This window comes from Kocuria salina (assembly GCF_013368965.1).
In the GTDB taxonomy this organism is placed as follows: domain Bacteria; phylum Actinomycetota; class Actinomycetes; order Actinomycetales; family Micrococcaceae; genus Kocuria; species Kocuria rosea.
The window spans coordinates 55,244-110,844 of sequence record NZ_SSSF01000003.1; the positions used below are offsets into that span (position 1 = coordinate 55,244).

At 72.6% G+C, this 55,601-nt stretch carries 54 protein-coding genes and 1 tRNA gene (2 of these 55 running past the window's edge); 14 read left to right on the forward strand and 41 right to left on the reverse strand.

The window, feature by feature from the left end:
- Positions 1-138, reverse strand: the 5' end (the start) of a protein-coding gene (thrS, locus tag E7Z53_RS06985) for a threonine--tRNA ligase (protein ID WP_052133061.1). It extends 1,980 nt beyond the left edge of the window; only the first 138 of its 2,118 coding nucleotides appear in the window; its start codon is at positions 136-138; its stop codon lies beyond the left edge, outside the window.
- Positions 139-343: 205 nt separating this feature from the next.
- On the opposite strand from thrS, the gene E7Z53_RS06990 reads away from it, so the two are divergent.
- A complete protein-coding gene (locus tag E7Z53_RS06990; RefSeq protein WP_035929056.1) occupies positions 344-1,534 on the forward strand; it encodes an MFS transporter in 1,191 nt (396 codons plus the stop codon).
- A 73-nt stretch (positions 1,535-1,607) separates the two neighbouring features.
- Here E7Z53_RS06990 and E7Z53_RS06995 read toward each other — a convergent pair whose 3' ends face one another.
- Both E7Z53_RS06995 and E7Z53_RS07000 read right to left on the reverse strand, forming a co-directional pair.
- Complete coding sequence (locus E7Z53_RS06995; RefSeq protein ID WP_176337469.1) at positions 1,608-2,585, reverse strand: DUF2382 domain-containing protein; 978 nt, start codon at positions 2,583-2,585, stop codon at positions 1,608-1,610.
- 185 nt (positions 2,586-2,770) lie between these two features.
- The gene (locus tag E7Z53_RS07000; protein WP_176337470.1) at positions 2,771-6,154 is read right to left on the reverse strand and encodes a DNA polymerase III subunit alpha; all 3,384 of its coding nucleotides are present in this window, start codon (positions 6,152-6,154) and stop codon (positions 2,771-2,773) included.
- A gap of 279 nt (positions 6,155-6,433) precedes the next feature.
- Here E7Z53_RS07000 and E7Z53_RS07005 point away from each other — a divergent pair, with 279 nt between their 5' ends.
- On the forward strand, positions 6,434-7,390 hold the full coding sequence (locus tag E7Z53_RS07005) for a LysR family transcriptional regulator (protein ID WP_176337471.1): 957 nt from the start codon (positions 6,434-6,436) through the stop codon (positions 7,388-7,390).
- A gap of 166 nt (positions 7,391-7,556) precedes the next feature.
- Positions 7,557-8,654 carry a tartrate dehydrogenase gene (locus E7Z53_RS07010; RefSeq protein ID WP_035929070.1) on the forward strand — a complete coding sequence of 366 codons (1,098 nt, stop codon included), beginning with the start codon at positions 7,557-7,559 and terminating at the stop codon, positions 8,652-8,654.
- A 76-nt stretch (positions 8,655-8,730) separates the two neighbouring features.
- On the opposite strand, the gene E7Z53_RS20630 is transcribed toward E7Z53_RS07010, so the two are convergent.
- Positions 8,731-9,306 carry a hypothetical protein gene (locus tag E7Z53_RS20630; protein ID WP_176337472.1) on the reverse strand — a complete coding sequence of 192 codons (576 nt, stop codon included), beginning with the start codon at positions 9,304-9,306 and terminating at the stop codon, positions 8,731-8,733.
- 255 nt (positions 9,307-9,561) lie between these two features.
- On the opposite strand from E7Z53_RS20630, the gene E7Z53_RS07020 reads away from it, so the two are divergent.
- Positions 9,562-10,134: an MOSC domain-containing protein gene (locus E7Z53_RS07020; RefSeq protein ID WP_017834644.1), complete on the forward strand. Its 573-nt coding sequence runs from the start codon at positions 9,562-9,564 to the stop codon at positions 10,132-10,134.
- 38 nt (positions 10,135-10,172) lie between these two features.
- Here the strand turns inward: E7Z53_RS07020 and E7Z53_RS07025 are convergent, their stop codons facing one another.
- From E7Z53_RS07025 to E7Z53_RS07035, 3 genes are all read right to left on the reverse strand, one after another.
- Entirely contained in the window at positions 10,173-11,141 is a 969-nt protein-coding gene (locus tag E7Z53_RS07025; RefSeq protein WP_109243883.1) for a TIGR03885 family FMN-dependent LLM class oxidoreductase, read from the reverse strand.
- A 130-nt stretch (positions 11,142-11,271) separates the two neighbouring features.
- Positions 11,272-12,111 carry a fumarylacetoacetate hydrolase family protein gene (locus E7Z53_RS07030; RefSeq protein ID WP_136341540.1) on the reverse strand — a complete coding sequence of 280 codons (840 nt, stop codon included), beginning with the start codon at positions 12,109-12,111 and terminating at the stop codon, positions 11,272-11,274.
- Positions 12,112-12,190: 79 nt separating this feature from the next.
- The gene (locus E7Z53_RS07035; protein ID WP_017834641.1) at positions 12,191-12,514 is read right to left on the reverse strand and encodes a DUF6504 family protein; all 324 of its coding nucleotides are present in this window, start codon (positions 12,512-12,514) and stop codon (positions 12,191-12,193) included.
- Positions 12,515-12,815: 301 nt separating this feature from the next.
- Between E7Z53_RS07035 and E7Z53_RS07040 the strand changes: the two genes are divergently transcribed.
- Positions 12,816-13,319: a GNAT family N-acetyltransferase gene (locus E7Z53_RS07040; RefSeq protein ID WP_017834640.1), complete on the forward strand. Its 504-nt coding sequence runs from the start codon at positions 12,816-12,818 to the stop codon at positions 13,317-13,319.
- A gap of 124 nt (positions 13,320-13,443) precedes the next feature.
- Here the strand turns inward: E7Z53_RS07040 and E7Z53_RS07045 are convergent, their stop codons facing one another.
- From E7Z53_RS07045 to E7Z53_RS07085, 9 genes are all read right to left on the reverse strand, one after another.
- Positions 13,444-13,845 (reverse strand): pyridoxamine 5'-phosphate oxidase family protein, encoded by a 402-nt coding sequence (locus E7Z53_RS07045; protein WP_017834639.1) that lies wholly within the window; start codon positions 13,843-13,845, stop codon positions 13,444-13,446.
- Positions 13,846-13,859: 14 nt separating this feature from the next.
- Entirely contained in the window at positions 13,860-14,696 is an 837-nt protein-coding gene (locus E7Z53_RS07050; protein ID WP_017834638.1) for an SOS response-associated peptidase, read from the reverse strand.
- 38 nt (positions 14,697-14,734) lie between these two features.
- Positions 14,735-15,451 (reverse strand): lipoate--protein ligase family protein, encoded by a 717-nt coding sequence (locus tag E7Z53_RS07055; RefSeq protein ID WP_017834637.1) that lies wholly within the window; start codon positions 15,449-15,451, stop codon positions 14,735-14,737.
- Positions 15,452-15,495: 44 nt separating this feature from the next.
- Positions 15,496-16,065 (reverse strand): nucleosidase, encoded by a 570-nt coding sequence (locus tag E7Z53_RS07060; protein ID WP_017834636.1) that lies wholly within the window; start codon positions 16,063-16,065, stop codon positions 15,496-15,498.
- 60 nt (positions 16,066-16,125) lie between these two features.
- Positions 16,126-17,133: an MsnO8 family LLM class oxidoreductase gene (locus E7Z53_RS07065; protein WP_176337473.1), complete on the reverse strand. Its 1,008-nt coding sequence runs from the start codon at positions 17,131-17,133 to the stop codon at positions 16,126-16,128.
- Between the two features lie 126 nt (positions 17,134-17,259).
- Positions 17,260-17,685, reverse strand: a complete 426-nt coding sequence (locus E7Z53_RS07070; RefSeq protein WP_255219480.1) for a Rieske (2Fe-2S) protein — start codon at positions 17,683-17,685, stop codon at positions 17,260-17,262.
- Positions 17,686-17,749: 64 nt separating this feature from the next.
- Positions 17,750-18,214, reverse strand: coding sequence for a Fe-S cluster assembly sulfur transfer protein SufU (gene sufU, locus E7Z53_RS07075; protein ID WP_176337474.1), 465 nt, complete (start codon positions 18,212-18,214; stop codon positions 17,750-17,752).
- Entirely contained in the window at positions 18,211-19,500 is a 1,290-nt protein-coding gene (locus E7Z53_RS07080; RefSeq protein ID WP_176337475.1) for an aminotransferase class V-fold PLP-dependent enzyme, read from the reverse strand. Before E7Z53_RS07080 ends, sufU begins: the two co-directional genes overlap by 4 nt.
- A 67-nt stretch (positions 19,501-19,567) precedes the next feature.
- Positions 19,568-19,798 (reverse strand): hypothetical protein, encoded by a 231-nt coding sequence (locus E7Z53_RS07085; protein WP_017834631.1) that lies wholly within the window; start codon positions 19,796-19,798, stop codon positions 19,568-19,570.
- 254 nt (positions 19,799-20,052) lie between these two features.
- Between E7Z53_RS07085 and E7Z53_RS07090 the strand changes: the two genes are divergently transcribed.
- Positions 20,053-20,520, forward strand: a complete 468-nt coding sequence (locus E7Z53_RS07090) for an ArsI/CadI family heavy metal resistance metalloenzyme (RefSeq protein WP_017834630.1) — start codon at positions 20,053-20,055, stop codon at positions 20,518-20,520.
- A 371-nt stretch (positions 20,521-20,891) separates the two neighbouring features.
- Positions 20,892-22,130 carry an FG-GAP repeat domain-containing protein gene (locus E7Z53_RS07095; RefSeq protein ID WP_217905556.1) on the forward strand — a complete coding sequence of 413 codons (1,239 nt, stop codon included), beginning with the start codon at positions 20,892-20,894 and terminating at the stop codon, positions 22,128-22,130.
- Between the two features lie 73 nt (positions 22,131-22,203).
- On the opposite strand, the gene E7Z53_RS07100 is transcribed toward E7Z53_RS07095, so the two are convergent.
- Positions 22,204-22,761 (reverse strand): hypothetical protein, encoded by a 558-nt coding sequence (locus E7Z53_RS07100; RefSeq protein ID WP_138976461.1) that lies wholly within the window; start codon positions 22,759-22,761, stop codon positions 22,204-22,206.
- Between the two features lie 190 nt (positions 22,762-22,951).
- On the opposite strand from E7Z53_RS07100, the gene E7Z53_RS07105 reads away from it, so the two are divergent.
- Complete coding sequence (locus E7Z53_RS07105) at positions 22,952-24,064, forward strand: excalibur calcium-binding domain-containing protein (protein WP_176337476.1); 1,113 nt, start codon at positions 22,952-22,954, stop codon at positions 24,062-24,064.
- Between the two features lie 105 nt (positions 24,065-24,169).
- Here E7Z53_RS07105 and E7Z53_RS07110 read toward each other — a convergent pair whose 3' ends face one another.
- Complete coding sequence (locus tag E7Z53_RS07110) at positions 24,170-24,382, reverse strand: hypothetical protein (RefSeq protein WP_176337477.1); 213 nt, start codon at positions 24,380-24,382, stop codon at positions 24,170-24,172.
- Positions 24,383-24,548: 166 nt separating this feature from the next.
- On the opposite strand from E7Z53_RS07110, the gene E7Z53_RS07115 reads away from it, so the two are divergent.
- Positions 24,549-25,301 (forward strand): hypothetical protein, encoded by a 753-nt coding sequence (locus E7Z53_RS07115; RefSeq protein ID WP_109267970.1) that lies wholly within the window; start codon positions 24,549-24,551, stop codon positions 25,299-25,301.
- Between the two features lie 15 nt (positions 25,302-25,316).
- Here E7Z53_RS07115 and E7Z53_RS07120 read toward each other — a convergent pair whose 3' ends face one another.
- Positions 25,317-26,780, reverse strand: coding sequence for a protein adenylyltransferase SelO (locus E7Z53_RS07120; RefSeq protein WP_031283640.1), 1,464 nt, complete (start codon positions 26,778-26,780; stop codon positions 25,317-25,319).
- 49 nt (positions 26,781-26,829) lie between these two features.
- Positions 26,830-27,444, reverse strand: a complete 615-nt coding sequence (locus tag E7Z53_RS07125) for a methyltransferase domain-containing protein (RefSeq protein WP_176337478.1) — start codon at positions 27,442-27,444, stop codon at positions 26,830-26,832.
- 380 nt (positions 27,445-27,824) lie between these two features.
- On the opposite strand from E7Z53_RS07125, the gene E7Z53_RS07130 reads away from it, so the two are divergent.
- The gene (locus tag E7Z53_RS07130; protein WP_176337479.1) at positions 27,825-29,327 is read left to right on the forward strand and encodes an FAD-dependent monooxygenase; all 1,503 of its coding nucleotides are present in this window, start codon (positions 27,825-27,827) and stop codon (positions 29,325-29,327) included.
- Here E7Z53_RS07130 and katG read toward each other — a convergent pair.
- Positions 29,296-31,503: a catalase/peroxidase HPI gene (gene katG / locus E7Z53_RS07135; RefSeq protein WP_176337480.1), complete on the reverse strand. Its 2,208-nt coding sequence runs from the start codon at positions 31,501-31,503 to the stop codon at positions 29,296-29,298. The two genes, E7Z53_RS07130 and katG, sit on opposite strands and share 32 nt — an antisense overlap.
- A gap of 105 nt (positions 31,504-31,608) precedes the next feature.
- Positions 31,609-32,565 carry a M12 family metallopeptidase gene (locus E7Z53_RS07140; protein ID WP_109267972.1) on the reverse strand — a complete coding sequence of 319 codons (957 nt, stop codon included), beginning with the start codon at positions 32,563-32,565 and terminating at the stop codon, positions 31,609-31,611.
- Positions 32,566-33,202: 637 nt separating this feature from the next.
- On the opposite strand from E7Z53_RS07140, the gene E7Z53_RS07145 reads away from it, so the two are divergent.
- A complete protein-coding gene (locus E7Z53_RS07145) occupies positions 33,203-34,042 on the forward strand; it encodes a patatin-like phospholipase family protein (RefSeq protein ID WP_255219491.1) in 840 nt (279 codons plus the stop codon).
- Positions 34,043-34,141: 99 nt separating this feature from the next.
- Here E7Z53_RS07145 and E7Z53_RS07150 read toward each other — a convergent pair whose 3' ends face one another.
- The gene (locus tag E7Z53_RS07150; protein WP_255219481.1) at positions 34,142-35,650 is read right to left on the reverse strand and encodes an MFS transporter; all 1,509 of its coding nucleotides are present in this window, start codon (positions 35,648-35,650) and stop codon (positions 34,142-34,144) included.
- Between the two features lie 303 nt (positions 35,651-35,953).
- Between E7Z53_RS07150 and E7Z53_RS07155 the strand changes: the two genes are divergently transcribed.
- From E7Z53_RS07155 to E7Z53_RS07165, 3 genes are all read left to right on the forward strand, one after another.
- Positions 35,954-36,574 carry a dihydrofolate reductase family protein gene (locus E7Z53_RS07155; RefSeq protein WP_176337481.1) on the forward strand — a complete coding sequence of 207 codons (621 nt, stop codon included), beginning with the start codon at positions 35,954-35,956 and terminating at the stop codon, positions 36,572-36,574.
- 152 nt (positions 36,575-36,726) lie between these two features.
- Positions 36,727-37,149 (forward strand): hypothetical protein, encoded by a 423-nt coding sequence (locus tag E7Z53_RS07160; RefSeq protein ID WP_176337482.1) that lies wholly within the window; start codon positions 36,727-36,729, stop codon positions 37,147-37,149.
- A 55-nt stretch (positions 37,150-37,204) separates the two neighbouring features.
- A complete protein-coding gene (locus E7Z53_RS07165; protein ID WP_109148721.1) occupies positions 37,205-37,930 on the forward strand; it encodes a YwaF family protein in 726 nt (241 codons plus the stop codon).
- A gap of 109 nt (positions 37,931-38,039) precedes the next feature.
- On the opposite strand, the gene nrdF is transcribed toward E7Z53_RS07165, so the two are convergent.
- From nrdF to E7Z53_RS07255, 18 genes are all read right to left on the reverse strand, one after another.
- The gene (nrdF, locus tag E7Z53_RS07170) at positions 38,040-39,038 is read right to left on the reverse strand and encodes a class 1b ribonucleoside-diphosphate reductase subunit beta (protein ID WP_017834614.1); all 999 of its coding nucleotides are present in this window, start codon (positions 39,036-39,038) and stop codon (positions 38,040-38,042) included.
- 91 nt (positions 39,039-39,129) lie between these two features.
- Complete coding sequence (nrdE, locus tag E7Z53_RS07175) at positions 39,130-41,289, reverse strand: class 1b ribonucleoside-diphosphate reductase subunit alpha (RefSeq protein WP_035929990.1); 2,160 nt, start codon at positions 41,287-41,289, stop codon at positions 39,130-39,132.
- Complete coding sequence (gene nrdI, locus E7Z53_RS07180) at positions 41,286-41,783, reverse strand: class Ib ribonucleoside-diphosphate reductase assembly flavoprotein NrdI (RefSeq protein ID WP_081994584.1); 498 nt, start codon at positions 41,781-41,783, stop codon at positions 41,286-41,288. The genes nrdE and nrdI overlap by 4 nt, the downstream gene beginning before the upstream one ends.
- Positions 41,784-41,857: 74 nt before the next feature.
- A complete protein-coding gene (nrdH, locus tag E7Z53_RS07185) occupies positions 41,858-42,094 on the reverse strand; it encodes a glutaredoxin-like protein NrdH (protein ID WP_109267973.1) in 237 nt (78 codons plus the stop codon).
- A 298-nt stretch (positions 42,095-42,392) separates the two neighbouring features.
- Positions 42,393-43,904 (reverse strand): aldehyde dehydrogenase family protein, encoded by a 1,512-nt coding sequence (locus tag E7Z53_RS07190; protein ID WP_109222435.1) that lies wholly within the window; start codon positions 43,902-43,904, stop codon positions 42,393-42,395.
- Positions 43,905-43,946: 42 nt separating this feature from the next.
- The gene (locus tag E7Z53_RS07195; protein WP_017834609.1) at positions 43,947-45,017 is read right to left on the reverse strand and encodes an App1 family protein; all 1,071 of its coding nucleotides are present in this window, start codon (positions 45,015-45,017) and stop codon (positions 43,947-43,949) included.
- Between the two features lie 106 nt (positions 45,018-45,123).
- A complete protein-coding gene (gene fdhA, locus E7Z53_RS07200) occupies positions 45,124-46,341 on the reverse strand; it encodes a formaldehyde dehydrogenase, glutathione-independent (RefSeq protein ID WP_031283632.1) in 1,218 nt (405 codons plus the stop codon).
- A gap of 240 nt (positions 46,342-46,581) precedes the next feature.
- Positions 46,582-46,657: transfer RNA gene (locus E7Z53_RS07205), tRNA-Ala, on the reverse strand.
- A gap of 110 nt (positions 46,658-46,767) precedes the next feature.
- Positions 46,768-47,178, reverse strand: coding sequence for a ribosome silencing factor (gene rsfS / locus E7Z53_RS07210; RefSeq protein ID WP_017834607.1), 411 nt, complete (start codon positions 47,176-47,178; stop codon positions 46,768-46,770).
- A 116-nt stretch (positions 47,179-47,294) separates the two neighbouring features.
- Positions 47,295-48,173: a hypothetical protein gene (locus E7Z53_RS07215; protein WP_031283631.1), complete on the reverse strand. Its 879-nt coding sequence runs from the start codon at positions 48,171-48,173 to the stop codon at positions 47,295-47,297.
- A complete protein-coding gene (gene nadD / locus E7Z53_RS07220) occupies positions 48,173-48,895 on the reverse strand; it encodes a nicotinate-nucleotide adenylyltransferase (protein ID WP_440941481.1) in 723 nt (240 codons plus the stop codon). The genes E7Z53_RS07215 and nadD overlap by 1 nt, the downstream gene beginning before the upstream one ends.
- Before the next feature lie 19 nt (positions 48,896-48,914).
- The gene (locus tag E7Z53_RS07225) at positions 48,915-49,163 is read right to left on the reverse strand and encodes a hypothetical protein (protein WP_017834605.1); all 249 of its coding nucleotides are present in this window, start codon (positions 49,161-49,163) and stop codon (positions 48,915-48,917) included.
- 122 nt (positions 49,164-49,285) lie between these two features.
- Positions 49,286-50,644: a glutamate-5-semialdehyde dehydrogenase gene (locus E7Z53_RS07230; protein ID WP_031283629.1), complete on the reverse strand. Its 1,359-nt coding sequence runs from the start codon at positions 50,642-50,644 to the stop codon at positions 49,286-49,288.
- The gene (gene proB, locus E7Z53_RS07235; RefSeq protein ID WP_017834603.1) at positions 50,641-51,894 is read right to left on the reverse strand and encodes a glutamate 5-kinase; all 1,254 of its coding nucleotides are present in this window, start codon (positions 51,892-51,894) and stop codon (positions 50,641-50,643) included. Before proB ends, E7Z53_RS07230 begins: the two co-directional genes overlap by 4 nt.
- 143 nt (positions 51,895-52,037) lie before the next feature.
- On the reverse strand, positions 52,038-53,597 hold the full coding sequence (gene obgE, locus E7Z53_RS07240) for a GTPase ObgE (protein ID WP_176337483.1): 1,560 nt from the start codon (positions 53,595-53,597) through the stop codon (positions 52,038-52,040).
- 142 nt (positions 53,598-53,739) lie between these two features.
- The gene (rpmA, locus tag E7Z53_RS07245) at positions 53,740-53,997 is read right to left on the reverse strand and encodes a 50S ribosomal protein L27 (protein WP_017834601.1); all 258 of its coding nucleotides are present in this window, start codon (positions 53,995-53,997) and stop codon (positions 53,740-53,742) included.
- 60 nt (positions 53,998-54,057) lie between these two features.
- Positions 54,058-54,369 (reverse strand): 50S ribosomal protein L21, encoded by a 312-nt coding sequence (gene rplU, locus E7Z53_RS07250; protein ID WP_017834600.1) that lies wholly within the window; start codon positions 54,367-54,369, stop codon positions 54,058-54,060.
- Positions 54,370-54,589: 220 nt separating this feature from the next.
- On the reverse strand, positions 54,590-55,601 hold the 3' portion of the coding sequence (locus E7Z53_RS07255; RefSeq protein WP_176337484.1) for a bifunctional hydroxymethylpyrimidine kinase/phosphomethylpyrimidine kinase. Its footprint extends 524 nt past the window's final position; only the last 1,012 of its 1,536 coding nucleotides appear in the window; the start codon falls outside the window, past its right edge; its stop codon occupies positions 54,590-54,592.

A 55,601-nucleotide genomic window follows, 5' to 3' on the forward strand; every position in this document is an offset into this window, starting at 1 on the left:
GACCCGGGCCACCACCACGGAGCGGTCCTCGCGGTACAGGTCCGCGGCGGACGTCCCGGTCCCCACCGTGCGCTGCTCGCCGTCGACGGTGATCGTGAGGGGGGCGGACTCGGGCTGGTGCTCGGGCACGGTGGTCATGGGGAAGGTGCTCCTCGGGTCGGGATCGGCACGCACCGGTACGGGGGGCGCGTGGCAGCGGCACCGGCGGGCGGCGCGCACTGCATCGATGGTACCTGTCGGCCGGTGGGGACCGCGGCGGTGAGATGATGGCCGGCGGAGGTGAGGCCACCCGATGCCCGCAGACGTTCCCGGACCGCCCGACCCGCCCGCACCGGGAGGGGAGGTGCCCTCTCCCCCGCCGCACCGGCTGTGGACCGCCGGCTTCGTGCTGATGTGGGCGGGCCAGTTCCTCATCTCCATGAACTTCTACCTGCTGATGACCGTCATGGCGCTCTACGCCATGGAGCGCTTCGGCACGGACGAGGCGCTGGCCGGGGTGGCCACGAGTGCCTTCATCGTCGGGGCGGTCCTGGCGCGGCTGCTCACCGGCAAGTACATGGAGCTGCTCGGGCGCCGGCGCGTGCTGCTCGCCGCGCTCGTGCTGCTGGCGCTGTGCGCCGCCGCCTACCTGCTCGACACCGGCTTCTGGGGCCTGCTGGTGGTGCGGGTGCTCAACGGCGTGGGCTTCGGCATGGCCACCACCGTGCTGCCCGCGTCCGTCCAGGCCCTCATCCCCGCGCACCGGCGGGGCGAGGGCACCGGGTACTTCATGCTCTCCACCACCCTGGCCGCCGCGCTGGGTCCCCTGGCGGGACTGAGCCTGTCCACGTCGGTGGGCTACGACACGCTCTTCGGGGTGTGCGCGGCGGTCGCCCTGCTGGGCCTCGCCGTGGGAGCCGTCACCCGGGTCCCCGAGCTGAGCCTCTCCGCCGAGCAGCGGGCGGGGCTGCGGTCCTTCTCCGTGGGGCAGTTCGTGGAGGCGCGGGCCCTGCCCGTCTCGGCGCTCATGCTCTTCGTGGGCGTGGGGTACTCGGCGGTCCTGTCCTTCCTCAACCCGTTCGCCGTGCAGGCGGACCTCGTGGGCCCCGCGGGCGCGTACTTCGTGGCCTACGCCGTCACCGTCCTGGTGAGCCGCCCGTTCGCGGGCCGGCTGCAGGACCGGCGCGGGGACAACGCGGTGCTGTACCCGTCGCTGCTGCTCTTCGTGGTGGCGCTGCTGCTGCTCGCGGCCGCGGACTCGCCGTTCCTCGTGCTCGCCTCGGGCACGGTGCTGGGCGTGGGCTACGGGGCGGTGCTCTCGGCGGCCCAGGCCGCCGCGGTCCGCTCGGCCCCGCTCACCCGCGTGGGGCTGTCCACCTCGACCTACTTCCTGTGCATGGACGTGGGCGTGGCGCTGGGCCCGATGCTCATGGGGGCCCTGGTCCCTGCGCTGGGCTACCGGGGGATGTACGTGGCGGCCGCGGCGGTGGTCGCGCTGGGCCTGGTCTACTACGCGGCCGTGCCCGGCACGCAGGCCCGGCGGGCAGCGGGGTGAACCGTGTCCAGCACGACGACGGGGCCCCCGTCACCGGAACGGTGACGGGGGCCCCGGAGTCGATCAGGTGCGATCAGATGCGGTCGCGGCGATCGTCGTCGGTCAGGCCGGTGCCGCGCTCGGCGTCCGTCTCGACCTCGACCTGCTCCTTGCGGACCTCGGCGTCGACGCGCTCGGTGTCGCGGACGGTCTCCTTCTCCAGGCCGACCTTCTCGACCCCCACGGTCTCCTTGGCGACGACGGGACGCTCCTCGTGGAGGGTCACCTCGACGTCCTCCTCGCCGATGGTGCCGGCGGTGGCCTCGGTGCCGCTCAGCGGGGTGCGCTCGACACGGACCTCTTCGCGCTCGAGGGGCACGTCCACGGACTCGTTCTCCGTGACCACGTACTTGCGCAGACGGGCGCGGCCGGTCTCCTGGCGCTCCTTGCCGACGTGCAGCTGCTCCTCGTGGCGGACCACGCCGTTGTCGACACGGTCGGTGCGGTCACGGTCGGTGAGCCCGGCGGTGCGGTCGCGGTCGACGTCGGCAATGCCCGAGGTGCTGTTGCGGTCGGTGTACCCGTCGTTCTCGGGGTAGCCGGCAGTGCCGGTCGCCGGGACGGCATTGCGGTCGGTGTCCGCGGCGTAGCGGTCGTCGCGGTCGGCGAGACCTGCGGCGCCGGCGGTCCCGGCGGCACCAGCGGTGCCGGCAACGCCGGCGGTGCGGTCACGGTCGGTGCGGTCGCGGTCGTCGGTGCCGGAGTAGTTCATCTTGTAGTAGCGGTAGATCTCCTCCTCCTCGGCCGGGGAGAGGTGCTGGTCCGCGTCCACGTTCGGGGCGTCCTTGACGACGTCCTTGGTGTAGGGAAGGACGAGGCGGTCGCCGTCCTGCTGGGCGCCGTCGGCGGGGACGAAGCTCTCCTTGGTGCCGAAGAGACCGGTGTTGACGGTCACGAAGGTGACCTCTTCGGTGTTGTCGTCCAGGAAGACCTGCTCGACCTTGCCGATCTTGTCGCCGTCCGACCCGTAGGCGGTGGCGGACAGCAGTGCGTTCACGTCGTACGTAGCCATGAGAACTCCTTCTCTATTCTGCGAGGCAACGGGCTCCCCTGGACGGGGGGCTCGCCGCGGACGATCTCCGCCCGGGGAGGCGGGGTGCAGCTCGTCCGCTGTTATTAGTAACCATACTGGCAATCAGTTCGCTGGCCAATGGCTTCACCGAGAGTGAAACCCCTGGATCCGGACGGTCTCCCGGCTCATCCTGTCCCCGCTCCCCGGAGGATCGGCGGGGCCGCGGCGCGCACCGCGGCCGGGGTTCCGGGGTCGGCCAGGTCCCAGGCCTGCTCGGCGCTGATGCTGATCCCCCGCGGCCCGGTGCGCCGCGTCCGGCCCCGCACCAGCAGCATCCGCGTGCCGAACAGGTGCTGCCCCGAGCGGGCCTGGGCGTCGGAGAAGAAGGCGCAGTCCACCGCGCCCGTGCCGTCGTCGAGGCTGACGAAGACCACCCGCCGGCCGCTGCGCATGGGCGGGGTCATGGTCGAGACCCGCACCCCCGCCACGAGCACCTCGGACCGGTTGCGCAGCTCCAGCAGCCGCTCCGCGGGCGTGACCCCGAGCTCGCCGAGCAGAGGCGCCCAGCTCTCCAGCAGGTGCGCCGAGACGTCCACCGCGAGCAGGTCCAGCTCGGTGCGGACCTTCTCCGCCAGGGTGGGCTCGGGGCGCTCCGCGGGCAGGGCGCGCAGCTCGAGGTCCCCGAGCGGAAGGGCCAGCTGCCCCTCGACCTCCCCGGCCGGCCGGGCGGGCCGGCCGCTGTCCGCCCGGGCCCGCAGGGCGTGCACCAGGTCGGCGCGGGACGCGGGGCCGCCGGAGCGGCGCAGCAGGCCGTCGAAGGCCCCCACGGCGGCGAGACGCTCGAGGGTGCGCCGGGCCGGACGGGCCCGCTGCCGCAGCTCGGCGAGCGAGGCGTAGGGCTGCCCCGCCACGATCCGGCGGACCTCGGCCCGGGAGACCCCGTGGATCCCGGTGAGGGCCAGGCGCACGCCCAGGCGGGCGGGGTCGTCGTCGAGCCGTTCCACGCGGTAGTGCTCGTCGGAGCGGTTGACGTCCACGGGCAGGACGGGGATGCCCATCCGTCGCGCCTCCCCCACGAGCAGGCGCTTGGGGTACATCCCGGGATCGTGCTCCCACAGCCCCGCGAGGAACGCCTCCGGGTGGTGGGCCTTCAGCCACGCGGACTGGTAGGTGGGCACCGCGAACGCCGCGCCGTGGGCCTTGCAGAAGCCGAACGAGCCGAACGCCGCCAGGGTCTCCCAGACCCTGTCCACCACGTCCAGGGGGTAGTCCCGCGCACGGGCCCGCTCGCGGAAGAACTCCTCCACCTCGAGCTGGCGCTCGGAGCCCAGCCGGCGGCGCAGCTCGTCGGCCCGGGCGAGACCGCATCCGGTGAAGGTGTCGAGGATGCGCAGGACCTGCTCGTGGAAGACGGTCACGCCGTGGGTCTCGGCGAGGATCGGGTCGAGGGACGGGTGGATCGAGACGGGCGCGGACCAGCCGTGGCGGTGCTCCAGGTAGGGGCGCACCATGTCCGAGTGCATCGGCCCGGGACGGAACAGGGAGATGTCCACGATGAGGTCGCGGAAGCTCGTGGGCGCCATCTTGCCGATGAGCTCGCGCTGGCCCGGGGACTCGATCTGGAAGCACCCCAGGGTGTGGGTCGAGCGGATGAGCTCGAACGTCCTCCCGTCGTCCACGGGGATCGCCTCGAGGTCCAGGCGGGGCCGGTCCGGGTGGGTGCGGGCCACCTCGTCGACGGCGTGGGCGAGCGCCGACTGCATCCGCACGCCGAGAATGTCGAGCTTGAGCATGCCCATGGGGTCCATGTCGTGCTTGTCGAACTGGCTCATGGGCATCCCCGTCCCACTGGACTGCACCGGGGTGCGGTCCAGGAGGCTCAGGTCCCCCAGGATCACCCCGCACGGGTGCATGGAGATGTGCCGGGGCAGCCGGTCCAGGCGCTCGGTGAGGTCCACGAGGAGGTCGAGCTGCTTCTCCTGGGCCACCTGCTCGGCGAAGTCCCGCAGCTCCGGCTGGCGGGCGATGGTCTCCCGCAGCGCCGAGGCCGGCAGGTGCCACAGCTGCTTGGCCGCGCCGTCCACGGTCTCGGGGTCGATGCCGAGCGCCAGCCCGGCGTCCCGGACGGCACCGCGGGCCCGGTAGGCGTTCTGCATGCTCATGAGGCTCACCCGTTCGGGGCCGAAGCGCTCGAAGATCCGCCGGTAGACGCGGTGGCGCTCGGCCGACTCGACATCGATGTCGATGTCCGGGAGGGTCGAGCGGTCGTTGGAGAGGAAGCGCTCGAAGAGCAGCTCGTGCTCGAGCGGGTCCACCTGGGAGACGTCGAGCAGATAGTTGACGAGCGAGGACACCCCCGAGCCGCGGGCGGCGTGGCGGACCCCCATCTGCCCGATCATCGCCGAGACCTCGGCCACGGTGAGGAAGTAGGAGGCGAAGCCGAGGTCCTCGATCACCCCCAGCTCCTGCTCCAGCCGGTCCCGCACGGCCCGTGTCATGCGGCGGCCCGGGTAGCGGCGGCCCAGCCCCGTCTCGCACCGGGCCCGCAGCTCTGCGGGCGCCGGCCGGTCCAGGCCCAGCACGGAGGCCTCGGGCACCACCGGCCGCCCCCAGCCGCAGTCGGCGACCGGGTCCAGCCGGCACCGGTCGGCCACCCGCTGGGTGCCCGCCAGCAGGGCCGCGGCCCCGGCCGCGCCGAGGTCCGCGGCCCGGGCGATCTCCGCGGCGAGCGCGCGCATCTGCCGGGCGGACTTGAGCCAGCCCTGGCCGTTGGGCTGCAGCGGCTCCGGCGCCGTCGTCCGCCGGGACGTCCCGGTCCGCCCGGCGGCCCTGCCGCCGGGTGCGTGGCCGGCGCGCGCCCCGAGGGTCTCGAGCGGGGTGAGGGCGCGGGCGGCGTCGAGGACGTCGGCGGTGGCGGCCTCGGCGGGGGTGGCGTAGCGCACCGCGTTGGTCAGCACGGGGGTCAGCCCCGCCTCGAGGGCGGCGCGCAGCATCCGGGCCGCGTGGGAGGTGCTGCACGCCGTGCCGGGGGCGGCGAGGTGCGAGACCACCTCCACGGCGAGCGCCGGTGCGGGGAGCAGGGTCCGCCACCGGGCCAGGGCGGCGCGCCCGGTGCGGTAGCGACGGGCCGCGAGCTCCTGCCCGACGTCGGAGGCGGGCCCGAGCAGGACGGTCAGGACCGGCTCCCCGTGCCGGGGCGAGTGTGCGGCGGCCGCGATCTCGGCGGCGGTCACCCCGGGCGGGCCCGCTGCGGCGTGGGCGGTGGAGACGAGCCGGCACAGGGCGGCGTAGCCCGCACCGGCGGTGCCGCCGGCCGCCAGGACCACCACGCGGCCGAGGGCGCGCTCGCGGCCGGGGTCCAGCAGGGCGAGGTCGGCCCCCAGGACCGGGTCGATGCCGTGCTCCCGGCACGCGCCCAGGTGCTTGATCGCGCCGTAGAGCCCGTCCCGGTCGGTGCAGGCGAGGGCGTCCGCGCCGTCCGCCGCGGCGGCGGCCGCCAGGACGGCAGGCCGGCTGACCCCGAAGTGGGCGCTGAAGGCGGTGGCGACGTGCAGGTGCGGAAAGCTCACGCCCCCATTCGAATACGTGTTCGAATCTTAAGTCAATTGCAAACCACCGGGGCCGCGGGAACTCCGGCTCCTGGGCGTCCGTGGCGGCGCACGCCGGCCCAGGAGGACGCAGGGCCCGGGCGGGACACGATCCGCCCACGGCCCGCAGGGGCGCCGCGCACGGGGACGCCCTCGTTCCGGGACGGGGATGCCGCACTTCTGTGGCATGTTGTTTCCTGCACCCACGGGCAGCACCGAGGGGCCCGCACCCCCGCCGCACGGACGCAGGAGGAGACGACGATGGACGTCCGGCAGCTCACGTACTTCCTGGCCGTGGTGGACCACGGCGGCTTCACCCGCGCCGCGGAGCAGCTGCTCATCGCCCAGCCCTCCCTGTCCCAGACGATCAAGGGCCTCGAGCGGGAACTGGGGGTGCCGCTGTTCCACCGGATCGGGCGGCGGGTGGTGCTCAGCGAGGCCGGCGAGGAGCTGGTGGGCCCGGCCCGGGTGGTGGTCCGGGACCTGGAGGCCGCCCGGTCCGCCGTCGACGACCTGCGCGGGGTGCGCAGCGGCCGCCTGGACGTGGTCGCCATGCCCTCCCCCGGCGTCGAACCGCTCACGTCGATGATCGCCGCCTACGCGGGAGCCCACCCGGCCGTGACGGTCAGCGTGGAAGCGGCCTTCACCCCCGAGGAGGTGGTCGACGCGGTGCGCACCGGCCGCGCCGAGATCGGCATCCTGGGCTCGGAGCACCCGTTCCGCTCCGCCGAGGTCGAGGTGATGCACCTGGAGCAGCAGCCCCTGGTGCTCATCGTGGCACCGCAGGCGGACACCTTCGGTGACGGGCACGCCATCCGCCGGGAGGACCTGGCCGGGCACCGGGTGGTCGTCTCCCAGCAGGGCTCGCTGATGCGGCGGCTGGTCGACGACGCCCTGGCCGGCGGGGTGCCGGTCGAGATCGCCGCCGAGGTCGCCCACCGCACCTCGGTCCTCCCGCTGGTGCTGGCCGGGGTCGGGCACGCGGTGCTGCCCTCCTCCTGGACCCCGCTGGCGCGCGCCGCAGGGCTGCGGGTGCTGCGGATCGAACCGGTCACCGTGCTGCACGTGGCCGTGCTCAGCCGCCCGGCGCACCTGACCCCGGCCGCCCGCGCGTTCCTGGCGGTCGCCGCCGAGCACGCGGCCCGGCACGCCGCGGACCGCTCCCGGGCACCGGAGGGAACGGCGCCGGACCGGGCCGAGAGGGCGGGCCGGCCGTAGGGGACGGCGCCGCAGGACGCGCCGCGGATCGTGTCATAGGGGATTCCTATCCGGGGGATGGGATTCCGGTCTTGGACCTCACGGTGCTCGGGGCGCTCTACTGGAACCCGGTGCCGCACTGCGCTGCGGACACCACGACCAGAGCACCCGAGAAGGAGAGCACCCCATGGCCGAGCACCAGGTCTTCACGATCGCCTCGATCCCCGCCGACGGCGTGGGCCAGGAGGTCGTCGCCGCCGGCCGCACGGTCCTGGACGCGGTGGCCGAGCAGTCGAACGGGGCGTTCTCCTTCGACTGGACCGAGTTCCCCTGGGGCAGTGCGTACTACGCCCAGCACGGGGTGATGATGCCGGCCGACGGGCTGGAGACCCTCCAGGACTTCGACGCCATCTACTTCGGCGCCGTGGGGTGGGAGAACGTCCCCGACCACGTGTCCCTGTGGGGGCTGCGGCTGAACATCACCCAGAACTTCGACCAGTGGGCCAACATCCGCCCCGTGCGCTTCCTCCCCGGCGTGGTCTCCCCGCTGCGCAAGGCCGACGACACCGAACTGGACTGGGTCGTGGTGCGGGAGAACAGCGAGGGCGAGTACGCCGGGCTCGGCGGGCGCAACCTCGCCGGCCGAGGTCCCGGCAACGAGGTCGCCGTCCAGTCCTCCCTGTTCACGGAGAAGGGCTGCGAGCGCATCATCCGCTTCGCCTTCGACCTCGCCCGCACCCGCACGGTCAAGAAGGTCTCCAGCGTCACGAAGTCCAACGCCCAGCAGTACGGCATGGTGCTGTGGGACGAGGTCTTCGCCCGCGTCGCCGCCGACTACCCCGACGTGCAGACGGAGTCGGTGCTGGTGGACGCGATGAGCGCCAAGTTCGTCCTGCACCCCGAGGAGCTCTCCGTGGTGGTGGCCTCCAACCTCAACGCCGACATCCTCTCCGACCTCGGCTCCGCCCTGGCCGGCAGCCTCGGCCTGGCCGCCAGTGCGAACCTCGACCCGGAGCGCCGGTTCCCCTCGATGTTCGAGCCCGTCCACGGCACCGCCCCGGACATCGCCGGCCAGGGCATCTGCAACCCGATCGGGGCGATCGCCAGCGCCGCCCTGATGCTGGACCACTTCGGTCTGCACGCCGAGGCCCGCCGGGTGGAGGCCGCGATCGAGGCCACCACCGCCGCCGGGCACCTCACCCGTGACATCGGCGGCACCGCCGACACCGCCGAGATCACCCGGGCCGTCGTCGACGCCCTGGCCGCCTCCCTGACCTCCGCCTGAGGCTTCCCGTCCCTCCGGCCCCCGCCCCGCCCGGGACACCTCCCGGGACCGGCCGGCGCCGCGCCGGGCGCGGCGGTCAGCGTCCCGTGGCGCAGATCGCCCGCTCGATCAGGGAGGCGCTGCGGCGGTCGATCTCGTCCTCCACGAGCCTGCCGGGCGCCTCGGGGTACCAGCCGAGGTCGTCCCGCACGTCGGCGGCGACCTCGGACCCACCGCCGCGGGGGACCACCCGGAAGGTGGCCCGCAGGGGCAGGGCCCGCCACCCGAACTCGGAGGCCGTCCCGCGCCGGCGGAAGGTGACGTCCGAGCCCACCGAGACCTCCACGCAGCACTCCTGGGAGCGGACCGCCGGGTCGAGGTCCTCGAACGCCGTGCGGATCCGCTCGAGGGCCTCCTCCGGGGGCATCGGGCACGTCCACGCCCGGGTCGTGGTGATGCGCGGCCGGTTCGGGGACCGGCGCGCCAGCCAGGGGACGAGGAACCGCTGGCCGAGCACCAGCGCGACGACGACGAGCGCCGCCGCACCGAGCGCGAGCTGCGCCACGGAGATCACGCCCCGGAGGAGGAGCTGGACCACGAGGAGGACGACCACGGCCGACCCGGCCGGCCCGGCCAGCCGGTACCGTCCCCCGGCGGAGCGTCTGGCAGACACGCGACCTCCCTCCCCCGTCCGGACCACGGTGCCCCTCGGCTGTCCTGCGTCGCTGCCATTCTTGCCCGCGCGCACCCCCGGACACCAGGTGTGCATCCGTAAAGGGGACAGGCTCGCGGGGCGCTCCCCGGGTGCAGGGAAGATCGGGCGGCGCGGCCCGGCGCCCCGCGGTGTCGCCCGCCCTGCCTATGCTGAGGTCCGGCGGCAGCGAGGCGGCGCCGGACCGGCGGCCGCGACGACGGAGGGGTGTGGGCCATGACGGCGACCTATCGGTACGACGTGGAGGTCCTGCACCTGCTCGTGTCACCGGCGCACGCCTACTTCGGCCGCGCCCGGGACGGCGCGGCGGAGGTCCCCACCACAGACGCCGAGCGGGTCGAGCTGGTGGCCGGCAAGGGCGTGGTGGGCGACCGGTTCTTCGGCAAGGCCGCGCACATGGACGCCGCCGTCACCCTGCTCGCCGTCGAGGCGCTCGAGGCCATGGCCGCGGACCTGGGCACGGACCCCTTCGACCCGCTCCTGACCCGGCGCAACGTGGTCCTCCGGGGCGCCCACCTGGCCCCGCTGCTGGGCGAGGAGTTCGCGCTGGAGTCCCGGGGCGCCCTCGTGCGGCTGCGGGGCGGGCGCCCGGCCCACCCCTGCGTGTGGATGGACCGGGTCCTGGCTCCGGGCGCGCACGCCGCCATGCGGGGGCGAGGGGGCCTGCGCTGCCGGCCGCTGTCCAGCGGCGACCTGCACCGCGGACCGGCCGTGCTGCACAGCCCGGTCCCGCTCGAGCCGGAGCTGGCCGGCGCGGCCGTGCTGCGGCGCCCGTCCCGGCTGCCGTAGCCCGCCCACCCGGGACCGGCGCCCGGGCCCGCGCCGGGTCAGGCCTGCGCCAGCTGGGGCAGCACCGTCTCCCCGAAGGCGTCGAGGAAGCGGCCCTGCTCCTGCCCCACGTGGTGGAGGTAGATCTCGTCGAAGCCGAGGTCGGCGTACTCGTGCAGCCACTGGGCGTGCCGGCCGAGGTCGGCGGAGACGTTGACCGCCCCGGCGATCTGCTCATCCCCCACGTCCTCCTGGACCGCCTTGCGCAGGTAGTCCTGGGGCGAGGCGAGCTCGGCCATGGTCACGGCGTCGAAGACGTTGGTGCGCCACTGGTCGAAGGCGATCGCGCGGGCCTGCTCCGGGGAGGGCGCCCAGCTCAGGTGCACCTGCAGCGCGGTCCGCCCGGTGCCGCCGGCCTCGCGCCAGGCCTCGAGCATCCGGCGCAGGTCCTCGAGGGGCTGCTGGACGGTGATGAACCCGTCGGCCAGGGGGGCGAAGCGGCGGACCGTCGCCGGGGTGAGCGCGGCCACGCGCAGGGCGGGCAGGACCTCCGGCGGGTCCCAGACCCGGGCGCGGTCGGCGTGGAACGGCTCGCGGCAGGACACCTCCTCGCCCGCGTGCAGCCGGCGGACGGCGTCGAAGCTGCTCTCGAGGAACCGCTGCCGGTGCTCCTTGGCCGGCCAGTCCGGGGTGACGGCCCGCTCGTTGAGCTTCTGCCCGCTGCCCAGGGCGGTCCAGATCCGACCGGGGAACATGCGGGCGAGGGTGGCCGTGGCCTGGGCGGTGACCACGGGGTGGTAGCGCCGGCCCGGGGCGTGCACGAACCCGAAGGGCAGGTCCGTGGTGGCCAGGGCGGCGCCCAGCCAGGACAGGGCGAACCCGGAGTGGCCCTGGTGCGGCGACCACGGCTCGAGGTGGTCCGAGCACATGGCGGCGCCGAAGCCGGCCTGCTGGGCGTGCTCGACGTCGCGCAGCAGCTGCTCGGGAGGGATCTGCTCGTGGGAGGCGTGGAAGCCGATCGTCGCCATGGGGTCCTCCGGTCGAAGGCGGGAACAGGACAGTGGGATTAGGTCACGGGGATCAGGTCACGGGGATCAGGTCACGGGGATCTGGACAGCAGGAGAGGGAGGACGGGACCGGGTGGGGACGGGTGCCGGGTCAGCCGGCCGCCGCCCGGAGGTCCTCGGCGGGGGTGCAGACGTTGCGCAGCTCGCCGATGCCCTCGATCTCGGTGACGACCTCCTGGCCGTCCCGCAACCAGATCCGGCGGGGCTTCTGGGCCAGGCCCACGCCGGCGGGAGTGCCGCAGGCAACGAGGTCCCCGGGCTCGAGGGTCAGGAACCGGCTGAGGTACTCGACCAGCTCCACGGCGGAGAAGATCATCCGGTCGGTGCCGGAGTCCTGGTGCCGCACGCCGTCCACGGTGCAGCGGATCGCCAGTCCCGCCTCGGGGTCGATCTCGTCGGGGGTCACCACCACGGGGCCCACCGGGGTGGTGCGGTCGAAGTTCTTGCCCTGGAACCACTCGGAGGTCCGGCCCTGCCAGTCCCGCACCGAGATGTCGTTCATGATGGTGTACCCGGCGATCGCGGCCCGCGCCTGGTCCGGCGTGGCGTGGCGCAGGGGCGAGCCGATCACCACGGTGAGCTCGGCCTCCCAGTCGATCTTCTCGGACTCCTCCGGCATGGCGATGGGGTCGGTGGGGCCGATGAGCGCGGTGGCGTACTTCGCGAAGATCGTGGGGTGCTCCGGGATCTCCTGACCGACCTCCTCCGCGTGGTCGTAGAAGTTCAGCCCGGCGCACAGGATCTTGCCCGGGCGCAGGACGGGCGTCGCCAGGTCCTCCGGGGCCGGCGCGGGGCCCGACTCCCCCGGCAGCCGCAGGTCGCCCCCGGCGAGGAGGGCCCCGACGTCGGGGACGGGGAGGTAGACGGTCCGCCCGTCCTCCTGCCGGAAGGCCTGGGTGGTGCCGTCTCGTCGCACGGTGCCGAGTCTCACGGGTGCTCCCTCACGTTCTGCGGTGCGGTCTCCACCGACGATCCTATGCACCTCCGGCGGGAGGGTGCACCGCGGCGGCCTACGCGCAGCGCACCACGCGGATCCCCGAGGCGCTCGTGGCGGCGAGCAGTCGCCAGCGCCCTGTGTCGAGGGTGTGGACGAGCTCGAGGGTCAGCAGCTCGGAGCGGGTGTTCAGCTGCACCTGGACCCGCCACATCTGCTGGTCCACCGCACCGATCCCCCGGTCCTTGGGCAGCCGCGCGTCCTCGGACCACCAGGCGCGGCGCTCGTACCAGCGCACGGGCCCCTGGGCCACCAGGTAGTCCCGCCCGCGCCAGCGCACGCCCACCGGCACCCCGTCCGTGTCGCAGTCCACGTCGACGCTCTCCGTCAGGAAACCCACGACGGCTCCTCTCTCCCTCGGCCCGGCGCCCGTCCCCGGTGCGCCCTGTTCCCTGGAAGCTAGAACACCTGTACGACACGCTAACCCGGAAGAGCGCGGAAAAGGAACAGGTGTTCCCGTGAAGTCCCCGCTCCGACCTGGCCGTTCACTTTTGCGATCGAGGACGGCGAAGCATGGACAAGCCCAGCGAAATGGATACGCTGAATGCACGGAGGGCCTGCCCTGCGCGGCCCTCCCGGACGTCCCCTGTCCCTCGTCCGCCCCGCCGGAGCAGCCGGCGTCGACCTCACGGAGGCCTTCCATGACCGGAACCATCACGCTGATCGCCCACACCGCGGCGAACACCAAGAAGCCCGCGGTGAATCTGCGTCCGTCCGGCCCGGAGGACGCCGAGAGCCTCGCCCAGCTCTACTACTCCTCCTACGAGCAGGGCGGGGTCTCCAGTCTGGAGGAGGCCCGCCAGGTGATCCGGGGAGTCTTCGACGGGGAGTACGGGCCCTTCCTGCCCGAGGCCTCGCCGGTGGTGGTCGACGACGACGGGACCGTGGTTGCCGCCGCGCTCGTGCTGTCCCGGCGGGTCGGCGACGACCTCCCTGACGTCCCCTACATCTTCGAGCTGTTCACGGCGGCCTCCCGCCGCCGCCAGGGCCTGGCCGAGCAGCTGGTGCGCTGCGCCATGGGCACCCTCTACGACAACGGCTACGACCAGGTCAGCCTGCGGATCGCCGAGGACAACGCGGCGGCGCTCGCGCTCTACCTGACGCTCGACTTCAACCGGTGGGTCCCCGAGACGGACGACGTCTGAGCCCGGCGGGCGCTCCGGACCGGGGGACGCCGGAGGGGACGCCGGCACGAACAGGGCCCGGCACCAGGCCGTGGAAGAGGCCCGGGACCCGCGATGCGGGTCCCGGGCCTCTTCTGTGACCGGCTCAGAGCGAGAACTCCTCCCGGACGGGGGGATCGGCGGCGATGTCGACGAACCGCGCCCAGCGGGGGCGCACCGCCACGAGCCGGGTGCTGTCCTTGTCCGTGGCCCCCGGGTGCCGGGACTCCAGCACCTCGCCGGCGTCCTGCGCGGCGGAGCCCTCCAGCACGGCGGCCTCGCCCTCGAGCTGGAACTCCTGGCCCGTCCCGGAGACCACCACGAGGGAGACCCGGGGATCGGCGAGGAGGTTGGCGTACTTGCGGCTGCGCTCGTTCGTGCCGAAGACCAGCCGCCCGTCCCCGAGGGCCGCGAGGTTGATCCACGCGGACTCGGGGCAGCCGGCGCCGCTGTTGGTCGCCACGACCCCGCCGCCGTGGGCGCGGACGAAGGCGGTGACCCGGTCCACGGGCTCCCGGGGGCTCAGAACAGGCTCCGCTGCGGCTCGACGAGCTCCGGCGAGTTGTTGCGCACGTTGCCGACCGCCGGGCCCACCGGGTCGAGCACCCAGCGGGCGGCCGTCCGGTGCGCCTCGGCCCGGACCAGGTCCACGAGCTGCGGGGCGTCGTCCTCCCCGGGGCGCAGCCAGTCCCCCACGTGCTCGGGCGCCAGCGGGATCGGCATCCGGTCGTGCAGACCGTGCAGCTCCGTGAGCACGGGGTGCTCGTCGGAGGGCTCCGGGGAGTCGGTGGTGAGGATGGAGCAGGACAGCAACCAGGTGCTCCCGCCGCCGTCCCTGCCCGGCTGCAGGGCCGCGGAGTGCAGCTCCGTGCCCTCGGGCACCCGCCACCACTCGTAGATCCCGGCGAACCAGATAGTCTCCTCCGGATCGGCCGGGTGGACGTAGTAGGGCTGCTTGCGCCCGCCCTTCCCGGCGCCGGGCTCCTTCTTCCACTCGTAGTAGCCGTTGGCCGGGACCGCGCACCGGCGGGCCCGGACCGCCTTGCGGAAGGACGGCTTCTCGAGGACGGTCTCCGAGCGGGCGTTGAACATCTTCGACCCGACCGCCGGGTCCTTGGCCCAGCCCGGGACCAGTCCCCAGCGGGCCACGTGCAGCTCGCGCACCAGCTCCCCGTCGTCGTCCCGGCCGTTCCCGCCGGTGAGGCGTTCCAGGACGATCGGCACGTCGGTGGTGGGCGCGGTGTTCCAGTTGGCCCGCAGCCGCTCGGTGTCGGCCTCGCCCAGGCTCTCGTCCGGGACCGCCCCGGTCGCGGCGACGAGGTCGCCCACGGCCCGGGCGATGACGTAGCGTCCGCACATCTGCTGCCTCCTCGGTCTGCCCGGCCCGCGGCCGGGGCTCAGTCGGTGAGCGGCCCGTACCCCAGGTACCGGGAGTACATGCCGTACACCTTGCGGATCCCGCGCTCCACGTCGGCCACGGTGGTGCCCGGGCGCAGGTCGTCCACGGCCCCGGCGGTGGCCGGGTCCCAGTCCAGGTCGAGGGCCGAGTAGACGTCGGTGAGCACCGAGCGGATGGGCTCGGACTGCTCGACCACGAGCACGGTGCTGAAGTACCAGGCGCCCGCGACCACCCGCTGGGCCGTCCCGGCCAGCTTCACCTTCCGGCCCGGGGTGGACGACGACGCCGGGTGCGTCCCGTGCACGCTGTGCTCGCCGGCACAGTACTCGCCCGGGATCTCGCCGACGTCGGCCTCGACCTCGAGCTCCTCCAGGGCGGCCACGATCATGTCGCCGAAGAGCCGGTAGCGGTCCTGGATGCCCGAGGTAGGGTCCTCGGCGGCCTCGAGGTGGTCGATGATCAGGCACCCGCCGTGGTAGGCCGCGGCGCGGCCCCCCACCTTGCGGACCAGGGGCTCGAACCCGCTCTCGCGGGCGGCCCGGGCGGCGTCGGGGAAGCCCGGGCGCAGCTCGTCCCGGCGGCCGAAGGCGACCGTGGGGGCCGGTTCGTACAGGCGCAGGACGGGCCCGCTGCGGCGCACGTCGGCGAGGAGGGTCATGGCGCTCTCGTAGTCCTGCTGGGCGCCCAGGGACTCGCGCTGGCGGAGAAGTTTCATGCTGGCCCCAGTCTAGTGGCGGATCCGGACGGTCCTGCGGCAGGTCACGCCCCGGTGATCCCGCTGCCGCGGAACCAGCGCCCCAGGGCCAGGGCGCTGAGCTCGACCTTCTCGGCCCACGCGACCGCCTCCTCGTCGGCGGCGTCCGAGACGTGCTTGACCATCCGCAGCGGCACGCCCAGGTGCCGGCAGGCCACCGCGATCGCCCAGCCCTCCATGTCCACGAGGTCCGCCCGGGCGGCCAGGGCGTCCCGGGCGGGTCCGCCGGCCACGAAGGAGTCCCCGGTGGCGAGCACGGGGCCGTCGCCGCCGAGCTCGATGACGTTGTCCACGGGGATCCCGGCCGCGCGCAGCAGCTCCTCGTCCACGTCCCGGTTGATGATCCGGGAGGGCTCGAGCACCCCGGTCAGCCCGTGCTTGAGGGCGCCGGCGCTGCCGATGTTGAGCACCGTCAGCTCCGCCCGGCGCGCGGGGTCCGGGCAGCGGGTCAGCACCGCCTCGGTGGTGCGCACCGCCGCGGCCGACATCCCGACACCGGTCAGGACCAGGTCGATGTCCTCCGGGAAGTACTTGGTCTCCAGGGGGTGGGCGGCGAGAACGAGCAGCTGTGGCACCCCGTCACTCTATCCGCACTCCCTCCCGCCCCCGCCCGGCCTGACCTCCCGGCGGGGAGGTCAGGCCGGGCGGGTGGTGAACAGCGCGGCGAGCCGCCGGTCGGAGTCCGCCTGGGCGTCGAGATCGTGCGCGCCGCCCGTCACGAGCAGCTCGTCCGCCCCGGTGCGCGCGAGCAGCCGTTCCAGCTGGTCCCGGACGTCCGGGGCCGTGCCGTGGACGGAGGACGTGAGGGTCTCCTGCACGAGGGCCCGCTCCCGGGCCGTGAGCCCGTCCGGCTCCGCGGGCCGTGCGGGCGCCAGGGGCGGGAACTCGCCCCGGGTGCGGGAGGCGGCCAGGGCGCGGGCCTCGGGCAGCAGCAGTTCGCGGGCGGCCGCGCGGGTCCGCGCCACCGCGACGTTCGCCGAGACCACCGCGTAGGGCTCCGGCCACCACGACGACGGGCGGAACTGCGCGCGGTACCGCTCGAGCACCGCGGCGCCGCCGCCGGGGCCCTCGCGGAAGATCGCCGGGCCGCCGAGCACCACGGCGAGTCCCGCCCGGGCCGCGGTCTCCACCCCGGCGCCGGTCGCCAGGACGAAGACCGGTGTGGCGGCGTGGTTGCGGGGCCGGGCGGTCACCGAGGCCGCGCCGGAGAGGTGCGCGAGCAGCTCGGCCAGGTCGTCCCCGAAGCGGTCCGCGGCCTCCTTGCCGGTGCGCAGCGCGTCCCGGACCGCGGCGGTGAAGCCGAGGGAGCGGCCCACGCCGAGGTCGATCCGGCCGGGGTGCAGGGCCTCGAGGGTGGCGGCCTGCTCGGCGACCACGAGGGGCTGGTGGTTGGGGAGCATGATCCCGCCGGAGCCGATCCGGAGACGGCGGGTCCGGGCGGCCAGGGCGGCCATCAGCACCGCCGGCGCGGACCCGGCGATCCCGGGCACCGCGTGGTGCTCGGCCACCCAGAACCGGTGGTAGCCCAGCTCCTCCGCGCGCTCGGCCCGCTCCAGGACGCGGGCGAGGTCCTCGGCCTCCGTGGAGCCGTCCCGGGTGTTGGCGCGGTCGAGGAGGGAGAGCGGGACGTCGGAGAGGGCCATGGTGCGCACAACCCGGGCGGCGCCGGAAGCATTCCGGGCCGCTGCCGCCGTCCGGTGCGGCCAGGAGCAGAGCCCAGGGCGATCAGGGCCGGGGTCCCGGGCGGCAGAGGCCGGAGTCCGGGGTGGTCAGGGCCGGCGCCGGACCTGGATCCGTCCCTCCTCGACGCGGGCCTCGTAGCTGGGCTGCGCGTCGGTCGCCGGTCCGCGGACCACGGCGCCGTCCGCGAGCCGGAAGGTGCTGCCGTGCCAGGGGCAGGTGACGCAGCCGCCGTCGACCGTCCCCTCCTCGAGCGGGCCGCCCAGGGCGAGGGCCCTGCCGGCGCCGCGCCGGCCCCGGAGCCGGGCGGCGAGCGAGGCCGCGTTGAACGTCAGGGCCACGCTGTTGGCGGTCGCGTGCACCAGGCCGATGCGCCGGTCGGCGCCCTGGGTGTCGGACCAGTCGTTGAGCCCGGTCGCCGCCGTGGGAACGGCGGCGGCCAGCCCCGCGGCCACGAGCACGTCGGCGGCGCGGGCCGTGCCGGGGCCGCCGGCCAGGTCCAGCACCGCGGCCATGGTCCACGCGCCGGGCGGGACAAGGACGTCCTGGTGTGTGAAGACCGGTGGCGCCGGGAGCCGTTCAGCCGGCGCGGTCGAGGGCCTCCTCGGCGGCGACCCAGCCGAGCATGGCGCACTTGACGCGGGCCACGAACCGGGAGACCCCGGCGAAGGCGGCGGCGTCGCCGAGGACCTCCTCGTTGGGGACCACGGTGCCCCGCGAGCGCAGGAGGTCCCGGAACGCGCCGATCATTTCCACCAGCTCGGCCCGCGTCATCCCGGGGGCGGTCTCGGCCAGCACGGAGGCCGCGGCCATGGAGATCGAGCAGCCCTCGCCCTCCCAGCTGAGTCGGGTCACCACCGGCTCCGCGTCCCCGGGGCCGGTCGCGAGCTCGACCCGCACGGTGATCTCGTCGCCGCATGTGGGGTTGTACTGGTGGGACTCCCCGGCCCCGTGCCCGGGTGCCGGGGCGGCCAGGCCCTCGCCGGAGCGCCGCTTGGCGTGGTCGAGGATGACCTCCTGGTACATCCCGTCCAGCGCGCTCATCGCGTGTTCTCCAAGCGGAAGTAGCCGCGGACCCCGGCGAGCTCGGCCAGGAACCGGTCGACGTCGGCGGTGGTGTTGTACAGGTAGGCGCTGGCCCGGGTGGTGGCGGTCAGCCCCAGCGCCCGGTGCAGCGGCTGGGCGCAGTGGTGGCCCACCCGCACGGCCACCCCGGCGGCGTCCAGCACCTGCCCGACGTCGTGGGCGTGCACCCCCGCCACGTCCACGGCCGCCAGACCCACCCGGTCCGCACCCGGGGGTGGGCCGATCAGCCGGATTCCCTCCAGCTGGGCGAGACCGGCCGCGAGCCGCTGCCCCAGGGCGTGCTCGTGGGCCGCGACCCGCTCCATCCCGATGCCCTGGAGGTAGCGCACCGCCTCGGCCAGCGCCACGGCCTGGGCGACCCGCTGCGTGCCGGCCTCGAAGCGGGTGGGGGCCGGCAGGTAGCGGGCGGACTCCATCGTGACCTTCGTGATCATGGATCCGCCGGTGAGGAACGGGGGCATCGCGTCCAGCAGCTCGGACCGCCCCCACAGCGCCCCGATGCCGGTGGGACCGAGCATCTTGTGCCCGGAGAACACCGCGAAGTCGACCCCCAGGGCGGGGAGGTCCACGGGCAGGTGCGGCACCGACTGACAGGCGTCCAGCACGGTCAGTGCCTCCGCCGCCCGGGCCAGCTCGACGAGACGGGCGACGTCGGTGATCGCACCGGTGACGTTGGAGACGTGGCTGAAGGCCACCACCCGGGTGCGCTCGCCGATGACCTCGGCGGCGGCCCCGAGATCGAGGGCGCCGGACTCGTCGACGGGGATCCAGCGCAGGGCGGCCCCGGTGCGGGCGGCCAGCTCCTGCCACGGGATGAGGTTGGCGTGGTGCTCGGCCTCCGTGGTGACGATCTCGTCGCCCGGGCCCAGCCGGAAGCGGGCGGCCGTCCCTCCCCCGCGTCCGGCCGAGGCGTTGGAGAAGGAGTAGGTGATCAGGTTGATCGCCTCGGTGGCGTTGGAGGTCCACACCAGCTCCCGCTCGGTGCCGCCCACGAAGCCGGCCACCACCCGGCGGGCCTCCTCGTAGGCGTCGGTGGCCTCCACGGCCAGGGCGTGGGCGCCGCGGTGGACCGCGGCGTTGCGGTGCAGGTAGAAGTCCCGCTCGGCGTCCAGGACGGCCAGGGGCTTCTGCGAGGTCGCCCCGGAGTCCAGGTAGACCGACGGGCTGTTCGTCAGCAGCGGGAAGTCCTCCCGCAGCGCACGCACCTCGGGATCGGTCAGGGGCAGCACGTGGTTTCCTTCCATGCTCCGACACTGTACGGCCCGGGCCCCGGGGTTCTCCGGCCGGACGCCTCCCGGCGTCACGGGCGGGCTACCGGTGGCGGGGGCGCAGATAGGTGTTGCCGTTCGCGTCCTTCTCGACCACGAACTCGTCCTGCAGGTCCTGGTACCACTGCTGCGTCTGCTCGCTGGGCTGGTCCTGGCCCCGGAGGTCGCGGGGACTGCGCACGGCGGGCCCGTAGAACCGCATGGCGAAGTCGTCGAAGCGCCGGAACAGGCTGCGCCGGGGCTCGTCGTCGTCGGCGTGCTGGTGCTTGCGCATGGTGTCCTTCCGGGTGGCGGGCCGGGCCGTCTCCCCCCATGATCTCCCGCCGGTCCGCGGAAGGCGAACCCGGAACGGTGCGCGAGGAGTCACAGCCGGCGCTACGGGGCGACGGCGGCCCACGGGGCGACCGGGTGGGCGGCCTGTCAGGAGAACGCCCGGACGTATTGACGGCCATCGATGCTGGTGGCACTCTTCCACATAGACGGACGTCGATACCAAGGAGCGTTCGTCGCACCCGAAAGGAACCCGTCATGTCCAGAGTCCAGCTCGCCCTGCGTGTGGCCGACCTCGAGCGCTCCATCGAGTTCTACTCCACCCTGTTCCGCACGGCCCCGGCCAAACGGCGCCCGGGCTACGCCAACTTCGCCATCGCGGAGCCGCCGCTGAAGCTCGTGCTGCTGGAGGGCGAGCCCGGTGACGACACCCGCATGGACCACCTCGGCGTGGAGGTGGAGAGCACCGAGATCGTCGAGGCCGCCGCGCAGCGCCTGGCCGACGCCGGCCTGGCCACCCGCCCGGAGGAGCAGACCACCTGCTGCTACGCCGTCCAGGACAAGGTCTGGGTGACCGGACCGGGCCGGGAGCCGTGGGAGGTCTACACCGTCACCGCCGACGCCCGGCCCGACCTGGAGGGCAGGACCGGCCGGGAGCTCTCCGAGGTGGGCGGCGACGGCTCGTGCTGCACCTCCGACCCCCGGCCGGAGCCCGTCAGCCCGTGACGGCCCCGCCGCGGTCGGCGACTCCGGCGGGTGCCGCCGACCGCGGCGGGCGCAGGACAGCCCTCGCCGCACCGCCGGAGCGGTGACCGGAGCAGTGGCCGGGGTGGTGGCCGGGACAGCCCCGTGGACCGGGCCGTCCAATGGCGTCACGAAAGGGAACGCCCCTGGTGACCACCTGATTGCAGGAGTAAACTGACACCCTCAGCTGTTGCGCCTCGGCGCCGGGACGTCGTTCCCGGTGCCACCGGTTCCCCGGGGGCGCACCGCGTCCCGGGGGACGTCTCCCGGTCGGCCGGGGGCCGGCCGAGGACTCCGGCACGCGCCACCGGCGCCCGTGCCGACGATCCGTCTCATGACCTCGGGGACCCGCCATGAAACACCCACTCCTCTCGCGCGTGCTCACCGGCGCGTCGGCCACCGTGCTGGCGACCGCCGGGCTCGCCGTGGGCGCACCCGCCCACGCCGCGACCGCGCAGCCCATGTTCTCCTACGCCCAGGGCTGGCGCACCGACCAGCACGTGCGCGAGCTCGCGGACGTCAACGGCGACGGCCGCGCCGACGTCGTCGGCTTCGGCGGCGCCGGCGTCCAGGTCGCCTTCGGCCGGGCCGACGGCACCTTCGGCACGCCGCGCATGAGCGTGCGCGACTTCGGCACCGCGCAGGGCTGGTCCGGCGCACGGCACGTGCGCACGCTCGCGGACGTCGACGGCGACCGCCGGGACGACATCGTGGGCTTCGGCGACGCCGGCGTCTACGTGGCCTACTCCCAGGGCGACGGCAGCTTCACCGCGCCGCAGCTCAAGGTCCGTGACTTCGGCTGGAACCAGGGCTGGCGCGTCGACCGGCACCCGCGCGAGCTCGCCGACCTCAACGGCAACCTGACCGCCGACATCGTGGGCTTCGGGCACGCGGGCGTCACCGTCTCCCACGGACTGTCCAACCGGACGTTCACCGGGACCGGCAAGCGCATCGACAGCTACGGCTGGGACCGCGGCTGGCGGCTCGACAAGAACCCCCGGATGCTCGCGGACGTCGACGGCAACAGCACCGCCGACATCGTGGGCTTCGGGGACGCCGGCACGTACGTCTCCTACTTCTCGGCGCTCGGGGACACGTTCACCCAGCCCGCGCTGGAGATCCGCAACTTCGGCTACGCCCAGGGCTGGCGCGTGGACCAGCACCCGCGGATGCTGGCCGACGTCAATGTCAACCCCGCCGGCAACGCCGCGGCGGACATCATCGGCTTCGGCTACTCCGGGGTCTCCGTGGCGCACTCGCTCAACGGAGGGAACTACACCGGCGTGGCACTGCGGGTGAACGACTTCGGCCAGGCCCAGGGGTGGCGGGGCGACCGGCACCTGCGGACCCACGCGGACATCAACGTCGACGGCATCCAGGACCTGGTGGGCTTCGGCAACGCCGGGGTCCACGTGGCCCACGGCCGGGCGGACGGCACCTTCGCCCCGGTGTACCTGAAGGTCGCCGCCTTCGGCTACGACCAGGGGTGGACGGAGGACCGGTATCCGCGCCTGCTCGGTGACGTCAACGGCGACGGCCGCGACGACGTCGTCGGCTTCGGGCACTCGGCCACGTACGTGCAGCTCTCGTGAGCCCGCCGGCCGCGATCCGTCGCGGCCGGGCCACGGCTCCGCCCCCGTCCGCACGGACAGGGACGGGGCCGTGCTACGTGACGGGCTTCGGCTCCGCACCGCGCTCGTGCACGTAGGCGGCCATGGTGATCACGGTGACGAGCTGCACGGCGACCACCACGAAGGTCCAGCCGCCCTCCGCGACGACGTAGACGGCGGCGGAGACGGCGAGCACCAGCGGCAGGACGCGCGACGCGGCGAGCGCGCGGCCGGACTCCCCGGGGGCCCCCGGCGGGTCGGGGCCGTGCCCGGCGGCCGGCTCCGCGTGCTCCGGGAGATCCGACGGTTCCGGGGGTTCCGGGGGTTCCGGGGCGGGCTCGGCAGCGGGCTCGGTCCGTCGGCGTCGCCCGGTGTGGACGGTGCTGACCAGCACCGCCACGTAGAGGGCCGCGACGAGACCGGTGACGAACAGCATGACGGTGCCGTCGTCGTCTCCGACGTACAGCCCCACGACGAGACCGAGGGCCACCGGCAGGAGCCAGAGCCCCAGGAGCAGCCTGTCGCGCACGGTCAGCACGAGGCCCTCCCCCCGTTCGACGATCCCCGTGACCGCATCCTCGCACCCGGCGACCCCGCGTGTCTGACCCCTCATCCGGGGATGGCGCGGGCGTCCCCGGACGGCGCGGTGACCTCCGGCGTCACACACGCGGGGGCCGCCGTCCTCTGCGGCGCGCCGTGCGGTGCCGGACGGGCACCGCACGTAGAACAGGAGGGTGCCCCGCGCGATCCCCCGACGCGTGCCCTCCCCCAGGCGCACTTCCTCTCGTCCCCCCAGGAGCACCATGCGCAACACCCTCTTCCCCTCGCCTGCCCCGGGAGCGGACCCGGCGTCCCGCCGCGGTGTCGCCGCGGGCCGGTGGATCGTGGCGGGGCCGCTGCACCTCGTCCTGGCGATCGGGCTGGTGGCGGGCTGCGCGTCAAGCACCGCGTCCACCGACCCGGCCCCCGGCCCCGTCCCGGGGACCGTGACGACGGTGCCCGCCGCCCCCTCCCCGAGCGCCGAGCCCGGCAGCACGCCCTCGCCCACGGCCTCGAGGACACCGGGGACGGTCACCACGGTCACCCCGTCGCCGAGCTCCGCCCCGGAGCCGTCGGAGACCCCCGTCCGGGCCGTCGCCCCGCCCTCGGGGGCGTTCCTCGCCCTGGAGGACCTCCCGGTCGCCGCCGCCGGGACGATGTCCGACTACGACCGCGACGCCCTGTTCGGCGGGTGGATCGACGCCGACGGCGACTGCGAGGACTCCCGCAACGAGGTCCTGGCCCGGGACCTGACCGGCATCACCTCCGCCGACGGGTGCAGGGTCGACACCGGCACCCTCGCCGACCCGTACACGGGGGCGTCCATCGACTTCGTCCGCGGGGTCGTGACCTCCGCCGACGTCCAGGTGGACCACGTGGTCTCGCTCGGCAACGCCTGGGTCACCGGGGCGCGCCGGCTCTCCCCGGCCGACCGCGTGGCCCTCGCCAACGACCCGCTGAACCTGCTGGCGGTCGACGGCCCGGCCAACGGCTCGAAGTCCGACGAGGACGCCTCGCGGTGGCTGCCCTCGAACCGGGCCTTCGCCTGCGAGATGGTGGCCGTCCAGATCGCGGTGAAGACCCGCTACGGCCTGTGGGTCACCGCCCCGGAGAAGACCGCCATGGCCGAGGTGCTCTCCGGCTGCCCCGACCAGCAGCTGCCCGGCGGCACGCCGTTCGGCGACATCCCCGGGGGCGCCGGGGCCGCCCCGGCGCCCGTCGAGAAGGCCCCGGCCGATCAGGCTCCCGTGCCCGCGGACGTGCACTACGCCAACTGCACGGCCGCCCGGGAGGCCGGCGCCGCACCGCTGCTGCGCGGGGAGCCCGGTTACCGCGAGGCCATGGACGGCGACTCCGACGGCGTCGCGTGCGAGTAGGACGACAGCGGGACGGGGACCGCACGACGGACGCCACCCGCTGCGTCGCCGCCCCCACCGTCCCCGCGGCCGCCGCCGGCCGGCGCCGGGGACGCGCGGCCGCGCTCAGCCCTGCCAGGCGGTCCGACCACCGGCGCGGCGGGCGAACTCCGGGGCGCGGCGGCGCGGCAGCGCGTCCCACAGGGACCCCGCGGCCATGCCGACGAACCACAGGCACGGGAACCACCAGCGCCCGCCGCCCAGGTACAGATAGCACGACACGACGAGGACGAGGGTCAGCGCGATGTTGAGGAACATCAGCGTCATCTGGTGCGGCACAGCGGCCCCCTTCACAGTTCTGCGGCATGCCCTCCGCATCGTGGCACGGCCCGCCCCTCCCCGTCTGACCCCTCTTGGGTGGGCAACTCTCCGGCGGGCCACCCCGGTTCGCCGCCCGGCCCGCCTACAGTGGGAACCCCGCCCCCCAGCGAAGCAGAGGCACCCCATGAGCACGAAGGCCGTCGTCACCAGTCTGTTCCTCGCGTCCGGTCTCGCCCTGGCCGGCTGCGCCGGCGACCCCCCGGTCCAGGAGGACACCCCCGCCGCCCGGACCTCGCCCTCCCCCACGGGCACGGCCCCGGAGACGACGCCGGAGCCGACCCCCGAGTCGACCCCCGAGCCCACGGAGCCCCCGGAGTCCACGGAGCCCGCGGCGCAGCCCGACGACGCGGACGAGGAGCCGGCCGCGGAGTCGCCGGCGCAGCCCGGGGCCGCGCCCGCGGAGCCCGTCCCCGCCGACGCGTGGTCCGCGTTCTCCACGACGCCCGAAGGACAGCCCTACGCCGGGACCGTGTCCGGGATCGAGCAGCAGGCGGCCCCGGGCGGCGGTCTCGTGCACCGGCTCACCGCGGACACGAACGACCGCGCCGTGGCCGTCGAGATCTGCCGGGCCTACCAGTCAGCGATGAGCACCGGCCAGGACCGGATCGACGTCGTCGACACCGTCGGGCAGCTCCTGGCCTTCGCCCCGGGCGGCCCCGGGACCTGCCAGGTGCAGGTCAGCACGGACGTCGGGGCCGTGCCCTTCCCGGCGAAGTTCAGCTACGAGGAGGCACTGGCCGCGTGGCGGAGCGGGGTGCCCTACTACGACGCCTTCTGCATCAACTACGACCCGGTGACGGAGGCCGGCGCCGCCCAGTGCACGGGCATCGAGAACGGCACCGTGGACAGCGTGACCGGGGAGTACATCGGCGGCTGACCGCGGGCCGGCGCCTCAGGTCCCGCAGTAGGTCGTGTAGGCGCCGAAGTCCTCCGGGGGGCCGGCGGCGTAGCGCTCCAGGCCCGGACGCTCCTCGTAGGGGGCGGTCACCGCCTCCAGGAGCCGTCCCAGCGGGTCGAGGTCGCCGTCCACGGCGGCGGCGAGGGCCTCCTCCACGAGGTGGTTGCGGGGGATGTGCACGGGATTCACGCGGTCCATCGCCTCGGGGTCCGGCCCCACGGCGAGCCAGCGCTCGGCCCAGGCGTCGAAGGCCGGCAGGTCGAGGACTAGGTCGCGCGCGGCGGTCGCGCCGGTGCGGGCGGTCCCGGCGAGGGCGCGGAAGAACGAGGTCCAGTCGACGCGGTTCTGCTGGAGCAGCACGAGCAGGTCGTCGACCAGGAACGAGGCGACCTCGTCGTCGAGGTCCTCGGGCAGGCCGAGCTTCGAGCGGATCCCCGCGGACCAGGCCGCGCTGTACTGCGGCGCGAACGCCCCGAGCGCCCCCTCCGCCAGGGACACCGCCCGGTCCTGGTCCTCGTCCAGCAGCGGCAGCATGGCCTCGGCGAGCCGGGCGAGGTTCCACTGCGCGGCGACCGGCTGGTTCCGGTAGGAGTAGCGCCCGCCGTGGTCGATCGAGCTGTAGACCGCGGCCGGGTCGAAGGCGTCCAGGAACGCGCACGGCCCGTAGTCGATGGTCTCCCCCGAGATGGTCGTGTTGTCGGTGTTCATCACCCCGTGCACGAACCCCAGGAGCATCCACCGGGCCACGAGCGAGGCCTGGGCGGCGACGACCGCCTCGAACAGCGCGAGGTACGGGTGCTCGGCGCCGGCGGCGCCGGGGTGGTGGCGGCTGATGGCGTGGTCGGCGAGCCGGCGCAGGAGGTCGGGGTCGCCCGTGGCGCGGGCGTACTGGAAGGTGCCCACGCGCAGGTGGCTGCTCGCCACCCGGGCGAGCACGGCCCCCGGCATCAGGGTCTCGCGGCGCACCTGCCGCCCGGTGGCCACCACGGCCAGGGACCGGGTGGTGGGGACGCCCAGGGCGTGCATCGCCTCGCTGACGATGTACTCGCGCAGCATGGGCCCGATCGCCGCGAGACCGTCGCCGCCGCGCGCGAACGGCGTCCGCCCGGAGCCCTTGAGGTGCAGGTCCCGCCGGCGGCCGCCGGCGTCCACGATCTCGCCCAGCAGCAGGGCGCGCCCGTCGCCGAGGCGCGGGGAGAACGCGCCGAACTGGTGCCCGGAGTAGGCCTGCGCCACCGGTGTCGCCCCGGGCGGCACGAGGTTGCCGACCAGCAGGCGTGCGCCCTCCGGGCCACTGAGCCACTCCGGGTCCAGCCCCAGGTCGGCGGCGAGGGGCTCGTTGAGCACCAGCAGCCGGGGCTCGGCGACGTCGTCGGCCCGCCAGGGCACGGACAGCTCCCCCAGCTCCTGGGCGAAGCGGCTCTCGAAGGTGACGGTGGACAGGGCTGCGGTGCTCACGATGTCCACGCTACCCCGCGGACCCGTCGCCGCCGAGGGGTCGGCGGGATCAGGAGTGCTCGGCGGTCCGCAGCACGGCCACGAGGAAGTCGCTGTCCTCCCGGAACGGGCGCAGGTCCCAGGTGGAGAGCAGCACATCGGGCACGAGCCCGGCCCGCTCGGCGTCCTGCAGGAACTCCGCGAACGGGTAGCCGCGGCCGGCGCCGAAGCCCACGGCCGCCCGGCCGTCGGCGGCCAGGTGGAGTCGGAGACGGCGCAGCACCTCGAGGCGCGTGCTGGGGGCCAGGAAGGCCATCACGTTGCCGGCGCACACCACGGCATCGAAGGGCTCCGGGACGCCCCGGGCGGGCAGGTCCAGCTCGGCCAGGTCCCCCACGAGCCACCGGGGACCCGGGTGGTCCTCCCGGGCGGCGGAGACCAGCGCGGGGTCGACGTCGATCCCGACGACGGTGTGCCCGCGGCGGTGCAGGTGGCCGCTCAGCCGGCCGGGACCGCACCCGGCGTCGAGGATCCGGGAGCCGGGCGGGACCATGGCCTCGACCAGCCGCGCCTCCCCCACGACGTCCTCACCGGCGGCCGCCATGGTCCGGAACCGTTCGACGTACCACGACGAGTGCCCGGGATCCGCGCGCACCTTCTGCATCCACATGCTCTGCTCGACCACACGGCCAGGGTACCGCCCGCCAGGCGGCCTCCCGCGGTCCGGTCGCGGCGGGCCCGTTGCGGGGCCTCGAGCTCCGCGACCCGGTTGACGGGCTGGTTGCCGTCGTCGTCGACGTCGCGGTTGGGGTGGACCACCATCTTGCCGCCGGCCAGCCAGCCGACACGGGTCATGCTCGCCCCCGTGAGGAAGGGCGGCGCCAAGTGCCCGCGCTGCAGGAGACGGCGGGTCAGATCGGCGGACTGCTCTGACCGGCGGTGACCGGGCCCGCCCTCTTCCCTCCGTTTTCAGGCTACAGCGCGCCGGGGGGCTTGCGGCAAGACCCCGGTCGCGCCGCAGAATGCTCGGGCCGGGAGCGGCACCTGCGGACGGAGGGGCAGCAGATGGACGAGCACGAGGTGGTGGTCGTCGGCGGCGGGCCGACGGGTCTGATGCTGGCGGGAGAGCTGGCACTGGCGGGGGTCGACGTCGTCGTCCTCGAGCGGAGGACCGGTCAGGAGCTCGTCGGCTCGCGCGCCGGCGGGCTGCACGCGCGGACCATCGAGGTCCTCGACCAGCGCGGCGTCGCCGACCGGTTCCTCACCGAGGGCACGACCGCCCAGGTCGCCGGGTTCGCCGGCACCCCCCTGGACCTCAGCGACTTTCCCACCCGGCACCCCTACGTTCTCGCGCTGTGGCAGAACCACATCGAGCGGCTCCTGGCCGGCTGGATCTGCGAGCTGGGGGTGCCGGTCCGCTACGGGCACGAGGTGACGGGCGTGGCCCAGGACGGCACGGGCGTCGACGTCGAGCCGGCCGACGGCCGGCCGCTGCGGGCGCAGTACGTCGTCGGGTGCGACGGAGGGCGGAGCCGGATCCGGAAGGCGGCGGGCATCGGGTTCCCCGGGTGGGACCCGACGACGAGCAGTCTGCTCGCCGAGGTGGAGCTGGCCGAGGAGCCGGAGTGGGGCATCCACCAGGACGCCGTCGGCAAGCACGCCTTCCGCCCGCCCCAGGACGGAGGGCCGGCGGGGGTCATGGTGACCGAGCACCATGTGGGGCCCGGCCGCGAGCCCACCCTGCGCGATCTCCGCGCGGCGCTCGTCGCGGTGTACGGGACGGACTACGGGGTGCACAGCCCCACCTGGATCACGCGGTTCACCGACACGACCCGGCAGGCGGCGTCCTACCGGAACGGGCGCGTCCTGCTGGCCGGCGACGCCGCGCACGTGCACGCCCCGGACGGTGGGCAGGGCCTCAACACCGGGGTTCAGGACGCGGTGAACCTGGGCTGGAAGCTGGCCCAGGTCGTCGGAGGGACCTCACCGGAGGACCTCCTGGACAGCTACCACGCCGAACGCCACCCGGTGGCCGCCCGCGTGCTGCGCCTCACCATGGCGCAGGTCGCGCTGCGCCGCCCCGACGACCGCGTCCGGGCCGTGGGCGAGACGGTCGCAGAGCTCCTGGCCATGGACGAGCCGCGCCGGCGGTACGCGGCGACGATGTCCGGCCTGGACATCCACTACGACCTCGGCGCGGGACACCCGCTGCTCGGGCGGCGCATGCCTGATCTCGACCTCCGCACGGCCGGCGGCCCGGCGCGGGTCTTCGCCCTCCTGCACGAGGCACGGCCGGTGCTGCTCGAGCTCGGCACGCCCGGCGGTGTCGACATCGGGCCCTGGGCGGACCGCGTGCGACTGGTCACCGCCGCGCACCACGGCCGCTGGGAGCTCCCGGTGCTCGGGCCGGTCACCCCGCCCACCGCGGTGCTGATCCGGCCGGACGGGCACGTGGCCTGGGTGGGCGAGGGCGACACGTCAGGGCTCGAGGCCGCGCTCACCACCTGGTGCGGTCCGCCGGCGGAGCCCCGTGCCGTCAGCGCAGATCGAACCGGTCGAGCTCCATGACCTTGACCCACGCGGCGACGAAGTCGCGCACGAACTTCTCCTGCGCGTCGTCGCTCGCATAGACCTCCGAGATCGCCCGCAGCTGGGAGTGCGAGCCGAAGACCAGATCGGCGGCGGTGGCAGTCCACCTGAGCTCGTCCGTGGCGAGATCACGGATCTCGAAGACCTCCTCCGCATCCTCGGACGCCCTCCACTGCGTGCCGGCGGTGAGGAGATTGACGAAGAAGTCGTTGGTCAGCGCCTCCTTCCGGTCGGTGAGGACGCCGTGCTCCGACTGCCCGTGGTTCGTCCCCAGGCTCCGCATGCCGCCGACCAGGACCGTCATTTCGGGGGCGGTGAGGTTGAGCATGTACGCGCGGTCGAGCAGCAGCGTCTCGGGCGAGAGCCGCACGTCGGACTGCACGAAGTTCCGGAAGCCGTCGGCCTGCGGCTCGAGCACGGCGAAGGACTCGACGTCGGTCTGCTCCTGCGCGGCGTCCGTGCGCCCGGGCCGGAACGGGACCCGGACCGGGTGACCGGCGTTCCGGGCCGCGCGCTCGACGGCCGCGCAGCCGCCGAGCACGATCAGGTCGGCCAGCGAGATCCTCGTGCCGTCGGACCGGGCGCCGTTGAAGTCCTCCCGGACCTGCTCGAGGACGCGCAGCACCTCGGCCAGCCGCTCCGGCTCGTTCACCTCCCAGCCGCGCTGCGGCTCGAGCCGGATGCGGGCGCCGTTGGCCCCGCCCCGGTTGTCGGTGCCCCGGAAGCTCGCCGCGGAGGCCCACGCGGTGGAGGCCAGCTGCGCCACGGTCAGCCCCGAGCCGAGGAGGGTCTCCTTCAGGGCGGCGACGTCCTCGTCCCCGACCAGCTCGTGGTCGACCGCCGGGACCGGGTCCTGCCACAGCTGCGGTTCCGGGACCCACGGCCCCAGGAAGCGCGTGACCGGGCCCATGTCGCGGTGCAGCAGCTTGTACCAGGCCTTGGCGAACGCCTCGGCGAACTCGTCCGGGTGCTCGTGGAACCGCCGCGAGATCTTCTCGTACACCGGGTCCGCCCGGAGCGCGAGGTCGGTCGTCAGCATCGTCGGCCGGTGCTTCCGCCCCGGGTCGAAGGCGTCCGGGACGGTCTCGGTCGCGTCCTCGGCGACCCACTGGTGGGCCCCCGCCGGGCTCTCGGTCAGCTCCCACTCGTGGCCGAACAGGTTGCCGAAGAAGCCGTTGCCCCACTGGGTCGGGGTGCTGGTCCAGGTCACCTCCAGACCGCTGGTGATCGTGTCCGGCCCCTTGCCCGTCCCGTAGCTGCTCCTCCAGCCCAGGCCCTGCCCCGTGACCGGGCACGCCTCGGGCTCGGGGCCCACGTGGTCGGCGGGCCCGGCCCCGTGGGTCTTCCCGAAGGAGTGCCCGCCGGCGATGAGCGCGACCGTCTCCTCGTCGTTCATCGCCATGCGGCCGAACGTGTCGCGGATGTCCCGGGCGGACGCGAGCGGGTCGGGGTTGCCGCCGGGGCCCTCGGGGTTGACGTAGATCAGCCCCATCTGGACCGCGGCCAGCGGGCCCGAGAGCTCGCGGTCGCCGGCGTAGCGCTCGTCGCCGAGCCAGGTGTCCTCCGGGCCCCAGAACATCTCCTCGGGCTCCCACACATCCTCGCGCCCGAAACCGAAGCCGAACGTCCGGAAGCCCATCGACTCGAGCGCCACGTTCCCGGCGAGCACCAGCAGGTCGGCCCACGAGATCTTCCGGCCGTACTTCTGCTTGACCGGCCACAGCAGGCGCCGGGCCTTGTCCAGGTTGGCGTTGTCCGGCCAGCTGTTGAGCGGGGCGAACCGCTGGGCGCCCTCCCCGGCTCCCCCGCGGCCGTCCGCGATCCGGTAGGTGCCGGCCGAGTGCCAGCTCATCCGGATGAACAGCCCTCCGTAGTGCCCGAAGTCGGCGGGCCACCAGGCCTGCGAGGTGGTCATGAGCTCGACGAGGTCGCGCTTGAGCTCCTCGACGTCGAGCGTGGCGAACTCCTTCGCGTAGTCGAAGCCAGGGCCCAGCGGGTCGGTCGTGGTCGAGTGCTTCCGCAGGACGTTCAGGTCCAGCTGGTTGGGCCACCAGTCCTGGACCGTCCGCGGCTGACCGGTCTTGGGGGTGGGCGCGTCGATCGCCGGGTTCTCGCTCTCGCTGCCGTGCACGGGAGCATCAGGCGTCTGGGACATGGGTCTTCCTTCCAGGATGGCGGTACCGGTCCGGGGCCGGCGGTGGCCGGGTGGGGTGCTGGGCCGAGGGGCGCCGCTCAGGGAACCGAGCCGGTCCCGCCCCGGCTACCAGCACATGATGGCGGTGTCCCCGGACTGTCCTGCCCATGCGAGCCTGACGCGGACGACGTACCGCCTCCTCCGGAAGAGCTTCGCCGACAGGGTGGAGTTGCGGTCCTCCCCGCTGTCGTCGTCGCCGGCGAGGAAGCGCAGCTCTCCGTCGACCTCCTCGAAGAGCACCAGGGTGGTGTCCGCCGTCCCGAAGGTGGCGATCTGGTGCTTCCGCGACAGGGCGGGGGTGATCTCGAAGTCCGCCTGCTGCCCCGGGACCAGGGTCAGGGGCGTGGACCGGAACGGCTCGAGCGTCGGGAGCACGTCCGGCAGGACCGGGTAGAACTTCCGCACCCAGTCCTGGTCCTTGGCCGACAGGCCGCCCGGAGGGCTGATGCCCGGCTGGTAGCGGGCGGGCTCCTTGATGAGGCCTCCGGGGAAGGAGTACTGCATCACCGAGTCGGGGTCCCAGGTCGAGCCCTCCACCTCGTCCTGGCCCAGTTTGCGCAGGACGTTGTGGTGCGTGGTCTCCGGGGACCAGTGGTTCGGTGCCCCGGCGAAGAACGCGTAGACCTTCGCCTCGTCCCAGACGATCCCGGCGAACGGGTTCTGGTGCTCGTGGGGCAGGCCCATCGTGTGGCCGATCTCGTGCAGCGCCGTGGTGCGCCCGTACTCGTCGGTCAGGTCCCAGCCGAAGTTCATGGTCGCGTCCTGGGTGCCGATCGTCAGGACGTCCCTGCCCAGATAGGACCACGACCCGTCGGCCTGGTCGAAGGAGATCCGGACCTCGGCCTCCCCCGGCTCGTCCACCTCCTGGAACCCGAGGCCGATCTCCAGGTCCTTCCACTCCCGGAACGCGCTGCGCACCGCCTGGCGCTGCGGCTCGGGGCCCTCCCGGAACGCGTAGCGGAGCACTGTCCCGTTGACCCACTTCTGGGCCATCACCCGGACGAGGCGCTGTCTGATGCCCACCAGCCCCTCCGGGAGGGGACGCACGATGCGTGGCTTGGCAGCACAGTAGGGACGAACTGAGGAATTCATCGTTCTCGGCTCCTGGACAAGCGCCTGTCGTGTGATCGCGACTCCCGCACGTCCCGTTCGGGGTGGCAGGAGGACCCCCGGCAACCGTTCTCCAACGCTTTTTTGCGGCGTACTGAGAATACCGGCGGAGTGATGTGCATCGACATAATCACGGGTGGGTCGCACGTGAAAGCAGACGGACGTTCCCGTGCTGTGGCTGTGACCATGTGACGCCGAGATGAAGAATTCCGGTGCACGGGTTCGTGCCCTGGTCAGAGCGTGTTTCGGTGTGCTGACGGGAATACCAGGGAATTTCCGCGACCGCTGATTGTTGTCCGGCGAATTCTTTCCCGTCACACGGGGCCCGATATCGGGCAGCCGTTCCGTGCCCGCACGGCATTTGCTGTACTGACCTCGGGGATCGAACCTGCCGAAGGGGCGTGGACAGCATGGAACGGTATGCCGACCTGGTGCTGGAGGGCGGGGGCGTCAAGGGCATCGCCCTGGTGGGAGCCATCGAGGTCCTCGAGGAGCACGGCTACCCTTCAAACGGGTCGCCGGCACCTCCGCCGGAGCGATCGTCGGGGCCCTGGTCGCCGCCGGCGCCCCGGCGAGCAAGCTGGTGGACATCATCGGCTCCGTCCAGTACCCGGACTTCCGCGACGGCTCCCGCCTCACGCGCTACACCGCGGGCAAGGCCGCAGGGATCCTCGCCCGCAACGGCATCTACCTCGGCGAGCACCTCCGATCCTGGTTGCAGTCCCAGCTCGACGAGTACGGGGTGCGGACCTTCGCCGACCTGCCCTACACCGACGAGGAACGGCCCCCCGCCCCGGAGCGGTCCTACCGGCTGGTGGTCACCGCCTCGGACATCAGCAGGGGCCGGCTGCGCTACCTGCCCTGGGACTACGACGACTTCGGCCGTGACCGGGGCGCCCAGCACGTGGTCGAGGCGGTCCGGGCCTCGATGTCCATCCCGTTCTTCTACCGGCCCGTCCGCTGGGACACCGCCGACGGGAAGAAGGCGTGGCTGGTCGACGGCGGCATGCTCTCCAACTTCCCGATCGCCGCCTTCGACGCCCCGCCCGGCACCGTTCCGCGTTGGCCCACGCTGGGCATCAAGCTCTCGGCCCATCCGGACGCGGTCCAGGGCACGGGGTACCCGATCAAGGGGCCGGTGAGCATGAGCCGGGCGATGCTCAAGACCATGACCGGCTTCTACGACCAGATGCACATCGAATCCCTCGACGCCCAGGCCCGCACGATCTTCGTCGACACCGGCACCATCCGCGCCACCGACTTCAACCTCACCGACGAGGACCGGGACTTCCTCTACCGCAGCGGCCGGGCGGCCGCCGAGAAGTTCCTCGACGGCTCGCCCACCCGACCGCCGTGGGATTTCGACGCCTACATCGCCGCCCATCGCTGAGGCGTGCCCGGGCCTGCCGATCCGGTCGAGCCGGAGTGCCGGCCCCGTCCCGCCCGCCGGCCGGAAGCCCGGGCTCACCGGGCCGGCGGTGGGACTCGTTCATGCGGAGGACCGGGAGGCGGTGACGCCGTCCGCGGCGTCCTCCGCCGCGACCTGGGCGTACGACGCCGAGACCCGGCGGTAGACCGGGGTCAGGAAGGCCAGCAGCGCGGCGGCGATCATGACGATGCCGGCCACCAGGAACACCAGGGCGATGCCGCGCGAGGTGCCCTCGCCGAGCAGCGGGGCCAGCTGGGCGCCGCCCTCCGCGGACCGCGCGTACGGGATGATCCAGAACTGGGCGATCGGTGCGATGAGGAACGCGGTGACCGGCGCCGCCGCGGACTCGAACGCCATGGCGAAGCCGAAGACACGGCCCTGCCGCTCCAGCGGCACGACCCGCTGGATGACCGTCTGTTCCGCCGCCTCCACGAAGGGGAAGAGCACCATGTAGAGCCAGATGCCCAAGACGTACAGCCAGGCCCACTCCCGCACGGTGAACACCGCGCCGAGCACGCCCATCGCCATCACCGCGAACAACATGGTGCGCAGCGGATTGGACCCCAGCCCGAACTTGCCGATCAGCGCCCCGCCCACGATGAAGCCGGTGGCGCCGAGCGCGAAGACCGCGCCCCAGATCTCCACGGGAAACATCTCCAGACCGTACGGGTCCATCAAGGCCATGTAGACGCCGCCGATGAAGTTGTTGAACGTCGAGAACAGGATCAGCGCGAACAGCCCGGACACGGCCAGCACGGCGGCGAACGCCCCCCGCAGGTCGAAGCTGCCGTGGGCGTCCGTGGCCGCGGCGCGCACCTCCTCGGGCATGCGCAGCGTCAACAGGTGCCCGAAGGCCACGGCCGTGAGCGCCACGGCGACCACGACCGTCCAGCCCATGCCCAGCAGTCCGACCGACAGCCCGGAGAGCACCGAGGTCACGATGAACATCAGGCCCTGCACCATGCCCACCAGGCCGTTGGCGTTGGCGCGCCGGTCCGGCTCGATGAGGATCGTGACCGTGGTGGACAGGGCGACGTTGCGCATGTTCTCCACCACCGCCCCGATCAGGACGACCAGGGCGAAGACCCAGATCCACGGGCGGGTCAGGTCCACCATCGAGGCCGCCGGGGCGAAGAGGAACAGGACGCCCGCCAGCATGAACATCACCAGGGTGAAGGCTGCGGCGAAGCGCATCACGGCGAGCTTGCGGTAGCGGTCCACGAAGGTGCCGAAGCTGATGCTGGAGAGCGCGATGAGCAGCATGTAGGCGCCGCCGACCACCCCGGTGGCGATCACGTTGCGCGTCTCCAGATACACCCAGAACGTCAGGGCGAACCAGAGGTAGCTGGTCGTGATGTTGGCGAGGGCGGTGTTCACCAGGATCCCGGCGAAGGTGCGGGACCGCTGCGCCGGGCTGCGCACCGAGGTGTCCACGGCCTCGGGATCGATCAGCCCCGGCCCCTCGGCGGCGTCGATGGGAGCGGACGTGGCGGTCGCGTCCGCGGGAAGCGCCGCACGGCCTGCGGGTGCCGAGGCGGCCCGGGACCGGCCCGGTTCCTGCTCGTTCATGCGGCTCAGTCTAGTGACGGGCGCGGACAGGCCAACGGCTCGGAGCCGGCGACGGAACACCGCCGTGACCGCCCGGCAGCCCTCCACTCCCGGGTCCGGCCGAGCACGCAGCACCGGACGATCCCCGCCGGACTAACCCGCCGTTCTGAGGCCGACGAGCCCGCGCTTCGTGCTGAGGACGCACGAGGATCCTCGCTCGCGCGTGAGCGCGCCGTCATCCGGGGGCAACGGGTTGACCCCCGGATCTCGTGGCGAAAAACTGGGCACCACGGATGTCGTCGGAGCACACCGAAGGACCACGTCATGGGCATCATCCAGGTCGACCTCTTCCTCACCCTCGACGGCGTCTACCAGGCGCCCGGCGGGCCCGGCGAGGACCGTGCGGGCGGTTTCGAGCTCGGTGGCTGGCAGGGGGCGTACTTCGACGACGAGTCGGGCGCGACCATCGGCGCCGGGATCGAGCGCATCGACGCCCTGTTGCTCGGTCGCCGGACCTACGACATCTTCGCGGGCTACTGGCCGGAGCACGCCGACGCCGACCCGATCGCCGCGAAGTTCAACACGGTGCCGAAGTTCGTCGTGTCCCGCACGCTGACCGACCCGGCGTGGGAGGGAACCACGGTGCTGACAGAGGTCGCCACCGAGGTGCGGGCCCTCAAGGACCGGTTCGGCGAGATCCACGTCATCGGCAGCGGCGACCTCGTGCGGACCCTGCTGAGGGAAGACCTCGTCGACCGGCTGAACCTGCTCCTCTATCCGCTGGTGCTGGGCTCGGGCAAGCGCGTCTTCGGCGACGGCACCGCTCCGGCCGCCTTCACCCTGGCGCAGCCGCCGCGGGCGTTCCCGAAGGGAGCGGTCTCGCTCGTCTACGAGCGGGCCGGCGACCCGTTCACCGGCATGGACGTCTCCCAGCCGACGCGGTGAACGACTCCGTGACGCCCTGATCTCCGCATCCCTCTCACCGGCAACCGGGTCTCCGGGTGACCGGTGCCGCCGCCGCGTCGATCACGTGGAGGAAGACATCCAGAGGGATCCGCTGTAATGCGGCCGTCCGAACCCGCGAAGAAGGGCCTGGGATGGACGAGCTGGAGGCACCGCGGTACCGGGTGCCGTTGCGGCTGCAGGGTGTGGAAGGCAGGATCGCGACCTTCGTGGTGCCGTCGGAGTTCGCAGAGCACATTGCCTCGGCCACGCCGGCGAAGAACGCCTGGACCCGCGATTTCAACACCGGTCTCGTCGGCGGGGTCCGCATCGATCGGTCGACCACGCCGCCGACGGTGGTCAGCTACCTCACCCGGCCCTTGCAGCAGATCGACGTTGCCGGCGAAGGATGGGTGGCGCTGCTCCGGCGTGACACGCGGCCCCGGGCCAAGAGGCCCTACCAGTTGGTCTCCGTGACCCGCAGCATCGGTCCGGGCAAGGCCAAGAGCTCGGACGGCGGTCCGGCGCCGGTTCCGGTCCACACTGCCCCGCCCATGGCCCTGGACGACCGGATCTGATGTCCTGGCCTCACGGGCGCACCACCCAGGAGACCCGGTGGAGGGGGGGACGGCGATGCCGAACGAGGAGGTCTTCGTACCCTACGGCCCCACTCACTGGGCCGCTCTGGGCATCTGCGTCCTCGGGGCTGTGCTCGTGGTGATGCTGGGCCGCCGCCTTCGGGATTCCCCGGCCGAGGTGGTGTTCTCGCGGGCCTTCGCCGCGGTGCTGACCACGTACACGGTGACGATGCTCGTCTACCGATCGGTGCCGGACAATTTCGACGTCCACATCTCTCTGCCGGTCCACCTCTCGGACCTCGCGTGGATGGTCGCTGTCATCGCCCTGTGGACACGGGCCCGCTGGGCGACGGCGCTCACCTACTACTGGGGACTGACTCTCAACCCGCAGGCCATCCTCACCCCGGCACTCGACTCGCCGGACTTCCCCCACATCGACTTCATCGACCTCTGGGTCCAGCACATCCTGGTCCTCTGGGCCACCCTGTACCTGATCTGGGGGCGCGTCGGCCGCGTCGACTGGGGCAGCTACCGCCTGGCCATGGTCGTCACCGTCATGTGGGCCATGGCTGCCTTCGCACTCAACAGCTGGCTGGGGACCAACTACGGCTTCCTCAACGGCAAGCCGGACAACCCCTCGATCCTCGACCTGCTCGGACCCTGGCCGTGGTACCTGCTGGTCGAGTTCCTCATCATCGCCGTGGCCTGGGCGCTCATCACCTGGCCCTGGACGATCCGGCGACAGAGCACCGCCGACCCCCGGGTCGGCGCGGCAGGCTGAGGCAGCACGGCACCACGGGATCGAGTCATGCCTGTCGACGACGGCGGTCCGGCCCACCTCGGGAAGGTGGACCGGACCGCCGTCGTCGTCCTCATGGTTCAGGCCGGGATCAGAAATCCCAGTCCTCGTCCTCCGTGTTCACGGCCTTGCCGATCACGTAGGAGGAGCCCGAGCCGGAGAAGAAGTCGTGGTTCTCGTCCGCGTTCGGGGACAGCGCGGAGAGGATGGCCGCCGAGACGTCGGTCATCTCCTTCGGGAACAGCGCCTCGAAGCCCAGGTTGTTCAGGGCCTTGTTGGCGTTGTAGTGCAGGAACTTCTTGACGTCCTCGGTCCACCCGACACCGTCGTAGAGGGACTCGGTGTAGCGCACCTCGTTCTCGTAGAGCTCCTCGAGCAGCTCGTAGGTGTAGAGCTTCAGCTCGTCCTGGCGCTCCTGGGACTCCAGGGCCATGGCGCGCTGGAACTTGTAGCCGATGTAGTAGCCGTGCACGGCCTCGTCACGGATGATGAGGCGCACCAGGTCGGCCGTGTTCGTCAGCTTGGCCCGGGAGGACCAGTACATGGGCAGGTAGAACCCGGAGTAGAAGAGGAAGGACTCGAGCAGGGTCGAGGCCACCTTCTTCTTCAGCGGGTCGTCGCCCTTGTAGTACTTGATGATGATGTCGGCCTTCTTCTGCAGGTACGGGTTCTCCCGTGACCAGCGGAAGACGTCGTCGATCTCCTTCATGGAGGACAGCGTCGAGAAGATGGAGGAGTAGGACTTCGCGTGCACCGACTCCATGAACGCGATGTTGGTGTACACCGCCTCCTCGTGCAGGGTGACGGCGTCCGGGATCAGGGAGACGGCGCCCACGGTGCCCTGGATGGTGTCCAGCAGCGTCAGACCGGTGAACACCCGCATGGTGAGCTGCTGCTCCTCCGCGGTGAGGGTCTTCCACGAGGGGACGTCGTTGGAGATCGGCACCTTCTCGGGCAGCCAGAAGTTCGCGGTCAGCCGGTCCCAGACCTCGTCGTCCTTGGGGTCCTCGATCCGGTTCCAGTTGATGGCCTGGGCCTGGTGGTGGAGCAGCTGCACCTTGTCGATGCTCTCGCTCTTCTCCAGAGTCATGATCTGTCTCTTCCTCGAACGGGGTGGACCCCCGCGCGCGTCCTGCGGACGCGCGCGGGGAGTTGTGGGGTGGTCGCCGGGGCTCCGGCGGTCAGAGCATGCAGGAGACGCAGCCCTCGACCTCGGTGCCCTCCAGCGCCAGCTGGCGGATGCGGGAGTAGTACATCGTCTTGATGCCCTTGCGCCACGCGTAGATCTGCGCCCGGTTGATGTCCCGGGTGGTGGCCGTGTCCTTGAAGAACAGGGTCAGCGACAGGCCCTGGTCCACGTGCTGGGTGGCCGCGGCGTAGGTGTCGATGATCTTCTCGTAGCCGATCTCGTACGCGTCCTGGAAGTACTCCAGGTTCTCGTTGTTCATGAAGGGCGCCGGGTAGTACACGCGGCCCAGCTTGCCCTCCTTGCGGATCTCGATCTTCGAGGCGATCGGGTGGATCGAGGACGTCGAGTTGTTGATGTAGGAGATCGACCCGGTCGGCGGCACGGCCTGCAGGTTCTGGTTGTACATGCCGTGCTCCATGACCGAGGCCTTGAGCTGCTCCCAGTCCGCCCGGGTGGGGATGTGCACGCCCGCCTCGGCGAACAGCTCCCGCACCCGCCCGGTGGCCGGGACCCAGTCACGGTCGGTGTACTTGGTGAAGTACTCCCCCGACGCGTACTGGGACCGCTCGAAGCCGGCGAACACCGCCTTGCGCTCCTTCGCGATCTCGTTCGACGCGCGGACCGCGTGGTACGTGACCGTGTAGAAGTAGATGTTCGTGAAGTCGAGGCCCTCCTCGGAGCCGTAGTGGATGTGCTCCTTGGCGAGGTAGCCGTGCAGGTTCATCTGCCCGAGGCCCACGGCGTGGGACATCTGGTTGCCGCGCTCGATCGAGGGCACCGAGGTGATGTCGGACATGTCCGACACCGCGGTGAGCCCGCGGATCGCGGTCTCCACGGACTGCCCGAAGTCCGGGGACTCCATGGTCAGCGCGATGTTGAGGGAGCCGAGGTTGCAGGAGATGTCCTTGCCGACCTCGTCGTAGTTCAGGTCCTCGTGGTACGTGGACGGCTCGGAGACCTGGAGGATCTCGGAGCAGAGGTTGGACATGATGATCTTGCCGTCGATCGGGTTGGCCCGGTTCACCGTGTCCTCGAACATGACGTACGGGTAGCCGGACTCGAACTGGACCTCGGCGAGGGTCTGGAAGAACTCGCGGGCGTTGATCTTCTTCTTGGTGATCCGGCCGTCCGCGACCATCTCGTGGTACTTCTCGGACACGTTGACGTCGGAGAACGGCATGCCGTAGACCCGCTCCACGTCGTACGGGGAGAACAGGTACATGTCCTGGTTCTTCTTGGCCAGCTCGAACGTGATGTCCGGGATGACCACGCCCAGGGAGAGGGTCTTGATCCGGATCTTCTCGTCCGCGTTCTCCCGCTTGGTGTCCAGGAAGCTGTAGATGTCCGGGTGGTGGGCGTGCAGGTACACCGCGCCCGCGCCCTGGCGGGCGCCCAGCTGGTTGGCGTAGGAGAACGAGTCCTCCAGCAGCTTCATGATGGGGATGATGCCCGAGGACTGGTTCTCGATCTTCTTGATCGGGGCCCCGGCCTCGCGGACGTTGGTCAGCGCGAACGCCACGCCGCCGCCGCGCTTGGACAGCTGCAGGGCGGAGTTGATCGACCGCCCGATGGACTCCATGTTGTCCTCGATGCGGAGCAGGAAGCAGGAGACGAGCTCGCCGCGCTGCTGCTTGCCCGCGTTGAGGAACGTGGGGGTCGCCGGCTGGAAGCGCCCGGAGATGATCTCGTCGACCAGCTGCGTGGCGAGCAGCTCGTTGCCGTCGGCGAGGTAGAGGGAGACCATGACCACGCGGTCCTCGAAGCGCTCGAGATAGCGCTGGCCGTCGAAGGTCTTCAGCGTGTAGGACGTGTAGAACTTGAACGCGCCCAGGAAGGTCTCGAAGCGGAACTTCTGGGAGTACGCCCGCTTGGAGAGCTCCTTGATGAACTCCATGCTGTACTTCGCCAGGACCTCGGGCTCGTAGTACTGGTGCGAGACCAGGTAGTCGAGCTTCTCCTCGAGGTCATGGAAGAAGACGGTGTTGTTGTTCACGTGCTGCAGGAAGTACTGCCGGGCGGCCTGCCGGTCGGCGTCGAACTGGATGTGGCCGTCGGCGTCGTAGAGGTTCAGCAGGGCGTTGAGCTCGTGGTAGCCCAGGCCCCGGTACTTCTCGGGAACGCGCGTGTCCTCGTGGCCGGGCTCGACGCTCACGCCCGGAGCTGCGGAAATTGTCGCCAAAACTGTTCCAATCCTTGATTTACCTGGTGGACATCCTCGGGGGTGCCCATGAGTTCGAACTTGTAGAGGACGGGGACGCCGCACTTGGCCGCGATCTTGTCCGCGGCCAGGCAGAACGCCGACCCGAAGTTGGTGTTCCCCGCGCCGATGACGCCGCGCAGGAACCGCCGGTTGGTCTCCTTGTTGAGGAACTTCACGACCTGCGGCGGGACGGCCCCGCTGCCGTTGGGCCGCCCGTACGTCGGGGCGGCCAGCACGAAGGGCTCGGTGATCTCGGGGGGCTCCTCCCCGGTCAGAAGAGGAAGGCGCAGCACGCGGGCGTCGAGCTTCTCGACGAAGCGGTGCGTGTTGTTGGAGACCGAGGAGAAGTAGACCACCAGTGGGGCGTGGCTGTCCGGTGCCGCGGCGGTGTCGCCGTGGTCCTGCTGAGCGGTCCCGGGACGGGTGCCGGGGTGGTGCGTGCTCATTGCTTCCGCGCTCCGAAATGGGGTCGGTGGTGGATGGACCGGGGCGCCGCGGGGAAGCGGGCGGCGCTGCGGCCTCAGGCCGAGAGGAGGACGGCCAGGGAGGTGATCTTGTCCGGGCGGTAGCCGGACCAGTGCTCGGTCGCCGTCTCGACGACCGGGACCTGCTGGTAGCCGAGGGCCAGGACGTGGGCCAGGGCGGCCTCGTCCTCGGTGACGTCGACGACGTTGTACTCGATGCCCTTCTTGCTCAGGGCCCGGTAGGTGGCATTGCACTGGACGCAGGCCGGCTTGCTGTACACGGTCACGGACATCGCTGTTTCCCCTTGGTCGATCGGGTGGTTTGTGGGGGAGATCCGGGACTTCCGCAGGGTCTGCGGCGGTGTAGGGGTCTCTCCGGGTGGCTGATTTCAATACTACATCTAGTGCCAGGAAGGGGAAGCGACCCCTAGATGCAGTGGTGAGGGTTGTCCACAGCTCCTCTCTCGCTATCCCCAGAACCACCGCCGGCCATCCACAGGCGGCCTCCGCGGGGGGTCGCGGAATCCCGCCGCCGGGGTCCCGTTGTGCACAGGCTGTGCGCACCGCGGGACCCCCGGCCGGTGGACAGGATTAATTTTCGGACACGGCGTGTCGGGTCCGGCGGCGGGGCCGGCGCAGCCCGACCGCCGCGGCCGCGAGGCGGGCCCGCAGACCCCGGTAGGGCGGGTAGACGACCCGCAGCGTGTCGGGGGCGAGCGGCTTGTCCAGGACCGCGCGCGCGTGGGAGAACGTGGTGAACGAGAACTTCCCGTGGTAGGCGCCGGTGCCGCTCTCACCCACGCCGCCGAACGGCAGCTGGGGGCTGGTCAGGTGCAGCAGCGGGGCGTTGAAGGACAGTCCGCCGGAGGACGTGCGCCGGCGGAACAGCTCCTTGACCGAGCGCTCCTCGGAGAACACGTAGAGGGCCAGCGGCTTGTCCCCGGCGGTGATCAGCTCGACGGCGTGCTCCGCGGAGGCGACCGGGACCAGGGGCAGGACGGGACCGAAGAGCTCCTCGGCCATGAGCGGGCCGTCCGGGGCGGAGCGCACCACCGTGGGCGCGAGGTAGCGCTCCCCCGGCTCGGCGGTCCCGCCGCAGACGACGTCGTGGGCGGGGACCTGCTCCAGGAGCCCCACCAGCCGGTCGAGGTGGCGCGCGGTGACGATCCGCCCGTAGGAGTCGCTGCGGGACGGGTCCTCGCCGTAGTGCTCCTCCACGGCCCGCAGGAGCTCCGGCTCGAGGGCGGCGAGCGTCTCCGGGGTGCCGAGCACGTGGTCCGGGGCCACGCAGGTCTGGCCGGCGTTGAGGAACTTCCCCCACACGATCCGCCGGGCGGCGGTGCGCAGGTCGGTCGAGCCGTCCACCCAGACCGGGGACTTCCCGCCCAGCTCGAGGGTCACCGGGGTCAGGTGCCGGGCCGCGGCGGCCATCACGATCCGGGCCACCGTCCCGTTGCCGGTGTAGAAGACGTGGTCGAAGCGGTGCTCGAGCAGCCGCGTGGTCTCCGGCACGCCGCCCTCGACCACGCGCACGCAGTCCCCCAGATAGCGTTCGAGCAGCTCGGCCAGCACCCCGGAGACGGTCGCGGAGACCTCGGAGGGCTTGACGACGACGGTGTTGCCGGCGGCGAGCGCTCCCGCCAGCGGGCTCAGGACGAGCTGGACGGGATAGTTCCACGGCGCCATCACGAGCACGGTCCCGAGCGGCTGGTGCTCCACGCGGGAGCGGGCCGGGGCGAGGCTCAGCGGGACGGGGACGCGGGCCGGGGTCATCCAGCGGCCGAGCTCCTTGCGGATGCCGGCGATCTCCTCGAGGGTGAAGCCGAGCTCGGTCAGCCACGCCTCCGCCGGGGGCTTGCCGAGGTCGGTGGCCAGCGCCTCCTCGAGCACCGTCCGGTTCTCCCGCACGAGGTCCTCGAGCCGGTGCAGCCGGTCCAGCCGGGTCGCGAGGTCGACGTCGGGCACGAAGGCCGCCCGGGCACCGGCGACGGCGGCGTCCACGGCCGGGAAGTCCGCCGGGAAGTCTGCCGAGGGGTCCGCCGGGACGTCTGCCGAGTCGTCTGCCGGTGCGGGGGCGGGGAGGGTGCTGCGGGTGCTGGTCATGGGTCCAGGGTAGGGCCCGGCTCGGACGCCGCAGCCCGCCGGTCAGAGCAGGCCGTGCTCCGCGAGCTGCCGCGAGATCGAGGCGCCGTCGTTGCCCTCGATCCACAGCGTGCCCTCGGGGATGGTGACCCGCCGCTCCTCGTTGACCAGCGGGGTGCCGGCCAGCACGGCCTCCGCCGGGGACAGGTTGCGGATCACGATGGCGGCCACGTGCTCGGGATAGCGGTGCACGAAGCCGCTGTAGATCTCGGGGTCGTGCTGGCCGTCGTCGCCGATGAGGATCCAGCGCACGTGCGGGAAATTGCGGGCCAGCCGCTCGAGGTTCTGCACCTTGTGCGCGGCCCCGGCCCGGAACCACCGGTCCGTGGTGGGTCCCCAGTCGGTGAGCAGCAGGGCCCCGGCCGGGTAGGCGTTGCGCGTGAGGAAGCGGCGCAGGGTCGGCGCCACGTTCCACGCCCCCGTGGAGAGGTAGAGGAACGGCGCCTCGTGGTGGCGGTGCAGCAGCCGGTCCATCATGACCGCCATCCCGGGGGTGGGCGTGCGGGCGTGCTCGTTGAGCACGAACGAGTTCCAGGCGGCCAGCATGGGCCGGGGCAGGGCTGTGACCATGACGGTGTCGTCGATGTCGGAGACCACCCCGATGCGCTGCTCGTCGGCCACGACGAACACGCGGGACTCGACCGTCTCGGAGCCCTCCGTCTGCATCCACACGGTGTGCTCGCCGGGGGCCAGGGACACCTGCAGGTCGACGTCGACCACCCCGCCCTTGTCGGCCACCAGGTGGAACTCGAACTCGTCGATCCAGATGTTGACGTGGGCGAAGGCGATGGGCACGGAGGTGAACGAGCGCCAGCCGCGGATGGACTCGGCGCTCTCGTCGGTGGACTCGATCAGCCCCCGGGTCTTCAGCAGGGCCCGGCCCAGGACCCGCACGTGGTGCTCGGAGCCGTAGCCCTCGAAGGCCACCATGACCGGGATGTCCCCGCGGGCCTCGGCGCGCCGCTGCCGGAACCGGTGGAGCCGCTGCTCGAGGCGGTAGCCCACGTTGATGGCTTCCTCGGCGACCTGGTCGACGGTCTGCTTGAGCTCCGAGCTGCTGGATTTCTTGGCCATGCGCCCAGTCTTCCACAGGGCACACCGCGGACACGGCGGCGCCCGCGGGGCGGGCCGCGCCGGAGGTCCGGTGCGGCCCGCCCCGCGGGCGGTCGGGGTCCGCGGACTAGTTCTTGATGTAGCCGTTGGGGTTGAGCACGTACTTGGTGGCCGCCCCGGCGTCGAACTCGGCGTAGCCCTGCGGCGCCTCCTCCAGCGGGATGGCCTTGGCGTTGACGGCCTTGGCGATCTGGATCTTGTCGTGCAGGATCGCCATCATCAGCTGCCGGTTGTACTTCATCACCGGGCACTGCCCCGTGGTGAAGGACAGCGACTTCGCCCATCCCGTGCCGAGGCTGATCGACAGGGACCCCTTCTTCGCGGCCTCGTCCACGGCTCCGGGATCCCCGGTGACGTACAGGCCCGGAATGCCCAGCGCCCCGCCGGCGGCGGTGATGTCCATCAGGGAGTTGAGCACGGTGGCCGGGGCCTCGTGGGAGGCGTCCTTGCCGTGCCCACGGGCCTCGAAGCCGACGGCGTCCACGCCGCAGTCGACCTCCGGGACACCCAGGATCTGCTCGATCTGCTCGGCGGGCGAGCCCTTCGAGACGTCGACGGTCTCGCAGCCGAAGCTGCGGGCCTGGGCCAGCCGCTGCTCGTTCATGTCGCCCACGATCACCACCGCGGCTCCCAGCAGGTGCGCCGAGGCCGCCGCGGCCAGGCCCACCGGTCCGGCACCGGCGATGTAGACGGTCGAGCCCACGCCCACCCCGGCCGTCACCACGCCGTGGTAGCCGGTGGGCAGGATGTCGGAGAGCATGGTCAGGTCCATGATCTTCTCCAGGGCCTGGTCCCGGTCCGGGAACTTCAGCAGGTTCCAGTCCGCGTAGGGCACCAGCACGTACTCGGCCTGACCGCCGACCCAGCCGCCCATGTCCACGTAGCCGTAGGCGGAGCCCGGCCGGTCCGGGTTGACGTTGAGGCAGATGCCGGTCTTGCGCTCCTTGCAGTTGCGGCACCGGCCGCAGGAGATGTTGAACGGGACGGAGACGATGTCCCCGACCTTGATGAACTCGACGTCCGGCCCGCACTCGATGACCTCGCCCGTGATCTCGTGACCGAGGACCAGGTCCGTGGGGGCCGTGGTGCGCCCGCGCACCATGTGCTGGTCCGAGCCGCAGATGTTGGTGGCCACGGTCCGGAGGATGACCCCGTGCGGGACCTTCCGGCCGATGTTGGCCGGGTTGATCCCCGGCGCGTCCTTGAGATCGAACTCCGGGTACTCGGTGTCGATGACCTCGACCTTGCCGGGACCCTTGTAGGCGACCGCTCTGTTCCCTGCCATCATGACCTCTTCCGTGGTGGATGTCCGTCACGGGCGTCCACGGTGGGTCTCCACCGTCGACGCCCTTGTCCCCGACGGAACTCCCCACGCTGTGGCCTCGAGCTCGCTGTGACCCGGGTCACGGAGGACGGCCGCCGGTGGTGCTGACGGTAACAGGACGCGTCAACGAACGGAAGGGAAGGAAGCTGAGAAAACGCGAAAGAGCCCGCCCCGCGTGATGCGGAACGGGCTCTTTCGTCCTGGTGGAGCTGAGGGGACTCGAACCCCTGACCCTTTGCATGCCATGCAAATGCGCTACCAGCTGCGCCACAGCCCCAGGTCGTTACCTCGGAGACATTATCACAACCTTCACGGGCTCCTTTTCAGTCACCCTTTTCCGGTTGTTCCAGCGCCTCGCTGGGCAACGCATTCATAGTAGACAGCCGATCAGGCTCCAGGCAAATCGTCGGTGGCGGGGGCCGCGGCGGTCCGGCCGGAGAGCGGTCCGAGGTCCACCACGGGGCTGTCCCGCCACAGCCGCTCGAGGGCGTAGAACGCCCGGTCCTCGTCGTGCTGCACGTGGATCACGACGTCGCCGTAGTCCAGGAGCACCCAGCGCCCCTCGGAGCGGCCCTCGCGGCGGATCGGGCGCAGCTCGAGGCGCTCGACGAGCTTCTCCTCGATCTCGTCGACCACGGCGTTGACGAGCCGCTCGTTGGAGGCGGAGGCGACGAGGAAGGCGTCGGTGATGCCCAGGGCCTCGCTGACGTCGAGGGCCACGATGTCGTGGGCCTGCTTGGCGTCCGCCGCGGCGGCCGCGACCTGGAGGATGGAGAGGGAGAGATCGTTGACAGTCAAGGAGGATCCTTTCCCGGCGAACCGGAGGTCCCGTCCCGTGGGGACGGTTGGAGTGGACGAGTCGTGCAGGTACGGGTGGTGCGGGAACGGTCGGTGCGGTGGAGCCGGCGGGGTGCTCAGAGCACGAACAGCACGAGCACGACGGCGAGGGCCGCGAGCACCGCCAGCAGCAGGAACCACCAGGCGCCGTTCGTGCGGCGGCGGTACTCCCGGGGCTCCAGCAGCTCGAGCCCCTCGGCGGTGCTGGCCGGCACGGGGGCGGCCGGCGGATCGTCCTCGGCCGCGGGCCACGACGCCGCGGGCCCGGACGGAACGGCCCCCGGCGGAGCCGGTGGGTCCTCCGCGTGCCCGTGCTCCTCGTGGTCACCGGCCGCGGCGGGCGCGACCGGTGTGGAGCCGTGGTGCTCGGGATCCGTGGGCGCGACGATCTCGATGTGCGTGAGCGCCGCCAGGTCCTCCGGGGCGAGCCGGTTGCTGAACAGGGCCGGGTCGACGTGCACCGGGTCGTGGGACACGTGCTCGTCCGGCCCGTCCGGGCCGCCGCCGGGGAACACGACGGTGATCTGCTCGAGCGGCTCCTGCGGGTCCTCCGGCACCGCCGGAGGACGCGGGGCCGCAGCGGGCTGCCCCGGGCCGGGCGGTGCGGAGCCGGGCGCCGGGGCCTCCGGAGCCGCCACCGGCTCCCGGACCGCGGTGTCAGCGCCCGGGTCGGCCTGCGCGGCGCCGGCCTGGGCGGCGAGCTCCGCGAACCGGCGCTGCTTCTCGAGCAGCTCGGGGTCCGCCGGGCCGGCGCCGGCCTCCTCGAGCTCGCGGGCGCGCTCGGCCAGCTCGCGCTGCAGACGGGCCAGCCGCCGCGGCCCGAGGGGCTTGACGGGGCGGACCGGCACGCCGTCCCCCCCGAGGTCGATGATGGGCGCCGGTCCGGAGGGCGGCGGCGCCGGGGCCCGGTCGGGGTCCGGTGCGGCGCCGTCCCGCACGTCGTCCTCGCCGGCCATCAGGGTGCCTTCGCCGAGACGCCGCGGGCGCCGACGTGGTCCGTCGTCGTCCCGTCCTCGGGTCCGAGGTAGAGGCCGTACTTGTTGATGTACTGCACCACGCCGTCGGGCACGAGGTACCAGACGGGCTTGTGCTCGGCCACGCGGGCGCGGCAGTCCGTGGAGGAGATCGCCATCGCGGGCACCTCGAGCAGGTTCACGCCGCTGGAGCCCACGGGCGCGGCCAGGTCGTGGCCCGGCCGGGTGACGCCGACGAAGTGGGCGAGCTGCCAGAGCTCCTCGGCGCCCTTCCACGTCAGGATCTCCGCCATGACGTCCGCGCCCGTGATGAAGAAGAGGTCCGCCTCCGGGCGCTGCTGCTTCAGGTCCCGCAGGGTGTCGACCGTGAACGTGGGGCCGTTCCGCTCGATGTCCACCCGGCTGACCGTGAACCGCGGGTTGGAGGCCGTGGCGATCACCGTCATGAGGTAGCGGTGCTCCGCGGGGCTCACCGCCCCGGCGGCCTTCTGCCAGGGGTGCCCGGTCGGGACGAACACGACCTCGTCGAGGTCGAACTCCCCCGCCACCTCGGAGGCGGCCACGAGGTGGCCGTGGTGGATGGGGTCGAACGTCCCGCCCATGACGCCGAGCCGGGTGCGGCCCGGCCTCCGGGGCGGGACGGCCGTGCCCGTCAGGGGCAGGCCCCGGGTCCGGGCGGCGGTGTCCTGCGGAGCGGTCGTCACGACGGTGGGGTTCCCCGGCTCAGCCGTGGCGCTTGGCCGCGTACTCGTCGAGCATGGCTCGCTCGTCCGCGGGCAGGTCGGCGGGGTCCTGGTGCTGGCCGACCTCCGGGCTGAGGCCCCGGTTCGCGAAGGAGAGCGTCACCACCATGAGGCCGATCAGCACGACGAACACGGAGGCGCCCCAGACCCACGGGGGAACTCCGGCCTCGGCGGCGGCGTGCCCGCCCTCGGCGGCTGCGAGGACGGTGGTGACGGTCTGCTGGAACATGGGGATCCCTTCTGTCGCCGACGTGGCGGCGGGTGGTCGGTGGACGGCCCTGCCGCCTCGGCCGGCTGGCCCGGACGGCTCTCATCGTACTGAATCCGCGGCGGGCCCGCCGCGTCCGCGGCTCAGGCGCGGACGTGCCCGTCACCCTGGACGATCCACTTCGTGGTGGTCAGCTCCTCCAGGCCCATGGGTCCGCGCGCGTGCATCTTCTGGGTGGAGATGCCGATCTCGGCGCCGAGACCCAGCTGGCCCCCGTCGGTGAAGCGGGTGGAGGCGTTGACCATGACCGCGGCGGCGTCGATCTCGGCGACGAACCGCTCGGCGGAGGCGAGGTCGTTGGTCACGATCGCCTCGGTGTGCCGGGTGGACCACCGGTCGATGTGCTGGAGCGCCTCGTCCAGGGAGTCCACCACCTTCACGGCCAGGTCCATGGACAGGTATTCGGTGCCCCAGTCCTCGTCGGTGGCGCGCAGGTGGTGGCTGCCGGCCGGCAGCAGGGCCTCGGCCCGCTCGTCCACGTGCAGCGTGACGCCGGCCCGGTCGAGGGCCGCGAGCACGGCGGCCCCGTGCTCGAAGCCGCGGTGCAGCAGGAGGGTCTCCGTGGTGTTGCACGTGCTCGTGCGGTGGGTCTTGGAGTTGACGACCACGTCCACGGCCATCTTCTTCGACGCCGAGTGGTCGACGAAGAGGTGGACGTTGCCCTCGCCGGTCTCGATGACGGGGACCTTGGCGTTCTGGACGACGGACTGGATCAGACCGTGCCCGCCGCGCGGGATGAGGACGTCGACCTTCCCGCGGGCCGCCATGAGCGCGTTCGCGCCCTCGCGGCCGTACTCGTCGACGCTCTGGACGCAGTCCACGGGCAGCTTCACGTCGGCCAGGGAGTCCCGGATGATGCCCACGAGGGCCCGGTTGGACTCCTCCGCGGCCGAGCCGCCGCGCAGCAGCACCGCGTTGCCGGACTTCAGGGCGATCCCGGCGATGTCCACGGTGACGTTGGGGCGGGCCTCGTAGATGGCGCCGACCACGCCCATCGGCACGCGCACCTGGCGCATCCGCAGGCCGTTGGGCAGGGTGCTGCCGCGGACGAACCCGCCCACGGGGTCGGGCAGCGCGGCGAGCTCGCGCAGGCTCTCGGCCAGGCCGGTGATCCGCTCGGCGTCCAGCTTGAGCCGGTCCAGGAGGGCGGTGGAGGTCCCGTTCACGCGGCCGCGCTCGAGGTCCTTGGCGTTCGCGGCGAGCACCACGTCCTGCTTGCGCTCGATGCGGTCGGCGATGGCGAGCAGCGCCCGGTCCTTCCAGGCCCGGGTGGCGCGGCCCAGGACGCGGGCGGAGTCCCGGGCGTCGTCGGCCATCGCGGCGACGCCGGCGACGGGGTCCTCCCCGAAGGTGGCGATGACGCCGGTGTCGGTCACGACCGCCTTGCCGGTCGTGCGGGTGGCTTCGTCGGTGGTCACGGAATCGTGTGCGGCGGAAGTCATTTCTTCAGTTTAGTCCGTGCGCCGCGGGCGCGCAGGACCACGAGGTTGTCCACGTGCACGAGCTCCCGGCTGTAGTCGTCCCCGAGCTCCTCCGCCAGCACGGAGGTGGACTTGCCGAGCATCGGCGGGATCTCGTCCGAGGAGTAGTTGCTGAGCCCGTGGGCGATCTCCTTGCCCTCCTCGTCCCGCAGCGAGACGGGCTCCCCCGCCTCGAAGGTCCCGGACACGCCGGTGACCCCGGCGGCCAGCAGCGAGTTGCGGTCGCGGATCGCCTCGACGGCGCCCGGGTCCAGGGTCAAGGAGCCCTTGATGTCCGCGAGGTGGGCGAGCCACAGCAGCCGGACGTTGCGCCGCCCGCCGGAGGTCGCGAACCAGGTGCCGACGTCCTCGCCGTCCAGGGCGCGGGTGATGTTCTGGGCCGAGGTGACGAGCGCGGGGATGCCCGAGGCCGCGGCGATCCGGGCCGCCTGGACCTTGGTGACCATGCCGCCGGAGCCGACGCCGGCGCGGCCGACCGACCCGATCTGCACGCCCTCGAGGTCCTTGATGGGGTCGTTCACCACCGGGATCCGCTCCCCGCCCTTGCGGGGGTCCATGGTGTAGAGGGCGTCGACGTCGGAGAGCAGCAGCAGGACGTCGGCCTTGATCAGGTGGGCGATCAGGGCGGCGATCCGGTCGTTGTCGCCGAACTTGATCTCCTGGCTGGACACGGCGTCGTTCTCGTTGACGATGGGCAGCACCCCGAAGTCCAGGAGCCGTTCGATCTGGCGGTGGGTGTTCTTGTAGTGGCTGCGCCGCATCAGGTCCTCGGCGGTGACCAGCACCTGGCCCACCGTGACGCCGTAGCGGGCGAAGGACTCGATGTAGCGGCCCATGAGCAGGCCCTGGCCCACGGCCGCGGCCGCCTGCTTGCCGGCCAGGTTCTTCGGCCGCCGGGACAGCCCCAGGGGCGCCAGACCGGCCGTGATGGCGCCAGAGGACACGAACACGAGCTCGATGCCGCGGGCCTTCGTCTCGCCGAGGGCGTCGACGATCATCCGCACGGCCTGCTCGTCGATCGAGCTCTCGATGGACGTCAGCGAGGACGAGCCGACCTTGACCACCACGCGGTGGGCGCGCGGGATGTCCTCGCGGCGCTCGATGGGGCTGCGCCGGTTCTTGCCGCGGTTCTCGCTGCTGAGCTGGACCGCGGACTTCTCCGCGACCTCCTCGAGCTGCTCGACGTCGATCTCGTTCGTCTGCTCGTTCATCCTGGGCGTCTCCCTCGTCCGGTGGGCGTCGTCGGTGTGTCGGTCAGTCGGTGTGTCGGGTCAGTCGGTGTGTCGGGTCGGTCGTCGGGTGGTGGCCGCGGGGCGTCCGGCACGTGCGGCCGCGGTCCGCCCCGCGGGCGGGCTCAGTCGTCGGTGCCGGCCGGGGCCTCGCCGCGCCGGGCGTCGACCGACTCGGTCCACACCCCGGCGGAGCGCTCGGCCTCGAGCTCGGCGCGGGCGGCGGCCTTGGCGTCCTTGCGGTCCTGGTACTGCTGGCGCTTCTGCTCGCGGGTGGGACGGTCGATGTCCGCGAAGCGCAGGTCGGTGCCGCGGGGCCCGGCCAGCAGCTCGGCGCCGCCGACCATCGTGGGCTCCCAGTCGAAGACCACGCCGTCGTCCTCGGGACCGATGAGCACGGCGTCGCCGGGCCGGGCGCCCTGCTTGAACAGCTCCGTCTCGACACCGAGCTTCGCGAGCCGGTCGGCGAGGTAGCCGACGGCCTCCTCGTTGTTGAAGTCGGTCTGCAGGATCCACCGGTCGGGCTTGTCGCCGCGCACGTGCCACAGCGGCTCGAGGTTGCGCTCCTCCCGGGTGATGGTGAACTCGGGCCCGCGCACCCCCTTGGGGCGCAGCACGACCCGCGGGGCCTCCGCCGGGGCGGGGCGGGCGGCACGGGCCTGCTGCACGACCTCGCCCATGGCGAAGGTCAGCTGCCGCAGCCCCTCGTGGGAGGCGGTGGAGATCTCGAACACGCGGTAGCCGCGGGACTCGAGCTCGGGCCGCACGAACTCGGCGAGCTCCCGGGCCTCGAGGACGTCGATCTTGTTCAGCACCACGAGCCGGGGCCGGTCGTTCAGCGGCACCGCCTGGCCGCCGTCGAGGTCGCCGTCGACGGCGTAGCCGGCGAGCTCCGCCTCGATCGTCTCGAGGTCGGAGACCGGGTCCCGCCCGGGCTCCAGGGTCGCGCAGTCGAGGACGTGCACGAGCGCGGCGCAGCGCTCGACGTGGCGGAGGAACTCCAGCCCCAGGCCCTTGCCCTCGGAGGCGCCGGGGATCAGGCCCGGGACGTCCGCCACGGTGTAGCGCACGTCCCCGGCCTCCACCACGCCGAGGTTCGGGACGAGCGTGGTGAACGGGTAGTCGGCGATCTTGGGGCGGGCGGCGCTGATCGCGGCGATGAGGCTGGACTTGCCGGCGGAGGGGTAGCCGACCAGGGCGATGTCGGCGATGGACTTCAGCTCCAGGACCACGTCCCGGGCCGAGCCCGGCGTGCCGAGGAGCGCGAACCCGGGGGCCTTGCGCTTGACCGAGGCCAGCGCGGCGTTGCCCAGCCCGCCCTGCCCGCCGGGGGCGGCCACGAACTCGGAGCCCTGGCCCACGAGGTCGGCCAGGACGTTGCCGTCCTGGTCCTTGACCACGGTGCCGTCGGGCACGGACAGGACGAGGTCCTCGCCCTTGTGCCCGTGGCGGAGGTCGCCCTTGCCGGGTCCGCCGTTGGGGGCGGACTGGTGCGGGGCGTGGTGGTAGTTCAGCAGCGTGGTGGTCTGGCCGTCCACGCGCAGCACCACGCTGCCGCCGTCCCCCCCGTTGCCGCCGTCCGGCCCGCCGAGCGGCTTGAACTTCTCGCGGCGGATGGACACGCAGCCGTGCCCGCCGGAGCCGCCGGAGACGTGCAGGACGACGCGGTCGACGAAACTGGCCACGGGGAACTCCTCTGGTTCAAGAACGGACGGGCCACGTTAAGACTGTAGAGGGCGGGCGCTGGACGCACCCACCCTCTACAGACCAAACATGGGTGGTGCGGGTCGTGACCCGCACCGGGGCCGGCAGCGCCGGCCCTGTGGACTACTCTGCGGCAGCCTGGATGTTGACGACCTTGCGGCCCCGGCGGGTGCCGAACTCGACCTGACCGGCGGCCAGGGCGAACAGGGTGTCGTCGCCACCGCGGCCGACGTTGAGGCCGGGGTGGAAGTGCGTGCCGCGCTGCCGGACGAGGATCTCGCCGGCGTTGACGGTCTGGCCGCCGAAGCGCTTCACGCCGAGGTACTGCGCGTTGGAGTCGCGACCGTTGCGAGTGGAGCTCGCGCCCTTCTTGTGTGCCATGAGGTGTGCCTACCTTCGGGTCTTTACTGGCTGGTGGAGTCTGGACGGGGACCGGGCCGGTCAGGCGTCGATGCCGGTCACCTTCACGGTGGTCAGCTCGGCACGGAAGCCCTGGCGCTTCTTGTAGCCGGTCTTGTTCTTGAACTTCTGGATGGAGATCTTGGGACCGCGGAGGTTCTCGACGATCTCGGCCGTGACCTTGACGCTCGCCAGGGTCTGGGCATCCGAGGTGATCTTGTCCCCGTCGACCAGCAGCAGGGCAGGGAGCTCGATGGTGCTGCCTGCTCCGCCGGCGACGCGGTCAAGGGTAACGAGGTCTCCGACGGAAACCTTTTCCTGGCGGCCGCCAGCGCGGACAATCGCGTACACCACTTGGGAACTCACTTCTCTCGACGTCATGTGTAAACAGTGTGGGTCGAGCGCATACCTGTCAGGACCAACGACGTTGAGACGAGCTGACGGTGACCGGCCCGTGGGACTAGGCCGAGGTCAGCGCAGGTTCGCCGCAATTCAGGAACTGCACCCGCATGTGCCGCCAGGTGGGGTGTCGAGTTTTTACACGCGCGCACCGGCAGGGCACCGAAGATCAAGACTACTCGATCCGGTCAGCGCCCGCCAACCGGCGCTCCGCCACCGGCGCGGCGAAGAAGTCCCGCTCGAGCGCGCAGGCCTCCAGGAACACCTCCCGCATCCTCGCCCGGACGTCCGCCGGGGCCGCCCGGGCGGCGTCGTCGAGCAGCCGGCGGGCCGTGCGGGTGGCCTCCTGGAACCCCTCGTCCGCGTACGTGGCCAGCCAGTCCGCGTAGGGGTGCCCGTCGGTCCCGTCGGCCGCGGCGAGCTCGTTCAGGTGCCGGCCCACGTCCGCGTAGACCCAGTAGCACGGCAGCACGGCGGCCAGGCCCACCGGGTAGGGCTCGGCGGCGGTGGCCGCGAGCAGGAACGTGGTGTAGCGCCGCGTCACCTCGCCGAGGCCGTCCCGGGCACTGCCGGCCCGGGCGCCGCCGTCCCCGGCGTGCCGCAGCCGCGCCCGGTGCAGCTGCGCCTCGGTCTCGGTGCAGGACACGGCGCCGGCGGCGAAGAACAGCCGCTGCTCCTCGTCGGGCGCCCTGGCGGCCAGCAGTGCCAGCGCCCGGCTGTAGCCGTCGAGGTACTGCAGGTCCTGGTCGAGGTAGGCGAGGAAGCGGTCCGGCTCGAGCCGGCCGTCGCCGAGGAGGCGGACGAACTCTAGCTCCTCGATCTCCCGCCGCACGGCCGCGGAGGCCTCCCACAGCTCGTCGGTGAACCGCTCCGGGCCCGTGCCCCAGCTCTCGAGGGCGTCCTGGACGTGGTGGAAGTGGTGGACGGGCCCGCTGCCGTGGCCGACCTCGAGGTCCCCGGCGGCCTCGAGGGCGCCGCGCAGCCAGTCCCGGGCGATCCGCAGGCTCCGGGGCCAGTCCCCGTGCCGGGCCTGGAGGGTGGCCAGGGCCGAGGAGAGGGAGCACCCGGTGCCGTGGGAGTTCTCGGTGGGCACGCGGGCGCCGTCGAACGCCACGAGGGGCTCGGGGGCGTCCGGGCCCACGAGCGCGTCGGGCGTCCGGTCCCCCGTGAGGTGCCCGCCCTTGACG

Excerpts from the sequence above, each read along its gene's own strand:
- E7Z53_RS06995 (WP_176337469.1), bottom strand. The coding sequence starts at position 2,585 with ATGGCTACGTACGACGTGAACGCACTGCTGTCCGCCACCGCCTACGGG.
- E7Z53_RS07005 (WP_176337471.1), top strand. The coding sequence starts at position 6,434 with ATGGACGTCCGGCAGCTCACGTACTTCCTGGCCGTGGTGGACCACGGC.
- E7Z53_RS07010 (WP_035929070.1), top strand. The coding sequence starts at position 7,557 with ATGGCCGAGCACCAGGTCTTCACGATCGCCTCGATCCCCGCCGACGGC.
- E7Z53_RS07020 (WP_017834644.1), top strand. The coding sequence starts at position 9,562 with ATGACGGCGACCTATCGGTACGACGTGGAGGTCCTGCACCTGCTCGTG.
- E7Z53_RS07025 (WP_109243883.1), bottom strand. The coding sequence starts at position 11,141 with ATGGCGACGATCGGCTTCCACGCCTCCCACGAGCAGATCCCTCCCGAG.
- E7Z53_RS07040 (WP_017834640.1), top strand. The coding sequence starts at position 12,816 with ATGACCGGAACCATCACGCTGATCGCCCACACCGCGGCGAACACCAAG.
- E7Z53_RS07050 (WP_017834638.1), bottom strand. The coding sequence starts at position 14,696 with ATGTGCGGACGCTACGTCATCGCCCGGGCCGTGGGCGACCTCGTCGCC.
- E7Z53_RS07055 (WP_017834637.1), bottom strand. The coding sequence starts at position 15,451 with ATGAAACTTCTCCGCCAGCGCGAGTCCCTGGGCGCCCAGCAGGACTAC.
- E7Z53_RS07065 (WP_176337473.1), bottom strand. The coding sequence starts at position 17,133 with ATGGCCCTCTCCGACGTCCCGCTCTCCCTCCTCGACCGCGCCAACACC.
- E7Z53_RS07070 (WP_255219480.1), bottom strand. The coding sequence starts at position 17,685 with ATGGCCGCGGTGCTGGACCTGGCCGGCGGCCCCGGCACGGCCCGCGCC.
- sufU (WP_176337474.1), bottom strand. The coding sequence starts at position 18,214 with ATGAGCGCGCTGGACGGGATGTACCAGGAGGTCATCCTCGACCACGCC.
- E7Z53_RS07080 (WP_176337475.1), bottom strand. The coding sequence starts at position 19,500 with ATGGAAGGAAACCACGTGCTGCCCCTGACCGATCCCGAGGTGCGTGCG.
- E7Z53_RS07085 (WP_017834631.1), bottom strand. The coding sequence starts at position 19,798 with ATGCGCAAGCACCAGCACGCCGACGACGACGAGCCCCGGCGCAGCCTG.
- E7Z53_RS07090 (WP_017834630.1), top strand. The coding sequence starts at position 20,053 with ATGTCCAGAGTCCAGCTCGCCCTGCGTGTGGCCGACCTCGAGCGCTCC.
- E7Z53_RS07095 (WP_217905556.1), top strand. The coding sequence starts at position 20,892 with ATGAAACACCCACTCCTCTCGCGCGTGCTCACCGGCGCGTCGGCCACC.
- E7Z53_RS07100 (WP_138976461.1), bottom strand. The coding sequence starts at position 22,761 with ATGAGGGGTCAGACACGCGGGGTCGCCGGGTGCGAGGATGCGGTCACG.
- E7Z53_RS07105 (WP_176337476.1), top strand. The coding sequence starts at position 22,952 with ATGCGCAACACCCTCTTCCCCTCGCCTGCCCCGGGAGCGGACCCGGCG.
- E7Z53_RS07115 (WP_109267970.1), top strand. The coding sequence starts at position 24,549 with ATGAGCACGAAGGCCGTCGTCACCAGTCTGTTCCTCGCGTCCGGTCTC.
- E7Z53_RS07130 (WP_176337479.1), top strand. The coding sequence starts at position 27,825 with ATGGACGAGCACGAGGTGGTGGTCGTCGGCGGCGGGCCGACGGGTCTG.
- katG (WP_176337480.1), bottom strand. The coding sequence starts at position 31,503 with ATGTCCCAGACGCCTGATGCTCCCGTGCACGGCAGCGAGAGCGAGAAC.
- E7Z53_RS07150 (WP_255219481.1), bottom strand. The coding sequence starts at position 35,650 with ATGAACGAGCAGGAACCGGGCCGGTCCCGGGCCGCCTCGGCACCCGCA.
- E7Z53_RS07155 (WP_176337481.1), top strand. The coding sequence starts at position 35,954 with ATGGGCATCATCCAGGTCGACCTCTTCCTCACCCTCGACGGCGTCTAC.
- E7Z53_RS07160 (WP_176337482.1), top strand. The coding sequence starts at position 36,727 with ATGGACGAGCTGGAGGCACCGCGGTACCGGGTGCCGTTGCGGCTGCAG.
- E7Z53_RS07165 (WP_109148721.1), top strand. The coding sequence starts at position 37,205 with ATGCCGAACGAGGAGGTCTTCGTACCCTACGGCCCCACTCACTGGGCC.
- nrdF (WP_017834614.1), bottom strand. The coding sequence starts at position 39,038 with ATGACTCTGGAGAAGAGCGAGAGCATCGACAAGGTGCAGCTGCTCCAC.
- nrdI (WP_081994584.1), bottom strand. The coding sequence starts at position 41,783 with ATGAGCACGCACCACCCCGGCACCCGTCCCGGGACCGCTCAGCAGGAC.
- nrdH (WP_109267973.1), bottom strand. The coding sequence starts at position 42,094 with ATGTCCGTGACCGTGTACAGCAAGCCGGCCTGCGTCCAGTGCAATGCC.
- E7Z53_RS07190 (WP_109222435.1), bottom strand. The coding sequence starts at position 43,904 with ATGACCAGCACCCGCAGCACCCTCCCCGCCCCCGCACCGGCAGACGAC.
- E7Z53_RS07195 (WP_017834609.1), bottom strand. The coding sequence starts at position 45,017 with ATGGCCAAGAAATCCAGCAGCTCGGAGCTCAAGCAGACCGTCGACCAG.
- fdhA (WP_031283632.1), bottom strand. The coding sequence starts at position 46,341 with ATGGCAGGGAACAGAGCGGTCGCCTACAAGGGTCCCGGCAAGGTCGAG.
- E7Z53_RS07215 (WP_031283631.1), bottom strand. The coding sequence starts at position 48,173 with ATGGCCGGCGAGGACGACGTGCGGGACGGCGCCGCACCGGACCCCGAC.
- E7Z53_RS07225 (WP_017834605.1), bottom strand. The coding sequence starts at position 49,163 with ATGTTCCAGCAGACCGTCACCACCGTCCTCGCAGCCGCCGAGGGCGGG.
- E7Z53_RS07230 (WP_031283629.1), bottom strand. The coding sequence starts at position 50,644 with ATGACTTCCGCCGCACACGATTCCGTGACCACCGACGAAGCCACCCGC.
- proB (WP_017834603.1), bottom strand. The coding sequence starts at position 51,894 with ATGAACGAGCAGACGAACGAGATCGACGTCGAGCAGCTCGAGGAGGTC.
- rpmA (WP_017834601.1), bottom strand. The coding sequence starts at position 53,997 with ATGGCACACAAGAAGGGCGCGAGCTCCACTCGCAACGGTCGCGACTCC.